This window comes from Microbacterium sp. HM-570, from assembly GCF_054165885.1.
Genome location: NZ_CM135111.1, coordinates 2,568,083 through 2,624,622, shown reverse-complemented (window position 1 = coordinate 2,624,622; position 56,540 = coordinate 2,568,083). Strand labels below are relative to the sequence as shown.

Below are 56,540 nucleotides of genomic sequence, written 5' to 3'. Positions count from 1 at the left end.
ACGTGCTCGACCAGGGCCGCGACGCATACACCGGAACGGGGCGCGAGCTGCTCGGCGACCCGAAGGTCACCGAGCTGTACCTCGGCACGCTCGGCACCTGACCCCCTCTTCACGACGAAGGACCGGAGCCCTTCCTGCGCCCGAGAGTGCCCGTCCTGGGCCCGAGAGTGCCCGTTCCAGCCCTGACCTGAGTCGTGCCACTTTTTCGTGATTTGGGGTTTTGGGGTCGGAGTTCGTTGATTTTCCGGGGGTGCTGGTGTCCGGGCGGGGCACTAATGGACGGCTTTTAGACTGCTCGGATGGGCTTGTTCGTGCGGAAGGTGCCAACTTCCTCGGGCGCGACGGCGGTGCAGATCGTGCGGAAGCACCGCGGCGTCCGCACGATCGTGGAACACATCGGCTCCGCGCATGACGACGCTCAGCTCGCCGTGCTGGTGCAGATCGCGAAGGACCGGATTCAGGCCGGGCAGCTCGCGTTCGATCTGGACGCGCTGGGCCCGGCGTCGCCGGTGACGGCGGCGCCGATCGTGACAGGCAGTTCCTCGCGTGTGCTTTGGGAGGTGCTCGAGGGTGCGTATGTTCGGCTCGGGTTCGACGTCGTGGGCGACGACACGTTCCGGAAACTCGTGCTCGCTCGGGCGGTGGAGCCGACGTCGAAAGCAGACACGATCCGTGTCCTCGGTGAGCTCGGCGTTCCGGCGGCATCGTTGCGGACGATCTGGCGGACCCTGGCCCGTTGTGTTGAGCAGGACTGGCGTGACCAGGTCTCCCGCGCCGCTTACGCTCACGCCACGAAGGCGGGGGAACTGTCCCTGGTGCTCTACGACGTCACGACCCTGTATTTCGAAGCCGAAGACGAGGACGATCTCCGCAAGGTCGGGATGAGCAAAGAACGCCGCGTGGACCCGCAGATCGTCGTCGGGCTGCTGGTCACCCCCGGCGGGTTCCCGTTGGAGGTCCACGCGTTCACCGGCAACACCGGCGAAACGACCACCCTCCTCCCGGTGTTGCGGTCCTTCCAAGACCGCCACGGTGTCAAAGACATCGTCGTGGTTGCCGATGCGGGGATGCTCTCCGCCTCGAATCTGAACGCGCTCGAAGATGCCGGGTTCTCGTTCATCGTCGGGTCCCGGATCAGTAAAGCCCCCGACGACCTCATCGAACACTTCACCATCGGGACCGCTCTCCACGACGGGGAAACCCTCGAATCGAAACGGATCATGGGGGTCGGGCCGAACGCGCGTGAGCGGCGGATCGTCTACCACTACTCAGCGAAACGCGACCGGCGGGATAACCACACGTTGGACAAGCAGGTCGAACGCGCGCAGAAGGTCGTTGACGGAACCAGGCCGGTGAAGAAGGACCGGTTCGTGAAACTCACCGGCAGCAGCCGAGACATCGACCAGACCCTGGTGGATCGGGCCCGGCAAGTCGCTGGCTTGAAGGGCTACGTCAGCAACATCCCCGCGATCCGGCTCGACGGGCGCGAGGTCGTGGCCGCGTACACGAGCTGTTCCAGGTCGAACGATCGTTCCGGATGGCGAAAACTGACCTCCAAGCCAGGCCGATGTTCCACCATCAGCACGACTCGATCCAAGCCCACCTCACGATCGTGTTCACCGCCCTCGCCATCTCACGCCACCTGCAAGACACCACAGGGGTCAGCATCCGTCGACTCGTCCGCACCCTCCGGCCCCTCCGAGACGTCACCATCCGCATCGCCGGGAACGACATCACCGCAACAACACCGCCCGGACCCGACGCCGCGGCGATCCTCGACACGATCGCCGCCGACACAGGGCACTAAAGTGGCACGAGTCAGGCCTGAGGGTTCCTGCCTTAATCAGAACGGGCACCCTCGCGCGAGAAACGGGCACCCTCGCGCGTAGAACGGGCACCCTCGCGCGTGAAACGGGCACCCTCGCGCCCCCGGAAACGACAGAGGGGCCCCGGCCCGAAGACCGGGGCCCCTCTGTGGGATACGTGGGATTTAGCCCATGTATGCCGAGTAGGTGTTGTCGTCACCGAACTCGTAGATGCCGATCGACGCCTCGGTCGGGTCGCCGACCTCGTCGAACGTGATCGGACCCGAGATGCCGTCGTAGTCGGCAACTCCGCCACCGAGGATGACGTCGGCGCACTCCGCGTACGTGGTGCAGGTTTCACCCTCACCCGAACCACCGGAGACCTCGATGAGAGCCTCGGCGATCGCCGCACTCTCGGTCGAACCGGCAGTGAGCGAGGCCAGGGCCAGCAGGATCGTCGCGTCGTAGGACTCGGCAGCGTAGCTGTAGTCCTCGAGCGGCGCGGTGCCCTCTGCCTCGAGGAACGCGTCGAGCTCGCTCGTGAAGTCTGCGATCGAGTCGATCGACAGGCCCGGGAGCGTGCCCTTGGCACCCGTGAGGGAACCGGCCGGGAAGGCGTCTGCGAAGTTCTTCAGGTTGCCGTCGACGAAGTACAGCTTGTCGGCGGGAATCTGACCGAACAGGCTCGGCAGCATGGTCGAGACCTCGTCGAACGTGATCAGGGCGATCGCGTCGGGGTCGGCCGCGAGGACCTCGCTGATCTGAGCGTCGAAGGTCGCGTCACCCGTGTTGTACGTCGGGGCTGCGACGACCTCGCCACCGGCGGCTTCGAAGGCCTCGGTGACGTAGCCCGCCAGTCCGGTGCCGTACGAGTCGTTCAGCACGATCATGCCGAGCGTCTGGTTGCCGTCCTCGGCGATCAGGTTGCCGAGCACCTCGCCCTGCAGCACGTCCGAGGGAGCGGTACGGAAGTACAGCCCGTCGTCCTCGTAGGTGGTGAAGGCGTCCGACGTGTTGGCCGGGGAGAACAGGATGGTTCCCGCGCCAACGACCTGGTCGATGAACTGCAGGGAGACACCCGACGATGCGGCACCGATGATCGCCGAAACGTCCTCGCCGAGCAAGCGGGGGATCTCGGTCTCGTAGGCCTTGTTGTCGGTGTCACCCGAGTCGCCGTAGACGGGGTCGACCGTGAGGCCGGTTTCGGCCGAGATCTCGTTGATCTGCGAGACGGCATAGGCGACGCCGGCCTCTTCGGGCGGGCCGAGGAAGGCGAGGTTACCGGTCTGCGGCAGCGCCGTTCCGATCTTGAGGGTCATGTCTTCGCCGGCCTCGGGAGCGGCAGACTCAGTGTCGCCACCGCCGCTGGCACAACCTGCGAGAACGAGCGCACTGACACCGACCACGGCGATACCGCCGAGGACCTTGCCCGTACGCGAACGTGTGAAGAAGTTCATATTGCTCCTAGCTGTGGACGAACTCCGGGCCGCACCGAAGGCGACCCTATTGGCTTCACACTATGCGGAGCGGCGTCTCGCGGATGTTGCGGTGCGTTAACGATGTGAAACAGTACGGTCACAGCGTGATAACGCTCCCATCCCCCGAACGGCGGGAATGTCGACCGGAACGACGATCAGGTCAGAGAAGCGACATCCGAAACGCCCCGACCACGACGCGAGAACAGCACCGAGTCCACGGAGAGGATGATCAGCGCCACCCAGACCAGTCCGAAGCCGACCCATCGCTCGAGCGGCATGGGTTCGCCGAGGACCCATGCCCCGATGATGAACTGCAGCACCGGCGCGATGAACTGTAAGAGGCCGATCGCGGTGAGCGGCACCCGTCTGGCCCCGGCGGCGAACAGCAGTAAGGGGACCGCGGTGATGATGCCAGCGAGCGAGAGCAGGACGGTGTGCACCGGGCTGACCGTGCCCAGCGTGATACCCGCGGTCACGCCGACGACGATGAGCTGCACGATCGCGACGGGCAGCAACCAGAACGACTCGAGCGTCAGGCCCCCGACCGCGTCGACGGCGGGACCAACCTGCTTCTTGATCAGGCCGTAGATCCCGAACGAGAAGGCGAGCGTCAATGACACCCAGGGGAAGGCGCCGTACCCGACGACGATCACGAGGACCGCTGCGAGGCTGATGCCGATCGCGATCCACTGGGTCAGGCGCAGCCGCTCGCGCAGAACGAAAACGCCGAGCAGTACCGTCACAATCGGGTTGATGAAGTATCCGAGACTCGTCTCGATCACGTGCCCCGTCAGGGTGGCGAGGATGTAGACCTGCCAGTTGACGTAGATGACGACTCCGGCGATCGCCGTCAGCAACAGCAGCCGCGGCTGTCGCACGATCCGGCCGAACGCGGGCCACGAACGCGTGACCGTCAAGAGCAGAACGCAGAAGACGAAGGCCAGCAGGATGCGCCAGGCCACGATCTCCCACGGCCCTGTCGGCACGAGCAAGAGGAAGTACAGGGGCAGGAAGCCCCAGATCAGGTAGGCGCCCATGGCGGACGCGACGCCGATGCTGCGTTCGCGTACTTCGGCGGCGGCGCTCGCCTCGGCTGCGGCACTCGACTTGGTGGGTCCGACCGACCCGCGGGGATTCTCGGTCGGATCCTGTGTCACCTCAACAGCCTACGGGCGGCGACCACGGCCGCAGGGCGTTTCGCAGATCACCGCGGAACGACGAAGGACCGGATGCCGAGGCATCCGGTCCTTCGTGTGTGTCAGTCGCTCAGCGAACGACGACCGCGAGCACGTCGCGGGCCGAGAGCACGAGCAGGTCGTCGCCACCGAACTTGACCTCGGTGCCGCCGTACTTGCTGTAGATCACGCGGTCACCGACGGCGACATCGAGCGGGATGCGGTTGCCGTTATCGTCGATCCGCCCCGGGCCCACCGCGACGACCTCGCCCTCCTGGGGCTTCTCCTTCGCGGTGTCGGGGATGACCAGGCCGGAAGCCGTCGTCTGCTCTGCCTCGACCTGGCGGATGACGATGCGGTCCTCGAGCGGCTTGATGGAAACCTGAGTGGAAACCGTCACGGTTAACCTCTTTCTTGATCCAAGACTTATTAGCAACCTCGATGCGAGAGTGCTAATGCCAGTGTAGGCAACCGTTGGCACTCACGCAACGCGAGTGCCAACGAGCGGGGACGAATCGGATGCTGCGGCCCCGCCTAGGCTGGATGTGTGGAGATGGCCGAGCTGAGGGCGCTGCTGACGCCCGAGGGGCTGCGGCTGCTCGACGCGACCGCGCCGCTCACCACGTCGGCGGACGTCGCTCGCGAGGTGACGCGTCTGCGCGCTGCCGGGCACTCCCCCGACCTGGTGTCGGCCGTCGTCGGCCAGGCTCGCCTACGGACGCGTGCGGAGTCGAAGTTCGGGCCTCTCGCCGCCCGCATGCTGTTCACCCGAGCCGGGCTCGAGCAGTCGACGCGACTGCCCGTCGCCGCCCTGCACGCCGGGCGGTTCCGTGCCGCGGGCCTGGCAAGCGTCGCCGACCTCGGCAGCGGGATCGGCGGCGATGCCCTCGGGTTCGCCGGCATCGGCATTGACGTCCTCGCGGTGGACGCCGACGAGGTCACGGCCGCGATCGCTGCGTACAACCTCGCACCCTTCGGCTCGGCAGCGGAGGTGCGCCATGCCCAGGCGGAGGACGTCGATGTTTCGGGCTTCGAGGGCGTCTGGTTGGACCCCGCACGTCGCACGGCCGGTCATACCGAGACATCCCGCCTCTCGCGTCCCGAGGACTACTCGCCCGCGCTCGATTGGGCGTTCGCACTGGCGACGCAGAAGCCGACGGGTATCAAGCTGGGCCCCGGCTTCGACCGCGATCGCCTGCCGACGTTCGCCGAAGCGCAGTGGATGACCGCGGATGGCTCGACGATCGAACTCGTTCTGTGGTCGGGCGAGCTCGCGCGGCCGGGGATCACCCGTGCCGCCGTCGTCATGACCGACGGCCAATCGCACGAACTGACCGCGCCCGCCGACAGCGAGGATGAGCCGGTGCATCCTCTCGGCGCGTTCATTCACGAACCGGCCGGGTCGGTCATCCGCGCGCGTCTCGTCGGCGACATCGCGCGGACCCTCGACGCCGGACCCATCGCACCCGGCATCGCCTACCTGACCGGCGACACCGCACTGACGAGCCCTTTCGTGTCGAGCTTCCGGGTGCGCGAGCAGCTGCCTGCCGATGTGAAAAAACTTGCACGGGCTCTCCGCGAGCGGGGCATCGGACGCCTCGAGATCAAGAAGCGCGGCGTGGACGTCGACCCCGCCGTTCTCCGCACGAAGCTCGGGCTCACGGGCGATGCATCCGCGACCCTGCTGTTGACGCGGATCGGATCGACGCGCATCGCGGTACTCGCCGACCGCGTCTAGATGAGTGAGTCCGTTTGGCTGGGTCGGCGTGGATGCTGTTAATCGCAGGCGGAGGGTGTTAACCCCGGTGTGTGAAAACTGAACTCAACACCCTCCTGATCACACTCTACGTCCACCTCGATGACCGGATCCTGCCCGCGATCGGCTTCACCCGCGATCACCACCCGGGCCGCAAACCCGCCCTCAACGACGCGGAATTGCTCTGCCTGCTGGTCGCGCAACACCTGCTCGGGATCGCGTCGGATCGGAAATGGATCCGATACGCGCACGCTCACCTGAAGGGCATGTTCCCGAACCTGCCCGGCCAGTCCGGGTGGGGCAAACGCGTCCGCCAATCCACCGGGCTTCTCTCTGCGGTGATCACCGAGCTGGCCCGTGACACCCCGTCCTGGGGTGAGATCACCCGGCTGGTGGACTCGACCCCGTTACCGTGCGGGAAATCGCGGGAGACCGTGAAACGCTCAGACCTTGCCGGGCACGCCGACTACGGATACTGCGCATCCCACTCCCGATACTTCTGGGGCTTCCGGCTCTATCTGATCTGCACTCCCGACGGAATGCCCGTGATCTGGGGACTCGCGAGCCCGAAGATCGGTGAACGCGAAGCCACCCAAGCGATGCTCGACCACGACAGACACCTCATCCAGCCTGGACAGGTCATCGTTGGCGACAAAGGCTTCGCTGGGAAGCAGTTCGAGGACTTCGTCACCAACGAACTCGGCGCGCACCTGATCCGCCCCGACCGCAAAGACGAGACCCCCAGGTTCGGGAAACTCGGCAGCATCCGACAATGGGTCGAGTCCGTGTTCGACACCCTCAAAGGCCAACTCACCCTCGAAGACCACGGCGGCAGAACCCCCGCAGGCGTCTACTCCCGCGTCGCCGCAAGACTCCTCGCCCTCGCCGCCGGCATCTGGCACAACTGGCTCACCAACGCCCCCGCCAAACGCTCCCTCATCGCCTACGACCACTGAACCAAACGGACTCACTCATCTAGTGGGTGTCTCCGTTAGTTCGTCGGGGGTCATGCTGTTGCGTGTTCGTGTCGGTTGATGCGTTCGAGGAGGTCGTGTAGGGCGGTGCGTCCGAATCGCCAGTCGAACGGGGTCGCGGTGGCGTTGTAGCGTTCCTGGAATGTGAGGAGGCGTTGTTCGAGGACGGTCAGGTTCTCGAAGTCTTGAGGTTTGACGACCTTGCGCTGCACGATGGAGAAGTAGATCTCGACCTGGTTCAGCCAGGACGCGTGCACCGGCAGGTGCACGAGCGTCGCATTGGGGAAGGCGTCTTTCATTCGTTGGATGGAGGCGTTCCCGTTGTGGGAGGAGCCATTATCGACGACCCAGAAAACTCGGCGGGCCGACGCGTAGGGTTCGGTCGTCATCACCTGCTCAACGAGTTCGGTGAATGGCGTGATACCGGTGGTCGGAGCGCACCGGCCGATCACTTTCGCGTGGTGCACGTCGTAGGCGGCGAGATAGGCGAGGGTGCCGCCGCGACGATATTCGAACTCGACTCGCCGCAGCCTGTCTGGTGCCGGGGGCAGGCCCGGGTGGCGGCGGTGCAAGGCCTGCAACTGGGACTTCTCATCGGCGCTGATGACGTAGTCGTCGGCGCCGAGCGGTTCGCCGTCCCAGACTCGGCTGTAGAGGTCGAGCACCCGGCCGGCCTTGAACGCGAAGTTTTCATCACGGGGGAAGATCCAGGACCGGTGTTGCCAGGGCTTGATCGCGTCCGCATCCAACCAGCGGCGGACCGTGGACGCTGACACGGCAGACACGATCCCGCGAGCCGCTGCCTCGGAGGCAAGCTCAGCGTGAGACCACCGCGAGAGAGGAACCCCGGTCTCGGCGGGCAGCTGGCAGGCCAGCGCCTTGACTTCCGCGACTGCAGTGACAGCGAACACGGGAGGTCGCCCGGCGCGCGGCAGGTCGCCCAGCCCGCCCAGACCGCGGTGCGCGAATCGTGAGCGCCACTTGCGAACCGTGTCCACGTGCACGCCGAGCCGGTCGGCAATCTGCTGATTCGGTGTCCCCCGCGCAGCGGCGAGGATGATCCGGGCGCGCTGCGCCTCGCGGACCTCCGCTCGCACCCGTCGCGCCCGGCGGGACAGTTCGGCTCGTTCCGCGTCGGACAGTTCGATCACATGGGCACTGATCGCATGCATGATCAGGGGTTAACAGGGTCACGCGGGGATCTTGTGGCGACACGCGGACCCGGTCCGCGATCATGGTGACATGGCAGCCATCCCCGCATCCACGAGGTCTTCTCTCTCGCAGCGCCTCAACGCTCACGCCCGGGCACGATGGCCGCAACTGACCAACGTTTCCGTCACCTACCGCGGCCAGTTCGCATACATCGAAGGCACCGACGATCACGGCGAGCAACTGCGTCTGTGCCGACTCCGCTACGTCGGATACGCCAGCCAGTGGGGCTTCGCGATCTACCGCGCCAGCCACGACGACTACCAGCAAGCGTTCCTTCCCGGCGGCTGGCAAGCTGGCACCCCCGAAGACGCGCTCGACACAGCCTGCGGACTCTACCTCGGCGACCCCACCGCCTGGACCTGACCCCCCGACGAACTAACGAACACCACCACTAGCGATCGTTTCGGCGTTTCGACTCGCCTGCGGCTCGCTCAACGAGCGGTACGTCAGAAGAGCGGCCCGCTGTTCAGCGCGACAGCGATCCAGAGCGCGCTGTAGAGGACCGACAGGATGCCCAGGGCCAGGGCCCATGCCGCAGCCTGACGTTTGGCGCCCGGGCGACGCAGGGCCGCGATCGCCGCGATGATCGCGATGATGCCGACGGGGAATCCCCAACCGACGACGAACGAGACGATGAGGCCGATGATCGCGACCGCGAGCGCCCATCCGGCGAGGGCAGACGGGCGGTGCGGGGCGGGCGGTGCCCACGCGAGCTCCTGCTCGGGCTTGGGCTCGGGGGCGGCCGAGGCGCCGGGCGCCACGGGGACCGTCACTGCGACCGGCGCGGTCGGCGGCAGCGGTGGGGGTACGTGCCGGGACGCCTGCATGGAGCGTCGGGTGGGCGCGGGGGCCACGGCATCCGTCGACTCGTCGTTCATGCGCGCACCCCTTCTTCCGAAACGACCTCTTCCGATACGGCCTCGAGCGACGTCTCGCCCGCGGCGACCTGGATCTGCGTGACGGGCAGGGTCGAGTCGGCGCCGAACTCGAGCGTCGAGGGCGTGCGGCCCGACGCGATCAGCTCGGCGGCGAGCGCGGCGATCATCGCACCGTTGTCGGTGCAGAGTGAGAGCGGGGGGATTCGGACGGCCACGCCCGCCTCCTCGCCGCGGGCCAGCGCAACCTCGCGCAGGCGGCGATTGGCGATCACGCCTCCCCCGAGCAGCAGGCGGGGCACGCCATACTGCGCACAGGCGTCGAGGGCCTTGGTGACGAGCACGTCGATGACGGCCTCGCGGAAGGACGCGGCGACGTCCGCGATCGGCACGTCCTCGCCCGCGGCCTCGCGCTGCTCCGTCCAGCGTGCGACGGCGGTCTTGAGCCCCGAGAACGAGAAGTCGTAGCGGTGCTTTGCGCGGTCCGAGGCGCGCGAGAGTCCGCGCGGGAAGGCGATGGCACGCGGATCTCCGGATGCGGCGGCGCGATCGATTTCCGGTCCGCCCGGATAGGGCAGCCCGAGCAGACGAGCGACCTTGTCGAAGGCCTCACCCGCGGCGTCGTCGATCGTCTCGCCGAGAAGCTCGACGTCGCTCGTCAGGTCGCGCACGAGCAGGAGCGACGTGTGCCCGCCCGAGACGAGCAGGGCGACGGTCGGGTATTCGAGCGGCGGCGCATTCGGATCGAGCAGGTCCGCCGCGATGTGTCCGACGAGGTGGTTGACGGCGTAGAGGGGCTTGTCGAGGGCGATCGCGAGTGCCTTCGCGGCGCCGACACCGACCATGAGTGCTCCCGCGAGCCCCGGGCCGCTCGTGACCGCGACGGCGTCCAGGTCGTCGAGCCGGATGCCCGCTTCCGCGACGGCGGCCTGGATCGCGGGGCCGAGTGCCTCGAGATGCGCCCGCGCGGCGACCTCGGGCACGACCCCGCCGAAGCGGGCGTGCTCGTCCATGCTGCTCGCGATGGTGTTGCTGAGGAGGGTTCGGCCCCGGACGATGCCGATGCCGGTCTCGTCGCAGCTGGTCTCGATGCCGAGCACGAGGGGCTCGGTGGTGTGCACGGGCGCGTCACTCATGTGCAGGCTCCCGCCTCGGCGGCGGTGGCGGTCACGGCGGCGGGCACGGCGGGCTCAGCCGCTTCGGCGCGCGCCGCGAGCCACCCGCGCAGGTCCAGCCGCATCACGATCGCGTCGACCCCGTCGGGTTGGTAGTAGTTCGGGCGGCGGGCGATCTCGACGAACCCCTCCGACACGTACAGCGCCTGCGCCACGGGGTTATCGGCCCGCACCTCGAGGAACACCGCGAGCGCCCCGCGCTCCCCCGCTGCGGTCAGCAGCGAGCGCAGCAGCCCGCGCCCCCGCCCTCGGCCCCGGGCGTCTTCGACGAGCGCGATGGTCTGGATGTCGGCATCCGTCCCGCCCTGCACCGCGCGGACGCCGCCGTAGCCGATCAGACGTCCGGCCTCTTCGAGCACGACATAGCGGCCGTGGCGGGAGGCGAGCTCTTCACGCATCATCGCGCCCGACCACGCGTCGGTGGGAAACGAGGCGCGCTCGAGCGCCATGATCGCGTCGAGGTCGTTGGGGGTCGCCGTCCGGAGCGTCATACGCCCACCCGCTTGGGTGCGTGACCGAGGGTCACATCGGGCGATCGCAGATAGAGGGGCGGAGCGGATGCGCCGGCGTCGGGGGTCGTGGCGGCAGTGATGCCGGCAGCGAGCATCCGTCCCGCGAGACGCCCGAGTGCTCCCGCGGAGATGGATGTGACATCGACGCGCCGGATGGGGTTCGCGGGCAGGCCGAGCGAGAACAGGCGCGCGTCGAGGTCGTCACGCGGGGCGAGCGCGGGTTCGGTGGTGCGGACCGGGAGACCCTCGGCCAGGCCCGCGTACACCGTGTAGGCGAACTCGCGGCGGCGCGCGTCGGTGACGATCGCGAGGGGACCGGATGCATCCGCCTCGAACTCGGAGAGCGCCGCGGCGTCGTGGCTCGCGACCGCGACGACCGGCACGGCGCGCGCCAACGCGAAGGTACGCGCTGCGGCGATACCGATGCGCAGGCCGGTGAAGGGTCCCGGACCCATGCCCGCGGCGACGTGCGTGATGTCACGCGGGACGACGGATGCCTCGGTCAGCGCACCCTCGATCAGCGTGCCAATGATCTCGGCGTGGCCGAGGGCGTTGGGGCTCGAGGCTTCGCCCCGCGTGATCCCGTTGAGGTCGACGACCGCGACGGCTGAGCCGAGGGAGGTGTCGATGGCGAGGATCACGCCCTCCAGGGTAGTCGCGGCGGCGGGCACGGGCGGTGTCGGGGCGGTGCCCGGCCGTCGCGGGGCGGTGCCCGGCCGTGTCGGGGCGGTGCCCGGCCGTGTCGGGGCGGTGCCCGGCCGTCGCGGGGCGGTGCCCGGCCGTGTCGGGGCGGTGCCCGGCCGTGTCGGGGCGGTGCCCGGCCGTGTCGGGGCGGTGCCCGGCCGTGTCGGGGCGGTGCCCGGCCGTGTCGGGGCGGTGCCCGGCCGTGTCGGGGCGGTGCCCGGCCGTGTCGGGGCGGTGCCCGGCCGTGTCGGGGCGGTGCCCGGCCGTGTCGGGGCGGTGCCCGGCCGTGTCGGGGCGGTGCCCGGCCGTGTCGGGGCGGTGCCCGGCCGTGTCGGGGCGTCAGATTCTCGTTGGGGCGTGGGGTTCCGCGCCCCAACGAGAATCTGACGCCCCAGCAGCCCGAATACGGGCAGATGTCCGCGCGTCACGCGGCGAGCCGCGCGGATGCGGCGCTACGGGTGGCGCGAGATCGTCACCACACGCGGGGCGTCGTCCTCTAGCCCCAGCTCGTCCAGCGCCTCGGTCGAACGGGACAGATCACCGCACATCGTGCTGCCCTCTTCCGCAACGTGTCCACCGCGCCCGCCGACGGGCCGCTCGATCTCGAGTTCCCACCACACCTCGCGCAAGCCCTCGGCCATCCCACGGCCCCACTCCACGACGACGACCGAGCCCTCGGCGTCGATGTCGAGGTCGTCGAGCTCGAGCGCCGAGCCGAGGCGATAGGCGTCGGCGTGAACGAGCGGCGGGCCGTCAATGAGGGACGGATGCGTCCGCGCGATCACGAACGTCGGGCTCTGGATCGGCCCCCGCACGCCCAGACCCTCCGCGATTCCGCGCGACAGGGTCGTCTTGCCCGCGCCGAGCGGACCCGTCAACACGAGCAGGTCCCCCGCGACGAGTCCGGCACCGAGCCGACGTCCGAGTTGCTCCATATCGTCCGCGCTCACGATGTCGTGGCGGCCGAGCAGATCGTCCGAAACAGTCATGACCCCTCGCTCACGACGACACCTGCCGGCGCGGCACCCGTGGCCCGATCCGCGTGACGATCTCGTAATTGATGGTGCCCGAGGCATCCGCCCACTCGTCCGCCGCGGGCACGCCGAGCGTCGGATCCCCGAACAGCACGACCTCGTCCCCCACCGCGACCGGGGTGTCGCCCGCATCGACGACGAACTGGTCCATCGCGATACGACCCGCGACGCGCAGCCGCTTCCCGCCGATCGTCACGGGCCCGCGACCGGATGCCGCGCGCGGCACGCCGTCCGCATACCCGAGCGGCACGAGCGCGAGGGTGGTGGGCCCGTCCGTGCGGTAGTCGTAGCCGTACGAAACGCCCTGCCCGGCGGGCACCCGGCGCACCGCCGCAACCGCTCCGCGAAGCGTCATGGCGGGACGCAGACCGAGCTCGGCCGATGACCGCCCGGCGAAGGGCGACAGGCCGTAGAGCCCGATGCCGATGCGCACGCAGTTCAGGCGCGCCTCGGGCAGATCGATCGCCGCGTGGGTTGCGGCGATGTGCCGCAACGGCGAGTTCACACCGAGGCCCGCGGCCGCGACGACCCCGGCCTCGAACGCGGCGAGCGCGGCGAGATCGTCTTCGCGACTCGCGTTCGAGAGGTGGCTGAACAGCCCGACGACGCGCAGCTTGCCGATGCGCTCGAGGCGCGCGGCCTCGGCGAACACGACGTTCCAGTCCCCCGGTGCGATGCCGTTGCGCGACAGGCCCGTCTCGAGCTTCAGGTGCACGCCGACGGGGCGATCGACGGATGCCGCGGCCGCGGCCTGCAGCAGCTGGTCGAAGCTCGAGATGCCGAGTTCGATCCCGACCGACGCGGCCTCCGAGAACGAGGCTCCCGGCGCATGCAGCCAGGCGACGATCGGGGCCATCACGCCGGTGCGGCGCAACGCGAGCGCCTCCGAGACGTCGGCGACCCCGAGCCGAGTCGCACCGCCCTCCAGGGCCGCGACCGCCGCGCGCGCGGCTCCGTGACCGTACCCATCGGCCTTGACGACGGCGATGACCTCCACGCCCGTCAGTCGCCGCATGTGGCGCGTGTTCGCGGTGATCGCGCCGACATCGATCAGGGCCTCGCGCATGATGCCGGCGGGAAGCTGGGTCACGAGGTCTCCTCGAGAGTGGATGCGGGCTGTGCTGCGGCGGCGACGGCGGATGCCGGGACATCCGACTCTGCAACGACGTACGCCGTCGCAAGCCCGGCGTCGTGCGACATGGACAGATGGATCGCCGTGATCCCCCGCGCGGCAACGACATCTGCGGTCGAGCCGACGAGGGTGAACCAGGGACGTCCGGATGCCTCGGGGGTGACCTCGATCTCGGTCCAGTGCACCCCATCCGAACCGCCGAGGGCCTTGATCAGCGCCTCTTTCGCGGCGTAGCGCGCCGCAAGAGACCGGGGCCGCAGCATCCGTTCTGCGGGTGAGAACAGACGCTCGAGCAGCCGCGGCGTGCGCTCAAGCGTGCGCTCGAACCGGGGGATGTCGACGATGTCCACGCCGATCCCGACGATCACGCGCGCGCTCCGAACTTCACCTCGCCACCCTATCTGCGCCACCGCGCCCCGGGGGGATCCGCTCGCCTGGCAGTAGTTGGGCTTTCAGCGCGCGGCGCACCGCAACTACTGCCAGGCGAGCGGTTCCGGCACGAGGACCCGACGCACCGAGGTGCTATTCGACCGTGACGGACTTGGCGAGGTTGCGCGGCTGATCGACGTCCAGGCCCTTCGCCGTCGCGAGGCCCATCGCGAAGATGTGCAGCGGCACGACCGCCAGCAGCGGCTCGAACAGGGGCGACGCGAGCGGGATGCGCAGCACCTCGTCGGCGAAGGGCAGCACGGCGGCATCCCCCTCTTCGGCGATCGCGATCACCCGAGCGCCGCGCGCCCGGATCTCTTGGATGTTCGAGACCACCTTGGCGTGCAGCAGCGCCGACTCGCGCGGCGACGGGACGATCACGAACACCGGCTGTCCGGGCTCGATCAACGCGATCGGCCCGTGCTTGAGTTCACCGGCCGCGAAACCCTCGGCGTGGATGTACGCGAGCTCCTTGAGCTTCAGCGCACCCTCCAGTGCGATCGGGTACCCGACGTGACGGCCGAGGAAAAGCACCGACCGCGTGTCGGCCATCCAGTGCGCGAGCTGCTCGATGCGGGGCTGCTCGCGCTCGAGGATCTGCGAGATCTTGTGCGGCACGGCCTCCAGCTCGAGCACCTGCTGCGCCGCCTCGGTGGCGCCGAGCGCCCCGCGCACGCGCCCGATGTGAAGCGCCAGCAGGTACAGGGCTGTGATCTGAGCGACGAAGGCCTTGGTGGATGCGACGGCAACCTCGGGTCCGGCGTGGGTGTAGACGATCGCATCGGATTCGCGCGGGATGGTCGCACCCTGCGTGTTGCAGATCGACAGCGTCTTGGCGCCCCGCTCGCGGGCGTACTTGACGGCCATGAGCGTGTCCATGGTCTCGCCGGACTGGCTGATCGAGACGACGAGCGTCGAGGCATCGATCACGGGGTCGCGGTAGCGGAATTCGTGAGCGAGTTCGACGTCGACAGGGATGCGTGCCCACTGCTCCAGGGCATATTTGCCGACGAGGCCGGCGTAGGCGGCCGTGCCGCAGGCGATCACGACGATGCGCGAGATGCCGGCGAAGAGGTCGTCCAGTCCATCGAGTTCCGGGATGACGACCTGACCGTCGCGTGTCCGACCCAGCAGGGTCTTCGCGACGGCTTCGGGCTCTTCCGAGACCTCTTTGGCCATGAACGACGACCATCCGCCCTTCTCGGCGGCCGAAGCATCCCACATCACTTCGAACGGCTCGACATCGACGGTCGAACCGAAGAAGTCGGTCACTGTCACCCCACCGGGTCGGATCTCGACGATCTGGTCCTGTCCGATCGCGAGCGCGTGACGCGTGTGCTCGACGAAAGCGGCGACGTCCGACCCCAGGAAGTTCTCGCCGTCGCCGAGCCCGATGACCAGGGGCGAGTTGCGGCGCGCGCCGACGACCAGGTCGGGGTGATCCTCGTGCACGGCGAGCAGCGTGAATGCGCCGTCGAGACGGCTGACGGTGTTGCGGAAGGCCGTCGCGAGGTCTTCACTCTTGCGATATTCGCGCCCGAGCAGAACGGCCGCGACCTCGGTGTCGGTCTCGCTCTGGAATTCGTAGCCCTCGGCGAGCAGCTCGACCTTCAGCTCGGAGAAGTTCTCGATGATGCCGTTGTGGATGACCGCGAGGCGGTCGTCGTCGGCGAGGTGCGGGTGCGCATTGACGTCGGTCGGGCCACCGTGGGTCGCCCAGCGCGTGTGTCCGATGCCGGTCGTGCCGGCGGGGAGCGGGTCGGCTGCGAGGTTCTCGCTCAGGATGCTCAGCTTGCCCGCACGCTTGCGCATCCCGAGCTCCCCCGTACCGTCGATCACGGCGATGCCGGCGGAGTCGTATCCGCGGTATTCGAGCCGCGCGAGACCGGCGAGAAGGATGGCCTGGCTCGGCCTCGGGCCGACGTATCCGACGATTCCACACATGAGGGACATCCTAAGTCGGCGCGGCTGCGTGACAGGTGAGCCCCCGGCCTGAACGCCTACAGCTTGCGGAGGAACACGCGTTCAACCGCGTGTTCCGGCCCCTTCTGCAAGATGAGGGTCGCCCGGTGGCGTGTGGGCATGACGTTCTCGACGAGGTTCGGCATGTTGATCTCGTTCCAGAACTTCATGGCCGTCTCGACCGCCTCTTCGTCGCTCAGGTGCGCGAACACGTTGAAGTACGACGTCGGGTTCGCGAACGCCCCCCGCCGAAGCGCGAGGAATCGCTCGACGAACCACTGGGCGATGTGCTCGGGGTCGGCATCGACATACACGGCGAAGTCGAAGAGCTCACTGACAGCGACGTCGTTGGGCAGCGCCGGGGGCTGCAGGACGTTGAGACCCTCGACGATGACGACGTCGGGCCGCCGCACGACGACGCTCGCGTCGGGCACGATGTCGTAACGCATGTGCGAGTAGAAGGGCGCGCGGACCTCGGATGCGCCGCTCTTGACCTCCGTCAGGAACCGGACCAGGGCGCGGCGGTCGTACGACTCGGGGAAGCCCTTGCGGCTCATGAGGCCCCGGCGTTCCAGTTCGGCGTTGGGGAACAGGAAGCCGTCGGTCGTCACCAGCTCGACGCGCGGGGTGCCCGGCCAGCGGCTCATCAGTTCACGCAGCAGGCGCGCGATGGTCGACTTGCCGACCGCGACCGAACCCGCGACCGCGACGACGAAGGGCGTCGTCGTGTCGGGTTCGCCGAGGAATCCGCTCGTGTCGACGCCGAGGCGCTTCGTCGCGTTGGCGTACAGGCTCAGCAGCCGACTGAGGGGCAGATAGACGTCGCGCACTTCATCGACATCGAGGCGGTCACCGAGTCCGCGCAGCTGGACGATCTCTTTTTCGGACAGCGGTTGAGCCATCCCGGCCGCCGCCCGCGCCCACTCGGCGCGTTCGATTTCACGGTAGGGCGTCAGCAGTGACGTGGTCGTGGTCTCGTCGGCGGGCACCGTTCGATGCTATCGCGCAGTGTCACGCCACCGCGCGGGACGGGTCGGGGCCGCATGCCCGGCCGCGCTACGCTTCACCGGTGCGCCTGGGAGTCCTCGACATCGGCTCGAACACCGTCCACCTGTTGGTCGCCGATGCGAGACCCGGGGGACGGCCGCTCGGCACGACGAGCCACCGCACCGTGCTGCGGCTGATGCGCTACCTCGCGCCGGACGGATCGATCACCGAAGACGGCATCCGAGCACTCGAGAGCGCGGTGTCCGAGGCACGCGATCATGCGGCCGCGGAGGCCGTCGACGAGTTGCTCGCGACCGCCACCTCGGCCGTGCGCGAGGCGACGAACGGCGCCGAGGTCATCGAACGGATCGAGGCGGCGCTGGGCCAGCCCCTCCAGGTGCTCGGTGGCGAGACCGAGGCGCGGTTCACCTTTCTCGCGGTCCGCCGGTGGTTCGGTTGGTCTGCCGGACGCATCCTGCTCTTCGACATCGGCGGGGGTTCGCTCGAACTGGCATCGGGGTCCGACGAGCTGCCCGAGCGCGCGGCATCCGTTCCGCTGGGTGCCGGACGGATGACGTTGGGGTTCCTCCCCGACGATCCGCCCGGCGAGGCCGCGGTCGATCGTCTGCGAGCACATGCCGCCGACGTGCTCGCGCCCGTCGCCCGCGAATTCCGTGCACTCCCGAAGCCGGACCACGTCGTCGGGTCGTCGAAGGCCATCCGGTCGCTCGCGAAGCTGGCGGGGTATCCGATGCCGGGCTGGTCGGGAATCGACCGGATGGTTCTGCCCCGCGCCGCCCTCGCTTCATGGATTCCGCGGCTCGCCCGATTGCCCGCGAGCGCGCGCCAGGAGTTGCCCGGCATCACCGCCGACCGCACGATGCAGATCGTCGCGGGCGCGGTCGTGTTGCACGAGGCGATGACGGCGCTGCGCGTCGACGAACTCGAGGTGAGCCCGTGGGCCCTCCGCGAGGGGGTCCTGCTGAGGTATATCGAGTCGCTGACCTGGGGCTAACCGAAAAACGCAATCCCGTGCGGCATGCGGGATATCGGTCCGAGGGGCGCTAGTATCGGCCTCGGCGGGGGGAACGCCATTCCCGCCAGCAATTTCGGAGGTACCACGTGTCGACCGACGAACGCCGCGCCCCCTCCACGTCCGGCCGCGCTCCCGTTACCCCGCGAGGCCCAGCCTTCGAGAGCCACGCGAACGAAGCCTCGACTGCACCCGAGACCGCCTCTATCCCGATCGCCGTCACGCAGGCGCAACGCGACAAGGCACTGACCACGGCCGACCGTCTCGCGGACATGCGCACGATGATCATCACCGTCGGGGTGCTCGGTGGAGCTGTCGCCCTCGCGGCAACAGCGCAGGCCGTGATCGTGCTCGGAATCGGCGATACAGCGGTCGGCGAGCCCGTGCCATTCGGGTGGGATCTCGGTCGACGCATCTTCATCAACCTGCTGACGGTGATCTCGACCCTCATCATCGTCAGCCAGCTACGCATCGAGGCGCGTCGCGCCCTTCCCGCTGCTGCCCTCGTCCTCACCGCCGGGGTGGGGGTTGCGGCACTCCGCGCGGTGATGCAGATCGCAATCGGCGTGTACTCGCAGAACGACGTGATGCCCGCGCTCGCCGACGCCGCGGTTGCGGGCGTCATGATCAGTCTGATCATCGCCTTCGCGGTGTTCGTGACGCGTTCGCAGCAGCGCATCCGGCGTGCGGAACGCACATCCCATCTCCCCGCGGCGCAGAGTTCTCAGGCACTCGTCCAGATGTTGCGAACGCAGGCACGGGGTCGTTACAAGCTCGCCTCCGAAACACACACGGTGATGGACAAACGTTCCACTCACGTACTCCGCGAGATCGCCGAGATCACCGCCGACGCGGAGGGCCTCACGAAACTTCGCCTGCAGGCGGTGCAGCACGAGTTGGTGGAGCTGGGGATCGCCGGGCAGAGGGGGTTGGCGCTGTTCAGCTATCCCGAGGCGCTGGAACACGGGCTGATCCCGGCCGTGCGCGCTTTCATCGCGACGGTGCCGAATCCCATCGCGGTGCGTCTGAGGGTCAGCGATTCGGCCCAGGTTCTGGCCGCCACCGGCACAGGTTCACTCACGATCGACCGACGCGCCGTCGTGTTGCAGACCATCATCGAGAGTGTTTTGAATGCGCTGGAGTTTTGTCATGCACAACGCATCGATATCACGATCGGGGTGGTGGCAGGAATGCTGCGCGTCTCGATCACGAACGACGGCGCCGGCAGCGCCGGCATGGATGAGCCCCCGGGCCTCGATAACCTACGGCGTCAGGTGAGTGCAATCGGCGGCAGGCTCGAAGCCGAGATGCCGGCCGAGGGCGGGTGCAGCCTGATCATGTTCACGCCGTCCGTCGGCGCGACGGCCTAGCGAACGAGCAGCTAAAGCGCCAGGGCCGAACGAACGACGTCCGCGAGTTCGTCGGCGTGCCGTCGAGCCGTCTCTTCGTCGGCCGCTTCGACCATCACGCGCACCAGCGGCTCGGTGCCGGAGGGACGCAGCAGCACGCGTCCGGAATCCCCGAGAGAAGCGGACGCGGCGACCACGGCAGCGACAACGTCGGGGTCGGTGTTGGCCCGCGAACGATCGACATCCCGGACATTGATGAGCACCTGCGGGAACACCGTCATGATCGAGGCCAGTTCGGCGAGGGTCTTGCCCGTGCGCGCCATTTCGGCCACGAGGTGCAGGCCTGTCAGCAGCCCGTCGCCCGTCGTGGCGTAGTCGCTCATGATCAGGTGCCCGGACTGTTCCCCGCCCAGCGAATAGCCGCCGCGGCTCATCTCTTCGAGCACGTAGCGGTCGCCGACGGCGGTCTGGAGCACGCGGATGCCTCGCTCCGACATAGCGCGATGCAGCCCCAGGTTGCTCATCACTGTCGCAACGAGCGTGTCATCGCGCAGGCGTCCGCGCTCGTGCAGCGATGCGGCGAGGATAGCCATGATGCGGTCGCCGTCGATGACCTGACCCGATGCGTCCACCGCAAGGCAACGATCGGCGTCGCCGTCGTGAGCAATCCCGACATCCGCACCGTGCTCGATAACCGCCGCGGCCAGCACATCCAGGTAGGTCGACCCGACACCGTCGTTGATGTTCATGCCGTCGGGGTCGGCGCCGATCACAACGAGTTCGGCACCCGCGTCGCGGAAGGTTTCGGGCGAGACCCCGGATGCTGCGCCATGCGCACAGTCGAGCACGACTTTGACGCCCTCGAGTCGCTGGGGCAGCGACGCGAGCAGGTGCATCACGTAGCGGTCTTCGGCATCCGAGAATCGCGCGATGCGCCCCACAGCCGCACCCGTGGGCTGGAGCTTCGGGCCCGACATTGCGGCCTCGATGCGCGCCTCGACCTCGTCGGGCAGCTTCACTCCGCCGCGGGCGAAGATCTTGATGCCGTTATCGGGGGCCGGGTTGTGCGAGGCCGACACCATCACGCCGAAGTCGGCATCGCGGTCGGCGACGAGGAAGGCGAGCGCCGGGGTCGGCAGAACACCGGCCTCGAGCACGTCCACGCCCGACGAGGCGAGCCCCGCGGCGACCGCAGCCGTCAGGAACTCCCCCGAGACGCGCGGGTCGCGCGCGACGACGGCCGTCAGGCGACGTCCCTGCGCACGCCGCGCTTCGGCGGTGCGACCTTGACCGAGCACGACTGCTGTCGCCTGGGCAAGCGAAAGTGCAAGGTCGGCGGTCAGGGTCCCGTTTGCGAGACCCCGAACGCCGTCCGTGCCAAAGAGCGGCATCGGAGCGCTGACCGCTGGTTAGCGCTTCGAGTACTGAGGCGCCTTACGGGCCTTCTTGAGTCCGGCCTTCTTGCGCTCCTTGACGCGAGCGTCGCGCGAGAGGAATCCGGCCTTCTTCAGCGTGGCGCGGTTGTTCTCTTCGTCGATGCCGTTCAGCGAACGGGCGATGCCGAGGCGCAGTGCACCGGCCTGACCCGAAGGTCCACCACCCGAGATGCGGGCGATGACGTCGTAGGCGTCGGTGAGGTTCAGCACCGTGAACGGGTCGGTGACGAGCTGCTGGTGCAGCTTGTTCGGGAAGTAGTCCTCGAACGCGCGACCGTTGACCGTGATCGTGCCCGAGCCGGGGACGATGCGCACGCGGGCGATGGCCTGCTTGCGACGGCCCACGGCTGCGCCGGGAACGGTCAGGACGGGACGCTCTGCTGCGACGGCTGCTGCCGTCTGGTCAGCGGGCGTCTCGGTCGAGTAGCTCTGGGGGGCCTCGTCAGTCGAGGAAGTGGAGTCGGAGATGTTCGCCACGAGTATGTCCTTTGAAAGTGAGTGCGGCGCTTACTGGGCGACCTGGTCGAGGGTGTACGTCTTGGGCTGCTGGGCAGCGTGGGGGTGCTCGGCACCCCGGTAGACCTTGAGCTTGGTCAGCTGGGCGCGTCCGATGCTGTTCTTGGGAAGCATCCCGCGGATCGCCTTTTCGACGGCACGCTCGGGGTTCTTGTCCATGAGCTCGCCGTAGGTGACGGACTTGAGGCCACCCGGGTAGCCGGAGTGGCGGTAGGCCTTCTTCTTCTCGAGCTTCTGACCCGTCAGCGCGACCTTGTCGGCGTTGACGATGATCACGAAGTCGCCGGTGTCCATGTGGTTGGCGAAGGTGGGCTTGTGCTTGCCGCGCAGAAGCGCTGCAGCGTGGCTCGCGAGGCGGCCGAGAACGACGTCGGTCGCGTCGATGATGAGCCACTCGCGCTGGATCTCGCCAGCCTTGGGGGTGTACGTGCGCGTCACAGTAGTGCTGCTTTCTTGTTCGAACGGAGATGTTCGTGAATCCCGCTCCGGGGTTGTTGTCTCCAGACGGCTGTCTGGGCAACGAGCCAGTGGAGGGCTCACGTTCGTGGTGCCGGGCCAGCAGGGCACAGGCACCAAGGGATCAGCTTAGCGCAGGCGTCGGCCGAGGCCAAACGCGCGGCTACGGACTCGGAATGCCTACGCCAGCAGAGTCCCGGTCAGCGCGAGCAGCACGTAGGTGCCGTTGAACACGATGTGCACCAGCAGGGCGCCCCAGATCCGCCCGGTGAGCAGCACGAGCAGCCCCGTGACGAGACCGACGAGGGTGAAGACCACGGCGTCATCCCACCCCATGGGGCCCGAGATCCCGTGCGCCAGGACGAACACGCCCGTCGTGACGACCAGGGCGATGAACACGGCGAAGCCCTTCCCGAACGCACGGCGCACGACCGTATAGATCGTGACCAGCAGCACACCGCGGAAGAAGAACTCTTCGACCGTCGGTCCGATGAGCACCGGCGTGAGAGCTTCGGTGAACCACCAGTCGGGGGTCAGCGTCCCGTTGACCGTCGGGTACGACGGGAAGGCGCCACTCGCCCCCGCTGCCACATCGAGCCACCCCTGCACGATCCGCAGGGCACCGCCGAGCACGACGCCGTAGAGCACGTCGACCCAGCGAAACCGCAGGAGCATGCGGGGCCTCGAGCGGCTGAAGGCGAGCACGATCGGCACGGCCATCCCCGCCCAGAGCGCGAGGGCCGAGAGCAGGGCACCGGTCTCGCCCGGAAGGAGGGTGCGGAGGGCGGTCGAGGCCACTATTCCCGCCCCGAGCAGCAGTATCGTCCAGCCGAGCAGGTCGTAGCCCCAGCGGCGGACGCTCGAGCCGCCTTCGACCCACGAGCGCCGGCGAGAGCCCGTGGATCGCCGCTGACTGCGCGTCTGTGGTGCGTCGTCGCTCACGGCGACCCCCGTGGTCATGCGGGCGGGGGTCGCGTCGCTAGGCTCGTGGGACACGCAGCTACGTTACCGGGAGGCACTACGTCATGGTCGAGCTGCTGACGGTGTGCACGGGCAACATTTGCCGTTCTCCGCTTGCCGAGGTGCTGCTGCGCGAACGCCTGGCGCCACTGGCGGTGAGCGTCGGCAGCGCGGGCACGCGCGCGATGGTCGGGTCGGGTATGACACCCGAGGCGGTGCGCCTGGCCGAGGCGAATCGGGCGACGGATGCTTCGGCTCACCGCTCTCGCCAGTTGACCGAGGGGCTGCTCGCCGGCCCCGATCTGATCTTCGCGATGTCGCGTGAGCATCGGCGCGCGATCGTCGATCTGTCGCCTCGCCTGCTGCGTTCGACGTTCACGCTTCGCGAATTCGCGCGGCTCGCGAGTTGTGTGAGCACCGCAGATGTGGGCGCGGCTGTGGCCGGGGCGGCGGATGAGCGCGAGGCGCTGAAGCTCGCGGTGGCGCATGTGGCGTCCCAGCGCGGACTCGTGGATTTGCCCGCGGATGCCGCGGATGACGACGTGATCGATCCGTATCGCCGGTCGTGGAAGACCTACGAGCTCACGGCATCGCAGCTTGTGCCGGCGGTCGACGAGGTCGTTCGCGTGCTGCGCATCGCGCTCGGGTAACGCCCTCCTCGTCGGCGAAACACTCGGGCGGGGAATAGCCGAGGTGGTGCGTTGGTTCCTGTGCGCTGAGCAGTACACGTTTTCGCCACATATCGGGAGCCACCATGATCACCACGCACGCGAACCCCGCCACCACGGACGCCCCCATTCTCGATGTGCTGACCGAGCGCTTCAGCACCCGCGTGTACGACGCGAACGCCCCCCTCGACGAGGCCGCGCTGCGGAGCGGCCTCGAGGCGGCCCGCTGGACCCCGTCGGCGAACAACACGCAGCCGTGGCGGTTCATCGTCGCTCGGCGCGGCAGCTCGGCATTCGATGTCGTGCACGCCGCGCTCCGCGGATTCAATCAGGACTGGACGGCCACGGCATCCGCTCTCATCGTCTTCGTCGCCGAGACCGAGACCGAAGACGGCAAGCCACTGCGCATGGCCCCGTACGATCTCGGTCAGGCCGCGGCGCACTTCACGGTGCAGGCCCACGCGGGCGGGCTGCACACTCATCAGATGGGCGGATTCGACCCCGCCGCGGTGGCCGAGGCGTTTGGACTCGAGTCGCGCTTCGTACCGATGACCGTGATGTCGATCGGGACTCTCGGCAACATCGATGAGGTCGACGACGAGTTGCGCGAGCGTGAGACCGCTCCCCGCACGCGTCACTCGGTCGACGAGCTGGTCATCGGAGGCCTTTAGGCCGGAGCGCCCGCAAGCTCCACAGCACCGACGGCGGTGCACCTGCTGTTGTTGGCGCATCACGCGGTTCGGCGCATCGTTCGGCCCTACGCATCGTGCGCTTCGGTGCATCGCGCGCCCGCGGCTACTCCACAAGACTCCGGATGTCGTCGGCGCTGAGCCGGGCCGAGCCCGCGCCGCCCTCGCCATCGGCGTCGAGCACGCGCGCGAACAGTTGTGCCTTGTTCTTCTTCAGCGCCATGACTTTCTCTTCGATCGTGCCCCGCGCCACGAGCCGGTAGACGATCACGGGGCGCGTCTGGCCGATGCGGTGCGCACGGTCGATGGCCTGTGCCTCGACGGCGGGGTTCCACCACGGGTCGAGCAGGATCACGTAGTCGGCCTCGACCAGGTTGAGGCCGACGCCGCCGGCCTTGAGCGAGACGAAGAACGCGGGATCGTCGCCGGTACGAAACTTGTCGATGACGGCGGGGCGGTCGGTGGTCGAGCCATCGAGGTACTGCGATCTGATGCCCGCCCGGTCGGCAGCGTCGCGGGCGCGGGTGAGAAAGCGCGTGAACTGGCTGAGGACGAGCGCCCGGTGCCCCTCGGCGGATGCTTCGACCAGTAGGTCGACGAGCGCGTCGATCTTGACCGAGGGGGCATCGCCTTCTTCGACCAGGTCGGGCGCGAGCGCGAGCTGGCGGAGCAGGGTGAGCGAGCGGAAAATCTGAAACCGGTTCGCCGCGACGTCGTCGACAAGACCCAGCACCTTCTGGCGTTCGCGGTGCAGGCGCCGGTCGTAGAGGCGCTGATGCGCGGGGTGCAGGTCGAGCACGAGTTCTTGCTCTTGTTTGGGGGGAAGCTCCGCCGCGACGAGGTCTTTCGTGCGGCGCAGCAAGAACGGTCGCAACCGGCGTTGCAGTGTGCGCAGGCGCTCGGTGTCGTGCTCTCGCTCGATGGGTGTGCGGTAGTAGTCGGTGAAGCTGCGCCGACCGCCGAGCAGGCCGGGGCAGGCGAGGGATGTCAGCGCCCAGAGTTCGAGCAGGTTGTTCTCGAGCGGAGTGCCGGTGATGACGAGAGTGAAGGGCGCGTCGAGCAGGCGCGCGCAGCGGTACCCCTGCGACGACGGATTCTTGATCTGCTGCGCTTCGTCGAGGATGAGTCCCGACCACGCGATGTCTTTGTAGGCGTCGAACTCGAGGCGAAACAGCGCGTAGCTCGTGACGACGACGTGCGCCCCGGCGATCTCGTCAGCCAAAGCCGTACCCCGGCGCTTGCCCATCGCGCTGATGGATCGCACGGTCAGATCGGGCGCGAATCGAGCACATTCGGCGACCCAGTTGCCGACGACGCTCGTGGGCGCAACGATCAAGAACGGCGCGGCTACCTCGCCGTCGACCCGCGCTTTCTCGATCATCGCGATCGTCTGGAGCGTCTTGCCGAGCCCCATGTCGTCGGCGAGCACCCCGCCGAGCCCGTGCGTTCGGAGGAAGTGCAGCCACGAGAATCCGGCACGCTGGTAGTCGCGGAGTTCGGCACGCAGGCTCGCGGGAGGCTCGATCTGTTCGAGCTGGTCGTGGTCCGAGAGACCGCGTACCTTCATCCACCACTCGATCTCTTGGCGCGCGACGACCCCCAGTTCGACGAGTTCTTCCCACAGGTCGGCCTGGTAGCGGCTCACGGCCGGGCGGTCGGCGGGGCGATCGGAGAGCGCGCTCGCCTCGGCGATCAGAGCGCGCAACCGCTGCAGCTCGGGGGTGTCGAGGGGAAAGTAGGTGCCGCTCGGCAGCACGAGGATCGGCTCGTCGTCGTTCAACGCCCGAAAGAGCGTCGCAAAATCGACGTCTTCGCCCTCGATCGTGACGCGCACGGTGAGGTCGAACCAGTCATTGGCACCCGGCTCGGCCGAGACCGCGACATCCGGCGCTGACGACGCCGCACGAAAGGTGGGCGCCGCGGTGTTCTCGACGACGCGGAGCCCATCGAGATCGCGCAACGCGGGGAGCACCTCGGCGACGAACAGCACCGCCGCACTCGCGCGGAGCGTCTGATCGGGCGGTGCAGCGTTGCTGTGCCCGACAGCACCAGAGCCCGCCGCAGCATCCGCTCCCGCAGACACAGCACCCGCAGCATCCGCCCCCGCAGACGCGGTACCGACCTCCCGAAAGAGCGCCGACGCGTGAGCCCCGGCCGCGGCGCGAATGCTCTCGACGATTGCCGCCTCTCGATCAGGGTCGGGGCGGATCACACCGCCCGCCCGATCCCACAGCCACGTCAGGTGCACCTGCTGAGCGCCGTGTTCGATGCTCAACTCGAGCACCGCTTCGGGCGGTATCGGCACGGCGTACGAGTCGTCGGGCGACACGACGGGCGCGAGTGACTGCAGGCGGGGCAGGTAATCGGCCTCGAATCGTTCGCGCCCCGCGCTATCGATCGACACCGGGTTTCGCAGCACGAGCAGATCGCGCACGGGTGCCGCGATGGGAGCAGAGAGCGGATGCATCACCACGCGCTCATCGGGTGTGCCGGCATTGCTCACGTGTGCCAGGGCAACGGCCGGTTCGCCGACGAACAGCACCGTGCCATCGGGGTGCCACGACTCGCCCCCTGAGACGAGCTCGGCTCCGACCGAGAGGCGCTTGCGTCGTTCGGCGAGCGCGACGCGGGCCGAGAGCGGCTCGCCGTCGAGGCGCACAGGGTGCTGCCGCTTGCCGGCCGACACCAGTGCCACGCCGACCTTCTGCAGATCTGCGAGCAGCGACCACACCGTGCGCGAGGGCAGCTGATCGAGCCGCATCCATTCGTTCTCGGCGGCGTAGCCGTACCCCCAGCCGTAGTACGCGTCATCGCCGCCGAGGGTGTCGAGCGCATCGAGTTCGCGCAGCAGGGCGAGCGCTTCGGGGTCGGCCTCGAGGTCGTCGAGTCGACCCCAGCGGGTTTGCCCCTTGATCCAGGCGCCGCGCGCCCCTCGCATACCCGGGCGTACCGCGAGCGCGGGCCCCTTCCGCGAGCGTCCCCTGCGTCGCCGCCCACCAGAACCGTCGTCCACGGCGAAGAACAGGCACAGCTCGACGGTCGCCTGCGAGTCACCGCTGGGCAGCAGCTTGTCGAGTGTGCGCTGCCATTTCGGGGCGGGATCAACGCTTCGGGATGCCGCGGGCCCGAAGGCGCGCGGTCCACCCGCAGCCGCCCCCATCGTCGCCGTGTCAGATTCCGCGCCGTCAGCGTCCGACACCGACAGGAGCGCCGCGCAGACGTGCGCGCACTGCGGGCCTCGCTCGCAGCTGCAGTATGCGCTCATAGATCCCGCGATCAACTCGACGAGAAACGAGACGACGTACACCTGTTCGCCCTGCGGGGTCAGGTCTCGCACGACGGCGTCCGCGGAGGTGCGCGTTGAGCCCTCGTCGAGGTCGATCAGAGTGACTCGTCCCGCACCAACCAGCCGTCGCGCATGATCGACGTGCTGCGGCGCGAGCGCGTCGGCGACGCTCTCCCAGTAGTCCATACATCCATCGTCGCAGCTACCTCCGACACGACCCGACACGGTGAGACGAACCCGCCTCATGATCGACCCGGCCACGCCGGCTGTCGGTGACGTCAACGTCTATCTCGACGACATCCTCGGTGATGATGGCAGCTGGCCAACGCCCACGCCAACGCAGGCATCAGCAGCGCCCATGCCCACACCGTCCATCACGCGGTCGCCATGCGCCCGGCGCGCCTTCGCAGCCGCGACCCGGCGGCGGGTCGCCACGAGCGGTGCGGATCCCACCATGAGGGTCGCGCTGGCTGATCACCTGATGTTGGACCGCGTTGCAGAATCGTTGCAGAACGTAGTGCATTTACCACTGTCCCGACAACTCTGGCCGACGAACAGGGATGTCGGCGACCCGCCCGCTCCGACCCGACGCCGCCGCCTGATTCACCGATCGAGTGGGTCAACGACCGCGCTCTCCAACGCAGCGAGCCCGGCGCCGAACACGTCACTGAATTGCTCGACCTCGGCCCCACGAATGCCCGTTGAGACGGCGCACGAGCGCCAGCCCCGCACGGCATCGACTACTTCGCGCACGATTGCCGCGGCGTCCCCTCGATCAAGGCCGAACATCTCACATGCGCGCATCAGAGCACGCGCTTCATCTGCAGGTCCGGATGCTCCCCCGACCATCGTGACCCTGATCGCAGCGGGCTCGGGGTTCGGGTTGACGTCGAATGCGGGCGAGAGGCGCCATCCGGGCCCTTCCCGCAGCAGCCCGTGATTGCGCAGGTGATCGTCGGTGTTGTGCACGGCAATATTGAAGGCGACGCGTCGGAACAGCTCGCGCAGATCAGCCGTCGCCCGGGAGCTGTGCACCGGCAGTTCGTCAGCGATGTCGAGGTAATCGCGCGCATCGCCGTCGTCGGACTCGAGCAGCGTCATCACGCTGATGTAGCCGACCCTGCCTCCGGCCGCGCGATCGAAGCGCTCGACCAACAGCACCGACCGCCCACCCACGTCGACGAGGGACGATCGTGGCACGGCTATTCCTGCACTCTCGGCAAGGTCCAGCGCCACTTTCTCCCAGGCCATCACGTCCCACTCATCGGCAGGATGCGGAAACTTGGCGATCATCAATCGGTCACCATCGCGGACGGATGCTTTCGGCCGAGCGCCGCCGAGCGACCCTGTTCCCGCGTCGAGGAGTGCTTTCACGGCACCCAGATCATCATCGCCGGCCGCCACCGCGTCTGCTGCGCGAAGCAGTCGGGGCAGGCTGACGAGCTTCGGCACCTCGGTGCCGGCTGCCAGATACGGACCGCCCGCAGAGGCCGACACTCTGAGCGCACCTTGCCTCGTCTCGTCGCTGACGCCCAAGAGGTAGTCACGACCATCGAGTGCCGCGGCCACGCGTCCGTCCGCTGCCGCCTTCGCACGATGGCGTTTTGCGATGAGGTTCCGTCCCCACCGATCGGGGGCAGCATCCTGCAGGCACCGCGGCAGTGCACCTGGGGTCGGTTGAGTACCTCCCAGAAGCGTGAGCGCGGGCTCGAGAGCGTACGCGCGTGGATCGGCCAGATACTCGGGCTCGTACGAGAAGGTTGACGCGACTCGGCCTCGCCGCACGATGGAATGGAGGCGCCCCGCCGTGATCGTATGCGAATCGACCTGCACGGCGACGTGAACCGTCACGAGCGCACCCTGCGTGGAAGCGTCTGATCGGCCCGCGCCCGCCCCAGATCGGTTTCGTAGGGATCGGTGGCCAAGACCAGCGCATCGAGCACCCCCAGCGCCCGCGCGACCTTGAGGATCGACGTGAACGACACGTCCCCGTGCCCCGACTCGATCTTGCCCAGCGTCGAGCGCGCGATTCCCGCGCGCTCGGCCGTTTGCTCGGCTGTGAGCGAAAGAAGACGTCGCCACACGCCGAGCTGCTCACCGATCGTCTCAGCGGCACGCGTCACGGCGGGGGGTGTGCTACGGGGCATGACACTTCCAATGATCGAGTTCTCGACCATTCTAGAATTTAAGCGCCGCGATATCAATCATTAAGCACGTCCACGGCGGTCCCGACGGACGCCGCGGGCCGGCAGCGCTACCCGCGCCCGCTCAGCCGCTGCTCGAGCCCGTACTTCACGGTCGGCCACTCGCCGTTGATGATCGAGAACACGACCGTGTCGCGCACGGTCGTGGCACCATCGCCGCGATCCCAGATCGAGTGATTGCGCAGCACCCCGTCCTGCTTGGCGCCGATCTTCGCAAGAGCCGCCCGCGACTGCTGGTTGTGCCAGTGGGTGCGAAACTCCACGGCGATGCAGTCGAGGTCTTCGAACGCCCGCGACAGCAGCAACAGCTTCGCCGCCGGGTTCACCTTCGTGCCCTGCACGGCTCGCGACACCCATGTCGACCCGATCTCGAGGCGCCGGTTCGCCGGATCCAACCCCATGTAGGTCGTCATGCCGACCACACGCTGCGACCGGGCATCGACGATCGTCCAGGGCGCCATGGTGCCGGCCGCCTGCGCCTCGAGCCTGCGCGAGATCTCGTCCGCCATCCCCTCGGGCGACGGGATGCGCGTGTACCAGGTGCGCCACAGGTCCGCGACGCGCATGGCATCGACAAGCGCGTCGTGGTCGACGAGGCTCAGCTGCCGCAGCTCGACGAACTCGTTTTTCAGGGTCGGGGCATCCGCGAACAGCATGCATCAACGCTAATGCCGACGGATGCCTCGCCCGGCCATCGCGGCACGTCGCCCACCACCAAGTCACGACGGATGTCCCCGCCTCCCCATAGCATCGTCCTCTGGCGTGGCCGGCGCCGGATAAGGGGAAGGGGCGTCGACCATCGGAACGAACAATCGCTATGCGGCGCAACTGGATCGACGCATGGACGAGCGCATCATGCAGTCCGCTACCGCCGGGCAGCCACTCCAGTCGCTCACCGCGAAAGAGCTGCGCCTCGACGTCTATCCACTGACGACCCCCCCAGCCGCTCGAGGTGCTCGCCTGGGTGCGGTTCGGCGCCCGCGCGATGCAGGGTCCGAGCCAAAGCGGTGCGGTGGACGCAGAAGGCCGTCGGCATCGAGTTCGAGGTCGGCGGACAGGAGCACCGCGCCTGGGTATGGGCGAACGCCGTCGACCGCGGCGCTTCAGACCACGCCAGCGCACCCGTCCACCGTGCCGCACCCCGGCCAGCCGCAACCCGTGTCGCAGGATAGGCCACGGGCCAGGCGGAGTGATCCCCTGTCGCGCGCGCAACGCGAGCAACACACGCCCTAACCCAAAAAGCACGTAAAGAACGAAGCACGCCCGCAAGCCCCTCCCCCAACCCACTGAACGAGGTCACTCGCGACAAGCCGCTCGACGGCCGGACCGCGGGATGCCGAAGGGACGCCGTGGAACTCAGCGACTACATCCGCATCCTGCGCAAGAACTGGATCGTGATCGTAGCGATCACCCTCGTCGGCATCGGCGCCGCCGCGGCCTGGTCGCTCACCCGCACCCCCGGATACCAGGCAACGAGCCAGGTGTTCGTGTCGACGCAGTCGGGCGGCACCGTCAGCGAGCTGCAACAGGGCTCGACCTTCTCGCAGGCCCGCGTTCAGACGTACGTCAACCTGGTCAGCACCCCGATCGTGCTCAATCCGGTTATCTCTTATCTCGAAGTCGACGATCTGAGCGCGGACGACCTCGCGACGCAGGTGTCGGCCTCGAGTCCGCTCAACACGACGATCATCGAGATTGCGGTCACCGACGCGGATCCCGTTCGTGCGGCGGACATCGCCAACGCGGTCGGCGCGAGCCTGACCTCCACCGTCGCTGAGCTTGAGACGCTGCCCGGAACGACGGAAAGCCCCATCAAGCTCACGCGAGTGAAGGATGCCCTGGCCCCGTTCACACCGGTCAGCCCCAATGTGCCCCTCAACCTGGCGCTTGGTGCTCTGGTCGGGCTTGCGCTGGGTATCGGCGTCGCGGTGCTGCGCACGGTTCTCGATACCCGCATTCGTTCGACGCGTGACGTCGAACAGGCGACCGACCGTCCGATCATCGGCACCATCCCCTTCGACCCGAAGGCGAAAGAACGTCCGGTCATCTTGCACGCCGATCCGCAGAACGTCCGCAGCGAGGCCTTCCGCGCGCTCCGCACCAACCTGCAGTTTCTCGATATGGACGGCGGCAAGACGTTTGTCGTCACGTCGAGCGTGCCGAGCGAGGGTAAGTCGACCACGTCCGTTAACCACGCGATCGCCCTGGCCGATGCGGGCAAGCGCGTCGTGCTCGTCGACGCCGATCTGCGCAAGCCGAAGGTCGCCGAGTACCTGCAGATCGAGGGTGGTGTCGGCCTGGCCGACGTGCTCATCGGTCGCGCACGCCTGGCCGACGTGATGCTGCCGTGGGGTGGGCGCTCGCTCTATGTCTTGCCCGCGGGCAAGATTCCGCCCAACCCGAGCGAGTTGCTCGGTTCGGCGCAGATTCGGCAACTGCTGAGCGCGCTCGCTCACGATGCTGACATCGTCATTCTCGATACCCCGCCACTCCTCCCCGTGACCGATGGCGTCCCGCTGACCAAGCGCACGAGTGGCGCGATCGTCGTCGTCGCCGCTGGCGCCACCACGCGCCACCAACTCGAGAGCGCCATCGAGGCTCTCGACACCGTCGACGCGCGCGTCGCGGGTGTGGTGCTCACGATGGTGCCGACCAAGGGCCCGGATGCCTACGGGTACGGCTATGGGTACGTTATGGCCTGTACGGCGGTGTGCCCGCGGCGCCTGCCGCCCAGCCGAAACGCAGACGCCGTGCGGCAGGACCGCGTGCGGCTCGCGTGGGCCGGGGCGACCCGATCTCGGATTCGCAGCCCACAGGCCCTGCACACTAGGCGTCTGGGATGGCCCGACGCTCTCGTTCACGACCGACAGCTTGGATCGGCGCTGTCGTGATCGTGGTTCTCGCCGTCGTGGTGGCGGTATTGGCAATCATGGCGATCGATCGATCTCGACCTGGGCCGACGAACGAGAGCCTGGCGCCCATACCGACGTTCAACGCAGCTCCGCCGCAACCGAGTGCGACCCCCGCTCCGACGGACACCCCTCTCCAGCCTGTTCCCCGCGCCGACGAGCGCTTCTTGTCTATCGGTTCTGAGGGAATCCTGTGGCGCGGCGTCGCCGGCTCTTGCGCGGACGGCGCGGCTCCGATGATCGAGCGGTCGGCGAACGGCGGAGGTAGCTGGAATGACGTCACCCCGCTGTATCTCGGCATAGGCCAGATCACGCGACTCGATGCATTCGCCGGCACTCAGGCCCAAACAGTCGCCATTCTCGGCGAGGACCGCACCGCCGATGGCCTGCGCACGTTCACGCAGGGACGCTTCTGGGAGAGCTACGAAGAGGTACTGGCGACCTCCGCCTATATCGCGGCCGACGACCCGGCGCTGGTCATCACTCCCGATGGCGCGATCGCCGCCCCCTGCGCCGACGCCCGTGGGCTGCGGCAAGACGGCGACACGATCGCTCTTGTGTGCGGTGCGGCGGTATTCACCCTTGTTGACAACCAGTTGCAAACGCTCAGCGTCGAGGACGCCGCCGCTGTAGCCGTGGACGGTTCGACGATCGTCGTTGCCGGAGCTTCTGCCGACTGCGCAGGCCTCGCGCTAACCACGGTGACGGATGGCGCGCCCACCCCCGTAGCGTGCGTCGAGGGAGCCGACCCCGCCGCGCCGACCGCGATCACGCTGTTGGACGGCGTGGTCGTCATCTGGGCTGGTGAGACATACACCACGCTGCCTGTGAGATAGCACAGTGAACGAGCCGAAGCCTGCCTCAAGCCACCGCGGGGGCCGCGCACGTCGCGCCGTTCGAGCCGGGACGGCTCTGTTCCTGTTCCGCCGTCCGGATCCACATCCACCGACATTTTCCCGTCAGCGCAGACCATCGTGCCCGGCGGCATTGTGACGATCGCGTTCCAGCCCAGCGCCTTCGTGCCGGGCGAGAGTGTTGTACTTTCGCTGATCGGTGAGAACGCCTCAGCGGCAACGCTCGCATTGGTCGTCAAGACCGCGGTGCAGACAGCCACACTCGGCAGGACGTCGGCCTCCACCAACGGGGCCGCCCCCGCTTTCGATGTGCGCCTGCCTGCGAACGCGTCCGGCAACTACATCTTCACCGCCTTCGCGCCTAGCGTTCCGGGCGGCATCTCAACCACCATCGCGGTCGCCGCGGCAGGCGGCGGTTAGGGTATCGCCGAGACCGGTACCGACAGCGCACTCACGATCGGCCTGTGGGTCGGCGGCGGTGCGCTGCTGCTCGCCGGTGGCGCCCTCGTGGTTGCCACCACGGTACGACGTCAGCGCCAGAACGCCAGCTGATTCTTTTGCTATAAGGGCCCGATGTGCATCTGCGCATCGGGCCCTTTTGCTCAGTAATCTCACCGCAAGTGGCGGGCCCGCAGTCGAAATGCGCGCACAGATAGACCCCGGGCGGTCGGATCGGGATGATGGTCTCCGGTACAGTCTCGGATGACGGCGCGAGAGGCCGATCCGCCGTGATCTGCCGTTGTGACGCGGCGACGGTCGCCTGAACGGTTATGACTTCACCTGGACGTCAAAGGAGAATATATGCGTCTGTCGGTCATCGGCTGCGGATACCTCGGAGCCGTACACGCGGCGGCCATGGCATCCATCGGTCACGAAGTCATCGGGATCGACGTCGACGCTGCCAAGGTCGAATCGCTCTCGCGTGGTGAGGCACCCTTCTTCGAGCCCGGGCTAACCGACATCCTCTCCGCCGGGATTGAGTCGGGCAATCTGCGGTTCACGACCGATATCTCCGAGGCGCGTGGAGCTGTCGTTCACTTTGTGGGCGTGGGAACGCCGCAGCGCAAGGACGGCTACGCCGCAGACCTGACCTACGTCGACGCGGCGTTCGAGGCGCTGGTTCCTTTCTTGTCACCCGGCGACGTCGTCGCGGGCAAGTCGACCGTGCCTGTCGGAACGGCGGCTCGTCTTGCTCCCGTCGTCTCAGCGACGGGAGCCACGCTGGTGTGGAACCCCGAGTTCTTGCGCGAAGGTTGGGCCGTGCAAGACACGGTCGACCCAGACCGTCTCGTTGTCGGGGTGCCGGCCGACGAGTCGGGGGCGCGCGCGGCCGATGTGCTGCGAGAGGTCTACCACCCGGCGGTAGCCAAGGGCACGCCGTTCCTGGTCACCGACTACGCCACCGCGGAGCTCGTGAAGGTCGCGGCGAACGCGTTCTTGGCGACAAAGATCTCCTTCATCAACGCTATGGCGGAGATCGCCGAGGTCACGGGCGCGGACGTTACGCAGCTCGCCGATGCGATCGGGCACGACGTGCGCATCGGTCGCCGGTTCTTGGGCGCCGGAATCGGGTTCGGCGGAGGATGCCTGCCCAAAGACATCCGTGCCTTCTCGGCACGCGCCGAAGAGCTCGGACGCGGTGAGTCCGTTGCCTTCTTGCGTGAAATCGACGCCATCAACATGCGGCGCCGCGATCGGGCCGTCGACCTGGTCGTTACGGCGCTTGGGGGTTCCGTATTCAAGAAGAACGTCACCGTGCTGGGCGCGGCCTTCAAGCCACACAGCGACGACGTGCGCGACTCCCCCGCCCTCGACGTCGCGATTCGACTGCGCGGACTTGGCGCGTGGGTGACCATCACCGACCCCGAAGCAATCCCCAACGCCGAGCGGCTGCATCCGCAACTCAACTATGTCGCCGACCGCGATGAAGCCTTGCGCGGCGCCGACGTCGTCGTCGTCGTGACCGAGTGGGACGAGTACAGGCGCGAGCTGTCGCCGTCGCACGCCGGCACACTGGTCACCGACAAGGTGATCATCGACGGACGCAACTGCCTCGACGCCGCAGCCTGGCGGGCCGAGGGGTGGACCTATTACGGGATGGGCCGGCCCTGACGCTTTTCAGCTAGCTTCGCAGCGAGGTACACGATAAGGACCCCGAGCGCGGCGCCCGATGTGTTGGCCACAACATCCTGCACTGTCGACGTTCGATCAGCTGCGAGCATCTGAAGGAGTTCGGCTGTGATTGATGTTGCGACTGCTGCGGCGATGACGAGCCACCAACGCCCTTTCGGGAACAGGATGCTGAGAAGCGCGCCGAACGGAATGAATAGCGCAATGTTCGCCGCGAACTCAATTCGCGGGTAGGTGAGCCATGAAATAGCGCGCGTGACGGTCCGGATGAGGTCGCTGGCTGGCTCGTCGACGTGCGTCGGCCAGAGTGCGATCGCAGCGAGAGTGACGCCGTAGACGAACAACGCGGCCCAGGCAGCGCGCGTGAGCCAGGCGGGCCTGTGGGCGCGTTGCGGGGCGGGCTGAGGTGACATCGGGGGCGGCGGCTCTGGGGGCTGGCTTCTTGGGCGGGAACGGAGGGGGCAGGGGCGCTGTTCGGCTAACCGGGCACCGGTGACAGTGCGGGGGCGGGGGGGCTGTACCCCGCGCGGGTTGTATGGGCCTCCGGGTGCGCATCGAGTTGGATCGGATTGGGTCGGATCGGTTCGGGAGCGCCGGTGCAGCCCAGATGTTCGTTGGAGACTACCGGATCGGGCCTGGGCAGTGCCCATGGGGCGATGCTGACGGATGGGGCGTCGGGTTCGGCGCTAGTCCTGGGGCTGTGCTGGCCGTGGTGCGCCCCGGAGGCTGCCGCGGGATCGCGAGCGATCCCTTGCCGTCGAGGGGGGCGGGTTGCGTTCGAGCGTGGCGGCACGTTTTCGTTGATCCGCGAGCGGGCGGGGGCGGTGGGGCGGCGGTCTAGGCGAGACATCCATGGTTCCAACATTCGTTTTTTTGTTCGATATAGTTATCCACAGACCCGTGAAGTCGTGGCTTCGATGTCGGCGCTCCCTGGTACTTTTAGTACATGTGTTCGAATCTGCGTGAAGCGAAGGTAGACGGCATCGACGTCGTTGCTGCCGACGTGGCGGATGAGTACTGGACGGCGCTCGCCGAGCTGGCTTCCGCGGAGGCGAAGGTGCTTCGCGTCTTGGCCCGAGCGGGAGACGTCGCATTCGAGCGGATGGAGGCTCTGCCGCGGACGAGTGCGCGCGAAGCAGAACTACCGCTACGGGCGATCGCAGCCGAGCTCGCCACGCGTGCGAACCAGTCCGATCGGACTGTGCAACGCAGAATCGACGAGGCACACACCATCTCGACCAAGTTCGCGGCGACGCTCGAGGCCCTGGCCGAAGGCCGTGTTGCCGTGGCACACGTCCGTGTGATCGTCGATCACGGGTCGAAGATCGAAGATTCTTCCGTGCGCGAGACCTTCGAGGCCGAGGCGATCGCACGGGCTGAGTCGACCACCGCTGGTCGACTGAATGCGTCCTTGGCCCGTCTGGTTGAAGAGGTACAGCCCCGCACGTTTGGCGATCGGCACAAAGTTGCCCGCGAGGGACGCGGTGTGTGGGTGCGCGATGACGCCGACGGGATGGCCGAACTGGTTCTGCGGGGACCCGCGGTTCCGGTACACGGCATGCACGACATGCTCACGCAGATGGCCCGCAAGGTCACCAACGAGGCTTCCGCTGCGGCTGCAGACGGCGCCGAGCCCGACCCGCGAACGATCAGCCAGGTTCGAGCTGACCTGTTGGCCGAGATCGTGCTGACCCATCACATCGACCCGGCTACGGGCGAGGGTCTCTCTGACGGGTACGGCGGGCTCGCGTCGATCCGTGCGGTCGTCAACGTGACGGTCCCCGCGCTGGCGTTGGCTGGCGTCACCGCTGACCCCGCCGAACTCGTCGGCCGCGCTCCTGTTGACATCGATACGGCCCGAATCTTGGCTCTCTCGGCACCCGGATGGGAGCGCGTACTCGCCGACCCGATTACCGGAGGGGTGTTGGCGGTCGATCGGTACACGAGATCCGCCGATCTGACCCGATATTTGCGGGTTCGAGATCCTCATTGCCGATTCCCCGGGTGTCGAATGCCCGCGCATCGGTGCGATGTCGATCATGGGCGGGACTATGCCCTCGGCGGCGAAACGTCGCACTGCAATCTCGCGTGTTTCTGTCGACGGCATCACGTGTTGAAGGGCGAGACTCCGTGGATGGTCAGGCACCTGCCCGGCGGGGTGCTCGAGTGGACCTCACCCGGCGGCAAGGTCTACATCGACATTCCACCACCGGTCTTGGTGGGATTCGTGCCTGATCTGGAGCCGCCACCGTTCTGAGTGGCGTGTCCCCTTCCGTGTCCGGAGTCCCAGCGACATGACAGGCGGTTCGGACCTGTCCCCCCGGATACGGTCCGAACCGCCTGTCACGCCGCCGGAATCACCCGACTGACGCGTGGCCTTCGCTACTGCGGCTTCTCGTTCCACGTGGAGCCTGGTGCCGTAAACGACTCGCTGGAGCTGATGCTCACACCGAAGTCGAACGGGTCACCCACCCGCACGGCGAAAGAGAGAAGCATGCGCGGCACGACGACTCCCTGAACAGACGAGAAGCCCTGCGGTGCGCAAGGCATCGGCTCGCAACATTAGAGGGCGCTCATACTCGCACCCTGGGGTTCCGGCAGATATCACCCCTCAGCGACTCGAGATCACCCTCGAGGCGAGGGTGAGGGCGCAGTTGGGCTATTCAGACCTGGCGGGCGAGGGCGGCGGCCTCGGCGCGACTGTGGACGCCAAGCTTGCGATAGAGACTGCGGGTGAGGGTCTTGACCGTGTTGAGGCTGATGAAGAGATTCTCCGCGATGTCGGCGAACGGCAGACCATCGGCGATGAGAACCAGAAGCTCGCGCTCGCGGCGGGTGAGAGCGTCGAGGTTTGCGTGGCGTTCTGTGTCGGAACGTGGGGTGCTCGTGCCGGCGGTGCTGCTGCTGTCGCGCTGCGGCTCGGTCAGAGACGCGGGGACGGGGAGGCCCGACAGATCTGCGAGCACCCTGAGGTCTGAGCTCTTGATGGTTCGGTAGGTGCGGAACAGGCGCTCATGGGCGATGAGCGCATGGGCTCGACAGAAGGCGGGGCCAGCGGCATCCGCTCCCCCGATCGCGAGCTCGCAGGCGGCGAGGATGAGTTGAGCTGCGGCTTCGTCGCGCACGGGCGGGGATGCGGCGAGCGCGGTGCGAGCATGCGCTCTCGCTGCAGCATGCGACCCCGCGCGGTAGAGGTCCTGGGCCGGACGAACCATATCGGCCGCTCGGGGTTCTTCCGGGTTCGGGGTCGTCGGGGTCAACGGCTCATCAAGTTGTCCCTCGAGGGCCGACGCGACGCGCACGAGATAGCGCCGATTGGCGCCCTGATCGAACACAGCGCGCACGCGACGCTCGGTCTCGCCCGCCATCTCGTGCCGGACGATCAGGGGTGCGAGGGGCCCCCGAGCGATCATCGCGCGCACCCAAAGCTGTGCGGCCCAGTACTCCCCGATCGTGCCCTCATCGATGCGGGCAAGCGCGTCGACCGCGGCGGCGTCGTTGAGTTCATCGGCTGCGATGAGCGCCTCGGTCAGATGCAGGACGGCGTCGTAACGGGGGCTGTCGCGCTCTGTCGCGTGCGCGTGAGCGAGCCACGTCCGTGCGTCCGACAATCGGCCGCGCTCGGCGAGCAGCCAGGCCAGCGAACCGGCGGCGCGACGGGCGATCTCGGGCTGTGCGGTGATCGAGCCGAGGTGATGGCTCTGTTCGTATTCGGCGATCGCGCCATCCGCGTCGGCGACTTCACGGCACCGCCCCCACTGGAACATGAGGTGCGGCAACGCCTCGCGCGCGCGACCCGGGGCGGACTCATCGGTGCGCTCCAGCATCCGTCGCGCCTCGACGGATCGCAGGCGCGCCGTGTCGAGCGCACCCTCCGTGCGCGCCCCGGCCGCGCGCCCCGTCAACGCGATCAGAGAATCCAGCAACTCTCGCGGCTCGCGGGTGCCGCCGAACATGTCGCGGGCGCCGTCGTGGAAGCGACCCACGTCCTGACCAGCCGCGACCTGCTGCAAATAGTCGGCGGCGATCAACATGCTCGGACGCTCGACAAACAGCTCACCGGGTAAGCCCTTGAGCGCCTCGAGCATCGCCTGCGGATCTCGGGTGGCGTAGAGATCCCAATGCCATTGGAAGACATCGGCGGCGGCCATCCAGCCTCCATCGCGCGCGGCATCCTCGACCGCGGAACGCACGTGCTCGGGCGCGACGAACACCCGCTCGTGCGCTGACTCGGGCGCACGCTCGACCTGCTGTTCGTCACTCACGGCAATCCCCATCATCAGACGGTTCCGATGCGTTCGACCACGATAGAGGGCGCCCGACGTGGTCACCCTCTCCCATGAGACCCCGAGGACGGCGTTTTATGACGCGAGTGGAGCCAGGAGAATCAGGCGCTTGCCGCGGGCGCGAAGGGCTCGTCGGGTGCCGGAGCGCCCGGTGCGGCGTTTCGGTCCGCGCTCTGTGGCGCCTGGGCGGGCGTGTCCGCCGTCGCAGCTACCGCCTTGGCCGTCACGAGGATCGGCTTGTGGTCAGAGAGGCCTTGAGGCAGGGTCGTGACGTTGTCGATCTCGAAACCGACCGACGTGGCGAAATCGTAGTGACCGCGGAAGAAGCGGTAGCGCGTATAGGTGCGGGCGTCACTGAGGTTCAACTCGTAGCCCTGATCGCGGATCCGCTGGCCGAGATTCTCTTTGAACACCGGGTAGTTGTAATCGCCGACCATGAGGGTGGGCAGACCCGGACCGAGTGCACTGAGCTCGTCGAGAGCCGTGCGGATCTGGTGTCGACGCAGCGAGTTGAGGGCGGTGAGGGGCGCCGCGTGAAAAGACGCGACGATCATCTCGTGGCCCGCGTCGATATCGTGCAGGCGAACGCCCAGCAGGCGCTCCTCCGCGGGCTTCAGCACGCGGTCGTGGAGGGACTTCTTCAGGCTCATCGCGCGCACCTCGGCGGCGCGGAAAGTGTTCTTGCGGAAGTACACCGCGAGCCCGAGACGGTTGCCGCTGGTGGCATCGGCCAGCATGAGGCCGTGGATGGTCTCGGGAATGTCGGTGGAATCGCACTCCTGCAGACACAGCACGTCGGGGTCGTAGCGCTCGGCGAGCGCCGCGAGCTCGGTGGCCGCGCGGTGCTTGCGTAAGTTGTAAGAGATGACCTTCATACCGCCACCAGAATAAGCGCGAGACGTTACCGGCGGGTGACGCGTTGCCCCCCACTTTGCGGTTCTTCGAGAACTCTCAGGGGGCAGTTCGCCGCTTGGCTATTGACATTAGCTTTAGCGCGATGCATCATAGCTGTTATGACCTCCTCACCCGTTTCCTCGTCCGGCGCCACCACTCGCTACCTGTCGCGCCCGGAGGGGCGCGTCGCCTACGACGTGCAGGGCTCCGGCCCGCTGGTCGTCCTCGTACCCGGCATGGGCGATCTGCGCTCGTCCTACCGGCACCTCACTCCCCCGCTCGTGGCGGCCGGCTACACGGTCGCGACCACCGATCTGCGCGGCCACGGCGACAGCGACACGTCGTTCACGTCGTACGGCGACGTCGCGACCGCGGGAGATGTCTCGGCGCTGATCGCCGAGCTCGGCGGCAGCGCCGTCATCGTCGGCAACTCGCTCGCCGCAGGTTCGGCGGTCATCGTGGCCGCGAAGCACCCCGAGCAGGTCACGGGACTCGTGCTCGTCGGAGCTTTCGTGCGCAATCCCCCAGCGAACTTTGTGGCGCGGGCGATGTTCCGCGCGATGATGGCACCGCTTTGGATCGCCCCCGTCTGGAAGGGATACATGCCCACGCTCTACGGCGGCCAAAAGCCCGCGGACTTCGAGGAGTACCGTTCGACGGTCATCGCGAGCCTGAAACGCCCGGCGTACGGCAAGGCCTTCTCCCTCACCACCCGGCAGACCGACCACGATCCCGCCGAGGCGGCACTGGTTGGCGTCACGGCGCCCGTGCTCGTGATCATGGGCGACCGCGACGCCGACTTCAAGGACCCCGCCGCCGAGGCACGGTGGATCGGCGAGTCCCTGAACGCCGAGGTCGTGATGGTCGCCGACGCGGGCCACTACCCGCAGTCCCAACAGCCAGACATCACCTCGGGCGCGGTGCTCGGCTTTCTCGAGCGGGTGGCGCCGCGTGCCTAGGGCTGGGCTCACCCGCGACCGGGTCGTCGAAGAGGCCGCGTCCCTTGCCGACGAGGTAGGTCTCAGCCGCCTGACGCTCGCCGCCCTGGCCGACCGGCTCGGCGTGCGGCAGCCATCGCTCTACAAGCACATGGATTCGATGGCCGGGCTGCTGCGGAGCATCTCGCTCCAGTCCAAGAAAGAGCTGGGCGATGTCCTGGCTCGGGCCGCCGTCGGGCGCTCCGGCGCCGACGCGATCCACGCCATGTCGCACGCGTATCGCGACTGGGCACTGAAGCATCCGGCGCGATACGAAGCATCCAACATGATGCCTACGGCGGACGACGCCGAAAGTGCAGCCGCGTCGCTCGCGAGCATCCAGATCATCGCCGACGTGCTCGCCGCCTACGAACTCGAGGGCGACGACGCGGTGGACGCGATCCGGGCCTTCCGGTCGACACTGCACGGCTTCGTCTCGCTCGAAGCGCAGGGTGGTTTCGCGCTGCCGACGTCGATCGATCGCAGCTTTGATCGCCTGGTGCACGGGTTCGCCGTGGCGCTCTCGCGCTGGACGGAGACATCAGACTCGCTGTAGCGAGGGGACATCCGACTCGCTGTAGCTTCCGTGAGTCAGTCGTCGTCGCGGCGAGCGCGAGTCGCCTCGGCGCGCGACGCGAGCTGATCGTCAGCGGGATAGCCGACTTCCATCAGGGTGAGCCCGCGGGCCGCGAGCACCGGGAAGGCGCTGGTGCGCTCCTGCGCGTCTCGCAGGGTCGCGACGTCCTCGATGCTCAGCCTGCCGCGGCCGACCGCGACACACGCGCCGACCAGGGCGCGCACCATGCTGTGGCAGAACGCATCCGCTCTCACATTCGCGATCAGCACGCCGTTCTCGTCGCGCCGCCAGTCGAACTCGAGGAGCGTGCGGATGGTCGTCGCGCCCTCGCGGGGACGGCAGTAGGCGGCGAAGTCGTGCAGTCCGATGAGCGAGCGGGCAGCGGCATCCATCGCCTCTACATCGAGGAAGGCATTCACGGTCGTCGTGCGGGCGCGCTCGAGCGGGTCGTAGCCCGTCGTCGAATCGGCAACGCGGTACGCGTAGCGACGCCACACGGCCGAGAATCGGGCATCGAACCCCTCGGGCGCCTCGCGGATGTTCCGCACCGTGACGTCCGGGTATTTGCCGAGCACGCCCCGCACGCGCTGCGCCAGCAGATCGAGCGGTGGGCCGTACGACGGACGCGAGCGGCCGAGGGCATCGAGGAGCTGTGTGTCGAGATCGAGGTGTGCGACCTGACCGGCGGCGTGCACACCGGCATCCGTCCGTCCCGCGACGACGAGGCGAGGGAGGGGGCCGGTCGGGCCGGGGGTGTGTCCGGGCGTGTGTCCGGGCGTGTGTCCGGGTGTGTGTCCCGAGCCGAGCACCAGGGCCAGGGCATCCTCGAGCGTCCCCTGCACCGTGCGGAGGTTCGTCTGCCGGGCCCAGCCGTGAAAATGCGTTCCGTCGTAGGCGATGTCGAGGCGGGTCCGCACCCGATCAGCCTATTGCCGGGCCGCGCGATGAGAGAGCGATGGGAGAGCGGCGGATCGACCGGGCGATCCTTCTCGCAGTGTCGGTGCCCCGGACGTAAACTTGGCAGGCGTCGGCGCCCCCATCTCTACCACCCCGTCTTCACGACCGGGGAGCGCACGTCACACTCCCCGGACCCCGTGTGATGCGCCGACCACCCCGCACCCATGACTCGCGACATCTCCCCCACCCCGGGCCACGCCCCGGCCCCCGCTCACGTGCCCGCCCCCGTCTCCGGTGGCGCACGTTATGCGGGCCTCGATGGACTGCGCGCGATCGCGGTGGCACTCGTGGTGGCCTATCACCTGTTCCCCGCGTGGTGGCTGCCGCAGGGGTTCATCGGCGTCGACGTCTTCTTCGTCATCAGCGGGTTCCTGATCACCTCGCTGCTGCTGAACGAGGCCGCGGCGTCCGAGGCCGCAGGTCGGGGCCGACGCATCTCGCTCGTCGGGTTCTGGCGACGCCGCGCCCGCCGCCTGCTGCCGGCGCTCGTGACCCTCATCGTGGTGTGCGGACTCTGGGTCTGGACGATCGGCGGCGACGTCCTGGTCGGATTCGGGCGACAGGTGCTCGGCGCCCTGACCTTCAGCTTCAACTGGATCTCGATCTCGGCGGGCAGCGGGTACTTCGACGCGGGCACCCCCGAGCTGTTCCGCAACCTCTGGTCCCTCGCCGTCGAAGAGCAGTTCTACGTGCTCTGGCCCCTGCTCTTCCCGCTTCTGTTGCTCATCCCCTCGCGCATCGTCCGCGCGGGCGTCGCCGTCGTCGCGGCGGCGGGGTCGGCCCTCTGGATGGCCGTGCTCGTGTCGGGCGCGGCCGGCGACGGCGCGGTTGCGGGCACGGGGGCCGGCGTGACGCGGGCGTACTTCGGCACCGACTCGCACGGCTTCGGCATCCTGCTCGGCGTCGCCCTCGCGTTCGCCCTGGGGCAAGCGCTTCGCGCACCGACGGCCTGGATGCTGCGGGCCGGCGTTCGTCGCGGTGTCACGGCTTTCGGCGCACTGGCCGTCGTGGGGATCGTCGCGGTCGCCACCGTCCCGCCCGCGCCCGATACGGCAACGTTCCCGGGCGCGCTGCTCGTCGCGTGTCTGCTCACGGTGGTCGCGATCACCGCCGGAGCATGGCCGGGCTCGGTGCTGGGACGCGCGCTCGATCTTGCGCCGCTCCGCTTCGTCGGGCAGCGCTCGTACGGCATCTACCTGTGGCACTGGCCCGTGCTCGTTCTCCTCATGGCGGGGCTGTCGATCGCCCCCGGTACCGAGGTGCCGCTCGCGGTGGGACTCTGGGCGCTCGCCATCACTCTTCTCGCCGCCCCCCTCTCGTATCGGTTCATCGAGACGCCCGTCCGCCGGGGCGGCTTCCGCGCCTCGTTCGCCGCTCTCCGCGCTCGCCTGTCCGGGGCACCGGCCGGTCGTTTCGCCGCTCTCGCGGGCGTCACGGCGTTCGTGATCGCCGCCGGGGCCACGACCAGCGCGATCGCGATCGCACCCGAGGTCACGTCCGGGGCGACCGCGGTCGAAGCGGGGCAACAGGCACTCGACGCGGCAGACGCCCCCTCAGCATCGCCGTCACCGACCGGCCCCCGGGTCGAGCCGCCGCTCGCCGTGCAGACGGGCGATGAGCCCGTGCCCGGTCCGCGACCGACCCCGGTGACCGGCGACCAGGTCAGCGCCATCGGCGACTCCGTCATGCTCGCGTCGGCACCCGGGCTCATGGAGCGCCTGCCGGGAATCCAGATCGACGCATCCGTCTCGCGCTCGCTGAACGCGGGTGTCGGCATCGCCGAAGCGCAGGCCGCAGCGGGTCAGCTCCGGCCGTACGTCGTCATCGCGCTCGGCACGAACGGTCCGATCAGCGCCGAAGCGCTCGCCCGGCTCGAACAGGCGATCGGACCCGACCGGCACCTCGTACTCGTGAACGCCTTCGCCCCGCGCGACTGGATCGCCGGGGTCAACGCCGAGCTCGCGACCTTCGATGCCGCCGAGGCCAACGTCGTCGTCGCCGACTGGGCGGGTGCCGCCGCGGCACACCAGGACCTGCTCGCGGGCGACCGCATCCACCCCGGCCCCACGGGCGGGAGGCTGTTCGCCGAGACCGTGGCGACGGCGGTGCAGGGCGTGGAGAACGCCCGGGCGCAGGCGGCGTTCGACAGGTCGATCCGAGTCTCGGCCCTCGCATCGCGCCTGGTCGATGGCGACGATGATCGCGAGGACGGTGGCGATGCCGACAGCGGTGCCGACGCGGGTGCCGATACGGATGCGGGCCCCGGAGGCGACCGCGGTGTCTCGGCGGACCTGCCGGAACGATAGATTCGAGCGGTGAAGTCCTCTCGCCGAAGCCGCCAGATCGTCGTGACACTCGTCGTGGTTCTCGTGCTGCTCATCGCGGGCGGGGCAGCCTGGGCGCTGCTCCGAGGCGGTGACGTCGCGGCCGAGCAAGAAGAACACATCCGCGTCGCGGTCTTCAGCGACACAGAAGCCGCCCGGGTGGCCGCGAGCGCCCCCGAGGACTCCCCGGAGCAGGCCGCCGCGGCATACCTCGCCGCCCAGCCCACGGCGTTCTGGCTGGTGCCCGAGCGCGACCCGATCGGCGAGGTCGGACCCCGCGTCACGTCGCTCGCGCAGGAAGCGTCCGACCAGGGCGCCACCTCCACGATCGTCGTCTACGGCCTACCCGGACGCGACTGCGGCAACTTCTCGGCGGGCGGACTGTCCGAACCCGACTACGCGACCTGGACCGCCGAGATCGGGGCGGCGGTGCGAGCATCCGGCATCGATACGATCATCGTGCTCGAGCCGGACTCGATTGCGCTCGCCCAGGAATGCGGCAACCTCGCCGAGCGCGCGCCGCAGTTGCAGGGCGCGGTCACGAATCTGACGGCCGACAACGCCGACATCTATATCGACGGCGGTCATTCGACGTGGCACTCCCCCGAAGTCATGGCGGGCTTCATCCGCGAGATGGGCGTCATCGACCAGGTCCGCGGATTCGTCACAAACGTCTCGAACTACAACACGGACGCCGACGAGGTCGCCTACGCGCGCCAGCTGTCGGGATTGCTCGGCGGTGCTCAAGCCGTCATCGATTCCGGACGCAATGGCGTCGGGTCGACGGGCGAGTGGTGCAACCCGCCGGACCGGCGTGTGGGATCGGCTCCCGGAACCGTTCACGACGACGTCGTCGACACGAACCTCTGGATCAAGGTGCCGGGCGAGAGCGACGGCACGTGCAACGGAGGCCCCCCGGCTGGTGCCTGGTGGCCGCAGTCCGCCATCGTTCTGACCACCGACGTCGTCGTCGTGGAAAACGACGACGAATAGCGCCGACGAATCCCGTCGCAACACCCACGCGGGCCCCGCGGTCGCACGGAATCGAGCCCCGTGTATGCGAGAATTCGACAGGATCTACCGTCAGCAAAGGGAGCGACCGCATGGCCGATGCCGATGAGCTGCGCACCGCCGTCATCGTCGAGGACGACCCCGACGTCCGGCACCTGATTGCGAGCGTCTTCGAGTCGGCCGGATTCTCCGTCGTCTCCGTCGGTAACGGTCTGGACGGCGTCCGTGCCGCCCTGGCCTACAAGCCCCTCATCACGACGCTCGACGTGAGTATGCCGGGCATCGACGGATTCGAAGCTGCCCGTCGCATCCGGGCGGGCGGCAGTCCGACCTTCATCATGATGGTCAGCGCCATGGCCGAAGAATCCGACGTCATCCAGGGGCTCGGCGCCGGTGCCGACGATTACATCGTCAAGCCGTTCCGGCCACGCGAGTTTCGGGCACGCATCGATGCGTTCCTGCGGCGCCCGCCCCGTACCGAAGCGCCCGGCGCTCCCTCGCCCCGTCAGCAAGAAAGCGTCGGCCCATCCTTTCCGCGCGCCAACACCACGACGATCCCGGTTCAGGCGCCCGCCCCGCAGCCGTCGGTGCAACAGGCCGCTCCTGCCGACCCACCGATCTACCGCGGCCCGGGCGCTCGCGCATTCGATCAGGCTCCGCCCCCGCGGCAGCCGCGCCAGCCCGCCGCGCCGCAATGGGAGAGGTATGACGAGCCCGTGCAGGCGATGCGCGTCGTGCCGACCGAAGACTACGACGATCTGAACGAAGAGTACGACGAGGTCATCGAGGGTGAGATCGACGGACCCAGTTCCGAGGTCGAGCGCCGTGACCCGCACATCGGCTGGATGCACCACCGCGACCTGTTTCTCGACCCCGAGACACGCCGGGTCGAGATCGGCAGCCAGCCGATCGACCTCACCCAGACCGAGTTCGAACTGCTGTTGACGATCATGTCGTCACGCCGACGCATCCGCAGCAAGGCAGACCTGACCCTGGTGCTGCGTGGCGAGTCCTACGTCACGTCGTACTACGTCGGCGACGCCGACAAGCGCGCCGTGCAAGCTCACGTCGACAGCCTGCGCCGCAAGCTCGGCGAGATGGGCTCACCGGTCCCCCGCTATCTGGAAGCCGTGCGGGATGTCGGCTACCGGATGACTCCCGAGACCGAGAACTCGTAGCGAGCTTTCTCTGCTCAGACCTTGAAGCCGTGCTGACGGCGCAGGAGCCGCATGAACATGCTCAGGGTCTGGATCACGGTGATCACACCCAGCACCGGCCAACCGACCGCGAGGATGCCCGACTGCAGCTCGATCGGGATCAGGTGCCACGATGCCGTGACCGCGACCACGATGGCGACGGCCACGATCAGCGGGGTCCAGTGACCGATGCCCGCGCCGCGCTCGGCCTTGGCCTGCATGGCCCAGTTGTCGACCTTCTTGCGCGAGAGGAACCGCGACCACGAGCGGAGGAAGTGCGAGATGCGGATCCACATGTAGACCTCGGCGGGCACGATCAGCCCGGCGAAGAGCACATCGTGTCGATCCTTGTTCTTCATCGACAGGGCCATGCGCAGGTTGAGCGCAACGGACATTGCGATCGGGATCAACCAGATCGGCGAGAAGATGAACGCGTTGATCGAGAGCGACCCGGCGAGCAGCGTGATGAAGCCGACGCGCACGAACAGGTTGACCAGCATGCTGAACTGCTCGAGCCAGCGCACACGCAGGTTCGGGTGGAACGGCTGACCCTTCGTGTCACCGCGCTGTCCCGGCCACATGAGCTCGATCGCGCCGTAGTTCCACTTGACCTGCTGGGCGTCGAGGCCGCGGAGGGTGGTCATGCCACCCACGTCGGCGCGGGCGTACGGGCTGATCTTGGTGAGGAATCCGGCGCTCTTGATCTGCAGCGAGAGCAGGGAATCCTCGACCTCGCTGTCCTTCACCCAGGGCGTCGACTGGTGGTTCTCGCGCATGACATCACGCAGAGCCTTCGTCGAGAAGATCGAGAACTGCCCTCCCAACACCGCCATGTTGCGGCCGCGAAGCAGGTTGTGCAGGTTGAAGGCCGCGAACTGCGACCGCTGGCCGGTGATCAGGAAGCGAGAGAAACCCTTGAACGGGTTGTCATCGATCGAGTAGATCGCCGAGATACCGCCGATGCGGGTGTCGCTCGTGATCTCGGTCTCGAGGAATTCCACGGCGCGACGGTCGGCGACCGTGTCGCCGTCGACACCGAGCAGGAAGTCGTAGCCCTCGACGAGAGCGAAGCCGTAGTTGAGGGCGCCGACCTTCTTGTCGGGGTTCTTGCCGATGTCATGGACGAAGACCTCGGTGAACTGCTCGCCGAGCTCGGTCGTGATCTCGTGCGGGCCCGCGAACTCCGAGGCGATCGCGACGGTCTTGTCGTTGGAATTGTTCACGACGAGGTGAATCACATCCGGCACCCGCGACTGCTCGAGGAGTCCCCGCAGCACGTCGGCGATCGATTCCTCTTCGTTGTACGCCGGGATGATGCATCCGATGGTCGCCCGCTGCGTGCTCAGGTCCTGCAGCGACGCCGCGAAGTCCTGCGGAAACGCGCTCTCGGGCTCGACGATCTCGGGCTCGGGCTCGGGCCGGGCAGCGGAGGGCCGCGAATACGGCATGACCTTCTGGCCGACGGGCGGGGAAATCGACATGGGGACCTCGTGTTTCGGCGGGGAAGCCGGGGGAAGAAATACGGGGGGTGCTGTTCGATTATGAGCGCAACCACTCAGGGGAACCTCAGCGCGGGCTTGTCGGCACCGAAGGATCTACCTAAGACCAACGTGAGGGCACGATGAGAATGCTCTCATCGCGAATGATACTACGCGGAGGGCGTTCAGGGGACGGGTTCGACGTGCCTCAGTTTCTTTGAGCGCGTGGGGTGTGTTGGTGCCTCACATACTTTGAGCGCGAAGCTTGCCTGTGTGGAAGGCAAGATTGAGATGGCCGCGAGGCGACAGGTGACGAACAAACTCCGTGACGCGTACCGGAAAGCATCGAAGCACGACAAGGCCCGGATCCTTGACGAGGTGATGAGCACGACGGGGATGGGCCGATCAACGGCGCGGCGGATGCTGACGGGGCCGGTGCTGCCGGATCCGGCGAAGCAGGTCGATAGACGCCAGTTGCGGGCCAAGACGTATAGCGATGATTCGAGGCGGCTGCTGGAGCATGTGTGGGCGCTGATGGGCATGCCGTGCGGGAAGTACCTCGTGGTGATGCTGGAGCTGTGGATGCCGCTGCTGCACGCTGCCGGCGACCTCGACAAGCCATTCGTGACACCGCAGACGATCGTCGAGCTTCAGACAATGAGTCCGGCAACGATCGACCGGTATCTGAGCCCGGCACGTCGGGCGATGCAGTTGCGGGGGATCTCTACGACGATCCCGTCACCGCTGCTGCGCAACTCGATCGGGTTGTCGAAGGTCGGGGATGCCCCGGTCACGGCACCCGGGGTGATCGAGGCGGACACCGTCGCGCATTGCGGACCCACGTTCGTCGGCGAGTTCGCACGCACGTTGACGATGACCGACATCGCCACCGGGTGGACCGAGAACGCCTCGATCCGCAACAACGCGGCCAAGTGGATCGTCGGCGCTGTCGGCGATCTGCAGAACATGTTCCCATTCGAGCTGCGCGTGTTCGACTCGGACAACGGATCGGAGTTCATCAACCATGATGTCGCGGACTGGCTCCAAGCCCGTGACATCGCCCAGACCCGGTCCCGCCCTTACAAGAAAAACGACCAAGCGACCGTCGAGTCGAAGAACAACCACGTCGTCCGCAAACACGCGTTCCATTGGCGCTACGACACCCCGGACGAGCTCGCGCTGCTGAACGAGCTCTGGCGGCTCGTCTCACTACGGTTGAATTTCTTCACCCCGACGAAGAAGCCCACCGCATACGCCACCGCGGCCAGCGGGCGCCGCACACGCCTCTACGACGCACCGAAGACACCCTGGCAGCGAGTGCGCGATTCTGGGGTCCTCACCGCCGAGCAAGCCGACGTCGTTCAGGCCCGGATCACCGGGATCAACCCCGCCGATCTGACCCGCCGGATCAACCAGATCCAGCTCCAACTCATCGAGCTATCACAAGCCAAAACCGAAGCCATGACCACCAGCCGACACCTCGACATGACATCCTTAGAAACGTCGATCCGTCGACTCCAAACAACCAAATGAACCGCAAGCCTCGCGCTCACCATACGTGAGGCACCGCATCACCCTTCGCGCTCACTTCTAGATGAGGCACCTCGGGGTTGGCCCGCTATCGCAACGGTGAGGGTGTCTGACGCGCTTTGTTTGGCGTACTCGGTGGACGTGGGTGTCGTCTGCACGAGGAAGTCGTAGGTGAACTGCAGGGTGACGAGCGTCGCCTCGGCGGGCACGGGCCCGACGTTGAAGGTCTGTGAGTAGCTGTACGGATCGAGAACCAGGTACCCCGGCGCCACGGTCGACTGATCGGTCTGCGGCGAGAGCGGGTCGAAGGACTCATCGAGCGTTCCGGGAACGGCCACCATCGTCGCGCGCTGCAGGTACACCTTCTGCCCGTCGTTCGGTGTGACCGTCGTGATCAGGCTGATGCTCACCGGCTTGAGCGCACCGGACGTCCAATCGCCCATGTTGAGCGTCGACCAGTAGTTGATCGACACGCCCACAGCCCCCGCGGACAGCGCCCGCGCGGTCGAGCCGCTGGAGAGATCGTTGGGCACCGGCGCAGGAACAGTCGTACCCGACGGCGAGGGCGATCCGGAGGGCTGATCCCACGGCAGAACGACCGAGCATCCGGACAGGGCGAGAGCCGAGATCATCGTGATCGCGGCGAGTCCCCGGAGACGACGGCGTCGGGCATCGGGGCGCGCGGAAATCGAGCGATGTGACATCGCTGCCGCGGGGCGCGTGCGTACATTGATCACAGAGATCCCTCCAGCGCTAAGTGTGGCACTGGATGTCGGCGCGCATGAAATCCGCGCAACGACGCGCCGCGTGAAAAGGAACGACGCGCCGCGTGAAAAGGAACGACGCACCGCACGAAACAGAACGATGCTCCGCGGACAGCAAGAAGCCCGCACCCCCGAAGGGGTACGGGCGTCTTGGCGGTATATCGGACTACTTCGCTCCGGCGTCCTCGGCGGCTGCCTCAGCGGCACCCTCGGGAGCCTCGGCGTCGGTGTCCGAGACCTCGACGTCGGCGTCCTCGACGGCGACCGGAGTCTCGTCGGCGGCGGGCTCGTCAGCAACGGGCTCGACCGGAGCGGCCGCAGCGGCGGGGGCCGCGGCATCCGACTTCTTCGACGACTTGACCTTCGGCGTGACCGGCTCGAGGACGAGCTCGATGACGGCCATGGGGGCGTTGTCGCCCTTGCGGTTGCCGATCTTGACGATGCGCGTGTAGCCACCCTCGCGCTCCGCAACCAGCGGGGCGATCTCGGTGAACAGCACGTGCACGACCTCACGGTCGCCGATGATGCCGAGCACGCGACGACGCGCGTGCAGGTCACCGCGCTTGGCGAACGTGATCAGGCGCTCGGCGAGTGGACGCAGGCGCTTGGCCTTGGTCTCGGTCGTCTGAATCGAGCGGTGGGTGAAGAGGGCCGCGGCGAGGTTCGCAAGCAGCAGGCGCTCGTGGGCAGGACCGCCGCCGAGGCGGGGACCCTTCGTGGGCTTAGGCATCAGTCTTTACTCCAGGATGAATCGGTTCGGGGGCCGCGGCTTAGACGGTCTCGTCGTCGTAGCCGCCGTAGAAGTGCGCGCCGTCAAAACCGGGCACGGAATCCTTCAGCGACAGACCGAGCGAGATGAGCTTGTCGCGCACCTCGTCGACCGACTTCTGACCGAAGTTGCGAATGTTCATCAGCTGGGTCTCGGAGAGCCCAACGAGCTCGCTGACCGTGTTGATGCCCTCGCGCTTGAGGCAGTTGTACGAACGGACGGACAGATCGAGGTCTTCGATCGGCATCGACAGCTCGTTCGAGAGGACGGTCTCGACCGGCGCGGGGCCGATCTCGATGCCCTCGGCCTCGACATTCAGCTCACGGGCGAGGCCGAACAGCTCGGTCAGCGTGCGACCGGCCGAGGCGACCGCGTCACGCGGGGCGATCGAGGACTTGGTCTCGACGTCCAGCACGAGCTTGTCGAAGTCGGTGCGCTCACCGGCACGCGTCGCGTCGACGCGGTAGCTGACCTTGAGCACCGGTGAGTAGATCGAGTCGATCGGCACCTGGCCGGCCTCGGCGTACTCGTTACGGTTCTGCGTCGCCGAAACGTAGCCGCGGCCACGCTCGATCGTCAGCTCGAGCTCGAACTTGGCGGTGTCGTTGAGCGTCGCGATGACGAGCTCGGGGTTGTGGATCTCGACGCCCGCGGGAGCGGAGATGTCGGCGGCCGTGACCTGGCCGGCACCCGTCTTGCGCAGGTAAGCCGTGATGGGCTCGTCGCGCTCGCTCGAAACGACGAGCTGCTTGATGTTCAGGATGATCTCGGTGACATCTTCCTTGACACCGGGGATCGTGGTGAACTCGTGGAGGACACCATCGATGCGGATGCTCGTAACGGCTGCACCGGGGATCGACGAGAGCAGGCTGCGACGAAGCGCGTTACCGATCGTGTATCCGAACCCGGGCTCGAGCGGCTCGATGATGAAGCGGCTGCGGAACTCCGCGATCTTTTCCTCGGTCAGAGTGGGACGCTGTGCGATGAGCACTGTGTGTTCCTTTCGGCTAAGTGCCCGCTATATGACACTTGCATGGGTGAGGTTGTTGAGTTTTTCTCGGGCGGATGACGGGGCATCGTGCATAGCGCACGTCCAGGCATCCGCGAAGTCAGTGAGACCGCGCGACGACCGGTAGCCGGAGCGCACGAGGCGCCCCGGCTACGGGATCAGACGCGGCGGCGCTTGGGGGGACGGCAGCCGTTGTGTGCCTGCGGCGTGACGTCCTGGATCGAACCGACCTCGAGGCCCGCGGCCGTCAGCGAGCGGATCGCCGTCTCACGACCGGAACCCGGTCCCTTGACGAAGACGTCGACCTTCTTGACGCCGTGCTCCTGAGCCTGGCGAGCGGCCGACTCGGCGGCCATACCGGCCGCGTACGGGGTCGACTTACGCGAGCCCTTGAAGCCCACGCCGCCCGACGAGGCCCAGCTGATGACAGCGCCCGAGGGGTCGGTGATCGAAACGATCGTGTTGTTGAACGTCGACTTGATGTGGGCGTGACCCAGCGCGATGTTCTTCTTCTCTTTGCGCCGCGGCTTGCGTGCGGCGGTCTTGGCCTGTGCCATAACGTTGTTCTCCTAAACCTGGGAGCCGGTGCCTGAGCCCGCGAGGACTACTTACGGCCCGCCTTCTTCTTGCCGGCGACGGTGCGCTTGGGGCCCTTGCGCGTACGGGCGTTCGTCTTGGTGCGCTGTCCGTGGACGGGCAGGCCACGACGGTGGCGGATCCCCTGGTAGGACCCGATCTCGACCTTGCGGCGGATGTCGGAGGCAACCTCGCGGCGAAGGTCACCCTCCACCTTGTACGTGGCCTCGATGTGGTCACGCAGCTGAACGAGCTGATCGTCCGCGAGGTCCTTGACGCGGACGTCAGGGTCGATCTCGAGGGCGCTCAAGATCTCGACGGAACGGGTACGGCCGATGCCGTAGATGTAGGTCAGGGCGATGACCACGCGCTTATCGCGCGGGATGTCGACGCCAGCAAGACGTGCCATGCGGCTCTCCTAGGAGGTGTGTGGAGGTGTGGAGCAGAATCGGTGCCCGGGCCTCCTGCCCGGGGTGTCCCCCGATATTCGATCTCTCGAAGACCAGGTTCTGAAACTGCTGGGGTTACGACCTTTCGGTCGTTGAGCGAGCGAAGCGAGACGAAACGCCTGCTGTGCTCGGCTATTGAGTTGTACGTTCTGTGGGATTTCGGCTCGGGCCTTCGGCCCTCGCTCAATCTTGAGTTTTCGCGTGTCAGGCGCTTCGCGCCGCGACACGCGAAGACTCAACCCTGGCGCTGCTTGTGGCGCGGGTTGCTCTTGCAGATCACCATGACCACGCCGTGACGGCGGATGATCTTGCAGTGATCGCAGATGGGCTTGACGCTGGGGTTGACCTTCATGATGTTTCCTGTTCGCTGTCTTCGTACCTGTGCGTCGAGAACGCATAGGCCGTTACTTCTCGACCGGTCTAGCGGTAGCGGTAGACGATCCGACCGCGGGTGAGGTCGTAGGGGCTGAGCTCTACGACGACGCGGTCTTCCGGAATGATGCGGATGTAGTTCTGCCGCATCTTGCCCGAGATCGTGGCCAAGACCTTGTGTCCGTTGCTCAACTCAACGCGGAACATCGCGTTGGGAAGCGCCTCGGAGATCACGCCTTCGATCTCGATGACACCGTCTTTCTTGGCCATACACTCGCTAACGCTGGGCAGACCGGTCGGTCTGCGGTGGGTGGGATTTCGGTGTTTTGTCGGTGTCCCGGCGGAGTCGTGAGACACGCCGATAGACGGCGCAAAGCACCAAGGATCCATGTTATCCGAGACGGATGCCCGAGGCAAATGCTCGCGGCATCCCCGTTGGACGCGTCAGCTCAGGCGATCGATGATATCGACCTGCGGGTCACCCGTCAGGTCGATGCGCTCGCCGTTGACGGTGACCGTCGGCGTTCCGCGTCCGCCGTCCGCGGTCGTGGGCATCGCCTGCGTGCGCTCCCCCACGAAGCCGCCGTAGGTGCGGTCGGTGATGCAGGACGCGACGTCCCCGGCGCCCGCATCGGTCGCGATGGAGATGATCTCGTCGTCGCTCAGGCCGGAGGTGCCTTCGGACGGCTGGTTCTCGTACATCGCCGAGACGAACGGCGGGACGGACTCGGGCGACGTGGTCGCCACGCAGTAGAGCGCGTTCGCCGCCCGGGTCGAGAACTGCGTCCCCTGTGACTGGTTGTCGAGAATCGCGACGGGGTGGTACTCGAGCGTGATCGAACCGTCCGCGACGAGCTCGTTCAACGTATCGGCGTAGATCTCCTCGAACTGGTTGCAGATCGGGCACATGAAGTCGATGTAGGTGGCCACGACGTCCGGACCGTCCCCGACCGAGATCGCGCCGGTGTCGGTGTTGACGATCGCGGCCTCGGGTGCGGGGCCGGGATCCGGGTTCGACGCGGCGTTGTTGATGGCGACGATGGTCACACCCGCGGCGACGACCACGGCTACCACCGCGACGCTCACCCAGATCGCAAACCAGTTCGTGCGCTTACCCGCTGTGGCCATCATCGCGTGCTCCTACGTCTGCCTCAACCGATGGGCTGAGGTTCGATCCCGAACGGGGCCAGGCCCGCGGCCCCGCCGTCGGGTGCCGTGAGCACCCAGATACCCCCATCGTGCACCGCGACGCTATGTTCCCAGTGTGAGCCGGCTGAGCCGTCCACCGTCGAGACCGTCCAGCCGTCGTCCTCGACGAGCGTCGCGGGGTCGCCGGCGACGACCATCGGCTCGATCGCGAGCACCAGCCCGGGCCGAACCTCGGGACCGGGGTCGGTCACCCGGTAGTTGAACACCGACGGGGACTCGTGCATCTTGCGTCCGATGCCGTGTCCGACGTAGTCCGCCAGGATTCCGTACTCACCCTGCGCATCGACGTAGTCCTGGATGGCCGCGCCGACCTCGTTCAGGTGCCGTGCCGATGCGAACGCCGCGATACCGGCCCAGAGCGAGCCCTCCGTGACGCGCGAGAGTTCTTCACGCTCGGCGACCACCTCGGGACGCGACGGATCCGGCAGCACGACCGTGAAGGCCGAGTCGCCGTTCCAGCCCTGGTACTCGGCACCCGCGTC

The 56,540-nt window shown here is 67.6% G+C and carries 56 protein-coding genes and 1 pseudogene (2 of these 57 running past the window's edge); 21 read left to right on the top strand and 36 right to left on the bottom strand.

Translation table 11 applies throughout. The annotated features are described in order from the left end of the window. Window positions 1-101, top strand: partial view of an ABC transporter ATP-binding protein gene (locus ACT9TC_RS12555; protein WP_458040817.1) — the end only. It extends 637 nt beyond the left edge of the window; only the last 101 of its 738 coding nucleotides appear in the window; its start codon lies beyond the left edge, outside the window; the stop codon is at window positions 99-101. A gap of 198 nt (window positions 102-299) precedes the next feature. Beyond that, window positions 300-1,807 (top strand): annotated as a pseudogene (locus ACT9TC_RS12550) (IS1634 family transposase). 183 nt (window positions 1,808-1,990) lie between these two features. On the opposite strand, the gene ACT9TC_RS12545 reads toward ACT9TC_RS12550, so the two are convergent. The 3 genes from ACT9TC_RS12545 to groES all read right to left on the bottom strand — a co-directional run bounded on the left by ACT9TC_RS12545 (window position 1,991) and on the right by groES (window position 4,858). After that, window positions 1,991-3,262, bottom strand: coding sequence for an ABC transporter substrate-binding protein (locus tag ACT9TC_RS12545; RefSeq protein WP_458040816.1), 1,272 nt, complete (start codon window positions 3,260-3,262; stop codon window positions 1,991-1,993). 176 nt (window positions 3,263-3,438) lie between these two features. Continuing rightward, on the bottom strand, window positions 3,439-4,440 hold the full coding sequence (rarD, locus tag ACT9TC_RS12540; protein ID WP_458040815.1) for an EamA family transporter RarD: 1,002 nt from the start codon (window positions 4,438-4,440) through the stop codon (window positions 3,439-3,441). 109 nt (window positions 4,441-4,549) lie between these two features. Continuing rightward, window positions 4,550-4,858 carry a co-chaperone GroES gene (gene groES / locus ACT9TC_RS12535; RefSeq protein WP_396643155.1) on the bottom strand — a complete coding sequence of 103 codons (309 nt, stop codon included), beginning with the start codon at window positions 4,856-4,858 and terminating at the stop codon, window positions 4,550-4,552. 147 nt (window positions 4,859-5,005) lie between these two features. On the opposite strand from groES, the gene ACT9TC_RS12530 reads away from it, so the two are divergent. Both ACT9TC_RS12530 and ACT9TC_RS12525 read left to right on the top strand, forming a co-directional pair. Next, entirely contained in the window at window positions 5,006-6,196 is a 1,191-nt protein-coding gene (locus ACT9TC_RS12530) for a THUMP-like domain-containing protein (protein WP_458040814.1), read from the top strand. Between the two features lie 71 nt (window positions 6,197-6,267). Beyond that, the gene (locus tag ACT9TC_RS12525; protein ID WP_458040813.1) at window positions 6,268-7,170 is read left to right on the top strand and encodes an IS982 family transposase; all 903 of its coding nucleotides are present in this window, start codon (window positions 6,268-6,270) and stop codon (window positions 7,168-7,170) included. Between the two features lie 50 nt (window positions 7,171-7,220). Here ACT9TC_RS12525 and ACT9TC_RS12520 read toward each other — a convergent pair whose 3' ends face one another. Further along, on the bottom strand, window positions 7,221-8,360 hold the full coding sequence (locus ACT9TC_RS12520) for an IS630 family transposase (protein ID WP_458040812.1): 1,140 nt from the start codon (window positions 8,358-8,360) through the stop codon (window positions 7,221-7,223). A gap of 70 nt (window positions 8,361-8,430) precedes the next feature. Between ACT9TC_RS12520 and ACT9TC_RS12515 the strand changes: the two genes are divergently transcribed. Next, complete coding sequence (locus ACT9TC_RS12515) at window positions 8,431-8,763, top strand: hypothetical protein (RefSeq protein WP_458040811.1); 333 nt, start codon at window positions 8,431-8,433, stop codon at window positions 8,761-8,763. Between the two features lie 83 nt (window positions 8,764-8,846). Here ACT9TC_RS12515 and ACT9TC_RS12510 read toward each other — a convergent pair whose 3' ends face one another. Genes ACT9TC_RS12510 through tsaB form a run of 4 tightly spaced genes read right to left on the bottom strand, consistent with a single transcriptional unit; the run spans window position 8,847 to window position 11,603 of the window. Beyond that, complete coding sequence (locus tag ACT9TC_RS12510) at window positions 8,847-9,278, bottom strand: hypothetical protein (protein ID WP_458040810.1); 432 nt, start codon at window positions 9,276-9,278, stop codon at window positions 8,847-8,849. Then, window positions 9,275-10,411: a tRNA (adenosine(37)-N6)-threonylcarbamoyltransferase complex transferase subunit TsaD gene (tsaD, locus tag ACT9TC_RS12505; protein WP_458040809.1), complete on the bottom strand. Its 1,137-nt coding sequence runs from the start codon at window positions 10,409-10,411 to the stop codon at window positions 9,275-9,277. The genes ACT9TC_RS12510 and tsaD overlap by 4 nt, the downstream gene beginning before the upstream one ends. After that, window positions 10,408-10,941: a ribosomal protein S18-alanine N-acetyltransferase gene (gene rimI, locus ACT9TC_RS12500; RefSeq protein ID WP_458040808.1), complete on the bottom strand. Its 534-nt coding sequence runs from the start codon at window positions 10,939-10,941 to the stop codon at window positions 10,408-10,410. The genes tsaD and rimI overlap by 4 nt, the downstream gene beginning before the upstream one ends. Beyond that, on the bottom strand, window positions 10,938-11,603 hold the full coding sequence (gene tsaB / locus ACT9TC_RS12495; protein WP_458040807.1) for a tRNA (adenosine(37)-N6)-threonylcarbamoyltransferase complex dimerization subunit type 1 TsaB: 666 nt from the start codon (window positions 11,601-11,603) through the stop codon (window positions 10,938-10,940). Before tsaB ends, rimI begins: the two co-directional genes overlap by 4 nt. On the opposite strand from tsaB, the gene ACT9TC_RS12490 reads away from it, so the two are divergent. Beyond that, on the top strand, window positions 11,590-12,033 hold the full coding sequence (locus ACT9TC_RS12490; RefSeq protein WP_458040806.1) for a hypothetical protein: 444 nt from the start codon (window positions 11,590-11,592) through the stop codon (window positions 12,031-12,033). The two genes, tsaB and ACT9TC_RS12490, sit on opposite strands and share 14 nt — an antisense overlap. 65 nt (window positions 12,034-12,098) lie before the next feature. Here the strand turns inward: ACT9TC_RS12490 and tsaE are convergent, their stop codons facing one another. The 5 genes from tsaE to coaA all read right to left on the bottom strand — a co-directional run bounded on the left by tsaE (window position 12,099) and on the right by coaA (window position 17,192). After that, a complete protein-coding gene (tsaE, locus tag ACT9TC_RS12485) occupies window positions 12,099-12,635 on the bottom strand; it encodes a tRNA (adenosine(37)-N6)-threonylcarbamoyltransferase complex ATPase subunit type 1 TsaE (RefSeq protein WP_458040805.1) in 537 nt (178 codons plus the stop codon). A 10-nt stretch (window positions 12,636-12,645) separates the two neighbouring features. Next, the gene (gene alr / locus ACT9TC_RS12480; protein WP_458040804.1) at window positions 12,646-13,770 is read right to left on the bottom strand and encodes an alanine racemase; all 1,125 of its coding nucleotides are present in this window, start codon (window positions 13,768-13,770) and stop codon (window positions 12,646-12,648) included. Next, window positions 13,767-14,180, bottom strand: a complete 414-nt coding sequence (locus ACT9TC_RS12475) for a holo-ACP synthase (protein ID WP_458040803.1) — start codon at window positions 14,178-14,180, stop codon at window positions 13,767-13,769. The genes alr and ACT9TC_RS12475 overlap by 4 nt, the downstream gene beginning before the upstream one ends. 154 nt (window positions 14,181-14,334) lie before the next feature. After that, complete coding sequence (glmS, locus tag ACT9TC_RS12470) at window positions 14,335-16,185, bottom strand: glutamine--fructose-6-phosphate transaminase (isomerizing) (RefSeq protein WP_458040802.1); 1,851 nt, start codon at window positions 16,183-16,185, stop codon at window positions 14,335-14,337. 56 nt (window positions 16,186-16,241) lie between these two features. After that, the gene (gene coaA, locus ACT9TC_RS12465) at window positions 16,242-17,192 is read right to left on the bottom strand and encodes a type I pantothenate kinase (RefSeq protein WP_458040801.1); all 951 of its coding nucleotides are present in this window, start codon (window positions 17,190-17,192) and stop codon (window positions 16,242-16,244) included. Between the two features lie 80 nt (window positions 17,193-17,272). On the opposite strand from coaA, the gene ACT9TC_RS12460 reads away from it, so the two are divergent. Further along, complete coding sequence (locus ACT9TC_RS12460) at window positions 17,273-18,205, top strand: Ppx/GppA phosphatase family protein (protein WP_458040800.1); 933 nt, start codon at window positions 17,273-17,275, stop codon at window positions 18,203-18,205. Window positions 18,206-18,312: 107 nt separating this feature from the next. After that, entirely contained in the window at window positions 18,313-19,593 is a 1,281-nt protein-coding gene (locus ACT9TC_RS12455; protein ID WP_458040799.1) for a hypothetical protein, read from the top strand. 11 nt (window positions 19,594-19,604) lie between these two features. Here the strand turns inward: ACT9TC_RS12455 and glmM are convergent, their stop codons facing one another. The 4 genes from glmM to ACT9TC_RS12435 all read right to left on the bottom strand — a co-directional run bounded on the left by glmM (window position 19,605) and on the right by ACT9TC_RS12435 (window position 22,976). After that, the gene (gene glmM, locus ACT9TC_RS12450; RefSeq protein ID WP_458040798.1) at window positions 19,605-20,963 is read right to left on the bottom strand and encodes a phosphoglucosamine mutase; all 1,359 of its coding nucleotides are present in this window, start codon (window positions 20,961-20,963) and stop codon (window positions 19,605-19,607) included. 18 nt (window positions 20,964-20,981) lie between these two features. Then, a complete protein-coding gene (gene rpsI / locus ACT9TC_RS12445; RefSeq protein WP_458040797.1) occupies window positions 20,982-21,485 on the bottom strand; it encodes a 30S ribosomal protein S9 in 504 nt (167 codons plus the stop codon). A gap of 30 nt (window positions 21,486-21,515) precedes the next feature. Beyond that, window positions 21,516-21,962 (bottom strand): 50S ribosomal protein L13, encoded by a 447-nt coding sequence (gene rplM / locus ACT9TC_RS12440; RefSeq protein ID WP_458040796.1) that lies wholly within the window; start codon window positions 21,960-21,962, stop codon window positions 21,516-21,518. Window positions 21,963-22,160: 198 nt separating this feature from the next. Further along, window positions 22,161-22,976, bottom strand: a complete 816-nt coding sequence (locus tag ACT9TC_RS12435) for a CPBP family intramembrane glutamic endopeptidase (RefSeq protein ID WP_458040795.1) — start codon at window positions 22,974-22,976, stop codon at window positions 22,161-22,163. 29 nt (window positions 22,977-23,005) lie between these two features. On the opposite strand from ACT9TC_RS12435, the gene ACT9TC_RS12430 reads away from it, so the two are divergent. After that, entirely contained in the window at window positions 23,006-23,590 is a 585-nt protein-coding gene (locus tag ACT9TC_RS12430; RefSeq protein ID WP_458040794.1) for an arsenate reductase/protein-tyrosine-phosphatase family protein, read from the top strand. Window positions 23,591-23,694: 104 nt separating this feature from the next. Beyond that, the gene (locus tag ACT9TC_RS12425) at window positions 23,695-24,279 is read left to right on the top strand and encodes a nitroreductase family protein (RefSeq protein WP_458040793.1); all 585 of its coding nucleotides are present in this window, start codon (window positions 23,695-23,697) and stop codon (window positions 24,277-24,279) included. Window positions 24,280-24,403: 124 nt separating this feature from the next. Here the strand turns inward: ACT9TC_RS12425 and ACT9TC_RS12420 are convergent, their stop codons facing one another. From ACT9TC_RS12420 to ACT9TC_RS12405, 4 genes are all read right to left on the bottom strand, one after another. Further along, window positions 24,404-27,769, bottom strand: a complete 3,366-nt coding sequence (locus ACT9TC_RS12420) for a DEAD/DEAH box helicase (RefSeq protein ID WP_458040792.1) — start codon at window positions 27,767-27,769, stop codon at window positions 24,404-24,406. A 417-nt stretch (window positions 27,770-28,186) separates the two neighbouring features. Continuing rightward, window positions 28,187-29,434: a type II toxin-antitoxin system HipA family toxin gene (locus ACT9TC_RS12415; protein WP_458040791.1), complete on the bottom strand. Its 1,248-nt coding sequence runs from the start codon at window positions 29,432-29,434 to the stop codon at window positions 28,187-28,189. Further along, on the bottom strand, window positions 29,431-29,706 hold the full coding sequence (locus tag ACT9TC_RS12410; RefSeq protein WP_458040790.1) for a helix-turn-helix domain-containing protein: 276 nt from the start codon (window positions 29,704-29,706) through the stop codon (window positions 29,431-29,433). The genes ACT9TC_RS12415 and ACT9TC_RS12410 overlap by 4 nt, the downstream gene beginning before the upstream one ends. A 131-nt stretch (window positions 29,707-29,837) precedes the next feature. Then, window positions 29,838-30,443, bottom strand: coding sequence for a GNAT family N-acetyltransferase (locus ACT9TC_RS12405; RefSeq protein ID WP_458040789.1), 606 nt, complete (start codon window positions 30,441-30,443; stop codon window positions 29,838-29,840). Between the two features lie 693 nt (window positions 30,444-31,136). Here ACT9TC_RS12405 and ACT9TC_RS12400 point away from each other — a divergent pair. From ACT9TC_RS12400 to ACT9TC_RS12385, 4 genes are all read left to right on the top strand, one after another. Next, complete coding sequence (locus ACT9TC_RS12400; protein WP_458040788.1) at window positions 31,137-32,678, top strand: polysaccharide biosynthesis tyrosine autokinase; 1,542 nt, start codon at window positions 31,137-31,139, stop codon at window positions 32,676-32,678. Then, window positions 32,675-33,532 carry a hypothetical protein gene (locus tag ACT9TC_RS12395; protein WP_458040787.1) on the top strand — a complete coding sequence of 286 codons (858 nt, stop codon included), beginning with the start codon at window positions 32,675-32,677 and terminating at the stop codon, window positions 33,530-33,532. The genes ACT9TC_RS12400 and ACT9TC_RS12395 overlap by 4 nt, the downstream gene beginning before the upstream one ends. A 138-nt stretch (window positions 33,533-33,670) precedes the next feature. Continuing rightward, complete coding sequence (locus tag ACT9TC_RS12390) at window positions 33,671-33,970, top strand: hypothetical protein (protein ID WP_458040786.1); 300 nt, start codon at window positions 33,671-33,673, stop codon at window positions 33,968-33,970. Window positions 33,971-34,351: 381 nt separating this feature from the next. Beyond that, complete coding sequence (locus ACT9TC_RS12385; protein WP_458040785.1) at window positions 34,352-35,662, top strand: UDP-glucose dehydrogenase family protein; 1,311 nt, start codon at window positions 34,352-34,354, stop codon at window positions 35,660-35,662. On the opposite strand, the gene ACT9TC_RS12380 is transcribed toward ACT9TC_RS12385, so the two are convergent. Next, window positions 35,641-36,093, bottom strand: a complete 453-nt coding sequence (locus ACT9TC_RS12380) for a VanZ family protein (RefSeq protein WP_458040784.1) — start codon at window positions 36,091-36,093, stop codon at window positions 35,641-35,643. The two genes, ACT9TC_RS12385 and ACT9TC_RS12380, sit on opposite strands and share 22 nt — an antisense overlap. A 533-nt stretch (window positions 36,094-36,626) precedes the next feature. On the opposite strand from ACT9TC_RS12380, the gene ACT9TC_RS12375 reads away from it, so the two are divergent. Beyond that, window positions 36,627-37,937, top strand: a complete 1,311-nt coding sequence (locus ACT9TC_RS12375) for a DUF222 domain-containing protein (protein ID WP_458040783.1) — start codon at window positions 36,627-36,629, stop codon at window positions 37,935-37,937. Window positions 37,938-38,062: 125 nt separating this feature from the next. Here ACT9TC_RS12375 and ACT9TC_RS12370 read toward each other — a convergent pair whose 3' ends face one another. From ACT9TC_RS12370 to ACT9TC_RS12360, 3 genes are all read right to left on the bottom strand, one after another. Next, window positions 38,063-38,230, bottom strand: coding sequence for a hypothetical protein (locus ACT9TC_RS12370; RefSeq protein WP_458040782.1), 168 nt, complete (start codon window positions 38,228-38,230; stop codon window positions 38,063-38,065). A 113-nt stretch (window positions 38,231-38,343) separates the two neighbouring features. Beyond that, window positions 38,344-39,945 carry a LuxR C-terminal-related transcriptional regulator gene (locus ACT9TC_RS12365; protein WP_458040781.1) on the bottom strand — a complete coding sequence of 534 codons (1,602 nt, stop codon included), beginning with the start codon at window positions 39,943-39,945 and terminating at the stop codon, window positions 38,344-38,346. Between the two features lie 122 nt (window positions 39,946-40,067). Beyond that, window positions 40,068-40,841: an endonuclease/exonuclease/phosphatase family protein gene (locus ACT9TC_RS12360; protein ID WP_458040780.1), complete on the bottom strand. Its 774-nt coding sequence runs from the start codon at window positions 40,839-40,841 to the stop codon at window positions 40,068-40,070. Window positions 40,842-40,979: 138 nt separating this feature from the next. Between ACT9TC_RS12360 and ACT9TC_RS12355 the strand changes: the two genes are divergently transcribed. Then, window positions 40,980-41,819: an alpha/beta fold hydrolase gene (locus tag ACT9TC_RS12355; RefSeq protein ID WP_458040779.1), complete on the top strand. Its 840-nt coding sequence runs from the start codon at window positions 40,980-40,982 to the stop codon at window positions 41,817-41,819. Then, window positions 41,812-42,393 (top strand): TetR/AcrR family transcriptional regulator, encoded by a 582-nt coding sequence (locus ACT9TC_RS12350; protein ID WP_458040778.1) that lies wholly within the window; start codon window positions 41,812-41,814, stop codon window positions 42,391-42,393. Before ACT9TC_RS12355 ends, ACT9TC_RS12350 begins: the two co-directional genes overlap by 8 nt. A 35-nt stretch (window positions 42,394-42,428) precedes the next feature. Here ACT9TC_RS12350 and truA read toward each other — a convergent pair whose 3' ends face one another. Beyond that, window positions 42,429-43,331, bottom strand: a complete 903-nt coding sequence (truA, locus tag ACT9TC_RS12345) for a tRNA pseudouridine(38-40) synthase TruA (RefSeq protein WP_458040777.1) — start codon at window positions 43,329-43,331, stop codon at window positions 42,429-42,431. A gap of 204 nt (window positions 43,332-43,535) precedes the next feature. Here truA and ACT9TC_RS12340 point away from each other — a divergent pair, with 204 nt between their 5' ends. The 3 genes from ACT9TC_RS12340 (at window position 43,536) to ACT9TC_RS12330 (ending at window position 47,884) form a co-directional block, all read left to right on the top strand. Further along, a complete protein-coding gene (locus ACT9TC_RS12340; protein ID WP_458040776.1) occupies window positions 43,536-45,677 on the top strand; it encodes an acyltransferase family protein in 2,142 nt (713 codons plus the stop codon). A gap of 9 nt (window positions 45,678-45,686) precedes the next feature. After that, on the top strand, window positions 45,687-46,688 hold the full coding sequence (locus ACT9TC_RS12335) for a glycoside hydrolase family 6 protein (RefSeq protein ID WP_458040775.1): 1,002 nt from the start codon (window positions 45,687-45,689) through the stop codon (window positions 46,686-46,688). Between the two features lie 110 nt (window positions 46,689-46,798). Further along, window positions 46,799-47,884, top strand: coding sequence for a response regulator (locus ACT9TC_RS12330; RefSeq protein ID WP_458040774.1), 1,086 nt, complete (start codon window positions 46,799-46,801; stop codon window positions 47,882-47,884). 14 nt (window positions 47,885-47,898) lie between these two features. On the opposite strand, the gene ACT9TC_RS12325 is transcribed toward ACT9TC_RS12330, so the two are convergent. Then, window positions 47,899-49,383, bottom strand: a complete 1,485-nt coding sequence (locus tag ACT9TC_RS12325) for a glycosyltransferase family 2 protein (protein ID WP_458040773.1) — start codon at window positions 49,381-49,383, stop codon at window positions 47,899-47,901. A gap of 306 nt (window positions 49,384-49,689) precedes the next feature. On the opposite strand from ACT9TC_RS12325, the gene ACT9TC_RS12320 reads away from it, so the two are divergent. Beyond that, window positions 49,690-50,913, top strand: coding sequence for an integrase catalytic domain-containing protein (locus ACT9TC_RS12320; protein WP_458040749.1), 1,224 nt, complete (start codon window positions 49,690-49,692; stop codon window positions 50,911-50,913). Between the two features lie 38 nt (window positions 50,914-50,951). Here ACT9TC_RS12320 and ACT9TC_RS12315 read toward each other — a convergent pair whose 3' ends face one another. The 9 genes from ACT9TC_RS12315 to map all read right to left on the bottom strand — a co-directional run. Then, window positions 50,952-51,647 (bottom strand): hypothetical protein, encoded by a 696-nt coding sequence (locus tag ACT9TC_RS12315; protein WP_458040772.1) that lies wholly within the window; start codon window positions 51,645-51,647, stop codon window positions 50,952-50,954. 193 nt (window positions 51,648-51,840) lie between these two features. Continuing rightward, on the bottom strand, window positions 51,841-52,404 hold the full coding sequence (rplQ, locus tag ACT9TC_RS12310) for a 50S ribosomal protein L17 (protein WP_458040771.1): 564 nt from the start codon (window positions 52,402-52,404) through the stop codon (window positions 51,841-51,843). Between the two features lie 40 nt (window positions 52,405-52,444). Next, window positions 52,445-53,434: a DNA-directed RNA polymerase subunit alpha gene (locus ACT9TC_RS12305; RefSeq protein ID WP_458040770.1), complete on the bottom strand. Its 990-nt coding sequence runs from the start codon at window positions 53,432-53,434 to the stop codon at window positions 52,445-52,447. Window positions 53,435-53,610: 176 nt separating this feature from the next. Beyond that, the gene (gene rpsK / locus ACT9TC_RS12300) at window positions 53,611-54,009 is read right to left on the bottom strand and encodes a 30S ribosomal protein S11 (RefSeq protein ID WP_458040769.1); all 399 of its coding nucleotides are present in this window, start codon (window positions 54,007-54,009) and stop codon (window positions 53,611-53,613) included. A 47-nt stretch (window positions 54,010-54,056) separates the two neighbouring features. Next, window positions 54,057-54,437, bottom strand: a complete 381-nt coding sequence (gene rpsM, locus ACT9TC_RS12295) for a 30S ribosomal protein S13 (protein ID WP_458040768.1) — start codon at window positions 54,435-54,437, stop codon at window positions 54,057-54,059. 275 nt (window positions 54,438-54,712) lie between these two features. Further along, window positions 54,713-54,829 carry a 50S ribosomal protein L36 gene (gene rpmJ / locus ACT9TC_RS12290; RefSeq protein WP_036299987.1) on the bottom strand — a complete coding sequence of 39 codons (117 nt, stop codon included), beginning with the start codon at window positions 54,827-54,829 and terminating at the stop codon, window positions 54,713-54,715. A gap of 68 nt (window positions 54,830-54,897) precedes the next feature. Next, complete coding sequence (infA, locus tag ACT9TC_RS12285) at window positions 54,898-55,119, bottom strand: translation initiation factor IF-1 (protein WP_017201569.1); 222 nt, start codon at window positions 55,117-55,119, stop codon at window positions 54,898-54,900. A 174-nt stretch (window positions 55,120-55,293) separates the two neighbouring features. Continuing rightward, a complete protein-coding gene (locus ACT9TC_RS12280) occupies window positions 55,294-55,980 on the bottom strand; it encodes a DsbA family protein (protein WP_458040767.1) in 687 nt (228 codons plus the stop codon). A 20-nt stretch (window positions 55,981-56,000) separates the two neighbouring features. Continuing rightward, on the bottom strand, window positions 56,001-56,540 hold the 3' portion of the coding sequence (gene map / locus ACT9TC_RS12275; RefSeq protein WP_458040766.1) for a type I methionyl aminopeptidase. Its footprint extends 291 nt past the window's final position; only the last 540 of its 831 coding nucleotides appear in the window; the start codon falls outside the window, past its right edge; it ends in the stop codon at window positions 56,001-56,003.

Excerpts from the sequence above, each read along its gene's own strand:
- ACT9TC_RS12430 (WP_458040794.1), top strand. The coding sequence starts at position 23,006 with ATGGTCGAGCTGCTGACGGTGTGCACGGGCAACATTTGCCGTTCTCCG.
- ACT9TC_RS12520 (WP_458040812.1), bottom strand. The coding sequence starts at position 8,360 with ATGCATGCGATCAGTGCCCATGTGATCGAACTGTCCGACGCGGAACGA.
- rpmJ (WP_036299987.1), bottom strand. The coding sequence starts at position 54,829 with ATGAAGGTCAACCCCAGCGTCAAGCCCATCTGCGATCACTGCAAGATC.
- tsaE (WP_458040805.1), bottom strand. The coding sequence starts at position 12,635 with ATGACTGTTTCGGACGATCTGCTCGGCCGCCACGACATCGTGAGCGCG.
- ACT9TC_RS12510 (WP_458040810.1), bottom strand. The coding sequence starts at position 9,278 with ATGAACGACGAGTCGACGGATGCCGTGGCCCCCGCGCCCACCCGACGC.
- tsaD (WP_458040809.1), bottom strand. The coding sequence starts at position 10,411 with ATGAGTGACGCGCCCGTGCACACCACCGAGCCCCTCGTGCTCGGCATC.
- ACT9TC_RS12370 (WP_458040782.1), bottom strand. The coding sequence starts at position 38,230 with ATGCCTTGCGCACCGCAGGGCTTCTCGTCTGTTCAGGGAGTCGTCGTG.
- ACT9TC_RS12380 (WP_458040784.1), bottom strand. The coding sequence starts at position 36,093 with ATGTCACCTCAGCCCGCCCCGCAACGCGCCCACAGGCCCGCCTGGCTC.
- ACT9TC_RS12325 (WP_458040773.1), bottom strand. The coding sequence starts at position 49,383 with ATGTCGATTTCCCCGCCCGTCGGCCAGAAGGTCATGCCGTATTCGCGG.
- ACT9TC_RS12545 (WP_458040816.1), bottom strand. The coding sequence starts at position 3,262 with ATGAACTTCTTCACACGTTCGCGTACGGGCAAGGTCCTCGGCGGTATC.
- ACT9TC_RS12340 (WP_458040776.1), top strand. The coding sequence starts at position 43,536 with ATGACTCGCGACATCTCCCCCACCCCGGGCCACGCCCCGGCCCCCGCT.
- ACT9TC_RS12355 (WP_458040779.1), top strand. The coding sequence starts at position 40,980 with ATGACCTCCTCACCCGTTTCCTCGTCCGGCGCCACCACTCGCTACCTG.
- rplQ (WP_458040771.1), bottom strand. The coding sequence starts at position 52,404 with ATGCCTAAGCCCACGAAGGGTCCCCGCCTCGGCGGCGGTCCTGCCCAC.
- rimI (WP_458040808.1), bottom strand. The coding sequence starts at position 10,941 with ATGACGCTCCGGACGGCGACCCCCAACGACCTCGACGCGATCATGGCG.
- glmS (WP_458040802.1), bottom strand. The coding sequence starts at position 16,185 with ATGTGTGGAATCGTCGGATACGTCGGCCCGAGGCCGAGCCAGGCCATC.
- ACT9TC_RS12490 (WP_458040806.1), top strand. The coding sequence starts at position 11,590 with ATGGCGAGGATCACGCCCTCCAGGGTAGTCGCGGCGGCGGGCACGGGC.
- ACT9TC_RS12425 (WP_458040793.1), top strand. The coding sequence starts at position 23,695 with ATGATCACCACGCACGCGAACCCCGCCACCACGGACGCCCCCATTCTC.
- rpsM (WP_458040768.1), bottom strand. The coding sequence starts at position 54,437 with ATGGCACGTCTTGCTGGCGTCGACATCCCGCGCGATAAGCGCGTGGTC.
- glmM (WP_458040798.1), bottom strand. The coding sequence starts at position 20,963 with ATGCCGCTCTTTGGCACGGACGGCGTTCGGGGTCTCGCAAACGGGACC.
- rpsK (WP_458040769.1), bottom strand. The coding sequence starts at position 54,009 with ATGGCACAGGCCAAGACCGCCGCACGCAAGCCGCGGCGCAAAGAGAAG.
- ACT9TC_RS12375 (WP_458040783.1), top strand. The coding sequence starts at position 36,627 with ATGTGTTCGAATCTGCGTGAAGCGAAGGTAGACGGCATCGACGTCGTT.
- ACT9TC_RS12405 (WP_458040789.1), bottom strand. The coding sequence starts at position 30,443 with ATGCTGTTCGCGGATGCCCCGACCCTGAAAAACGAGTTCGTCGAGCTG.
- ACT9TC_RS12385 (WP_458040785.1), top strand. The coding sequence starts at position 34,352 with ATGCGTCTGTCGGTCATCGGCTGCGGATACCTCGGAGCCGTACACGCG.
- ACT9TC_RS12360 (WP_458040780.1), bottom strand. The coding sequence starts at position 40,841 with ATGAAGGTCATCTCTTACAACTTACGCAAGCACCGCGCGGCCACCGAG.
- ACT9TC_RS12420 (WP_458040792.1), bottom strand. The coding sequence starts at position 27,769 with ATGGACTACTGGGAGAGCGTCGCCGACGCGCTCGCGCCGCAGCACGTC.
- ACT9TC_RS12515 (WP_458040811.1), top strand. The coding sequence starts at position 8,431 with ATGGCAGCCATCCCCGCATCCACGAGGTCTTCTCTCTCGCAGCGCCTC.
- infA (WP_017201569.1), bottom strand. The coding sequence starts at position 55,119 with ATGGCCAAGAAAGACGGTGTCATCGAGATCGAAGGCGTGATCTCCGAG.
- ACT9TC_RS12330 (WP_458040774.1), top strand. The coding sequence starts at position 46,799 with ATGGCCGATGCCGATGAGCTGCGCACCGCCGTCATCGTCGAGGACGAC.
- ACT9TC_RS12280 (WP_458040767.1), bottom strand. The coding sequence starts at position 55,980 with ATGATGGCCACAGCGGGTAAGCGCACGAACTGGTTTGCGATCTGGGTG.